The following is a 57671-nucleotide window of genomic DNA, read 5'->3' on the forward strand; positions in this document are numbered from 1 at the left end:
ACCACGGGATGCCGGTGGCGTCGACGAATTGCTTGCCGACTTTGAAGTAGTTGTCCCAGTCGCCGTCGAGGAGCTCGGCGACCTCCTCGCGGTCGGTGGGCAGGCCGGCCTGCTCGAACAGGTCGGCGCGGTAGCACACGGCCTCTGGGCCGGCGTCGGTGCCGTAGCCGATGAGCTTGCCGTCGGCGGTGGTTGCCGGGGCGCTCTTGAATTCCGGCCAGCGGTCCGTGACCGAGTCGGAGGACAGGTCGACGAACTGGTCGGCGTACTGCATCAGCTCGGGGAGCCAGTCCATTTCGATGGCTTCGACGTCCGCCAGGCCGGAGCCCGCGGCGAGGCGCGTGTTCATGTTGTCACGCGCCTCATTGGAGGTGGCGGCCTTCTTCTCGACGACCTTGATGCCCGGGTTCAGGCTCATGTACTCGTCGAGGAGGTCGTCGTAGCCGAACTCGTTGAAGGTGGCGATGGTGAGGGTGATGTTGCCGTCCGCGTCCGTGCCGGAGGACTCGGAACCGCCTGAACCGCAGCCGGCGAGGGCGAGTGCGCCGACGGCGAGGAGGCTGAGGCCGGCCATTGCCTGCTTGTTGAACACGATGACTCCTTATGTGGTGGGATGCACGGCGCACCTGTGCGCCGGGGTGTTCGTGAGAGCGCTCTCGGTACGGCCAGCATTGGATGAGAGCGCTCTCAAAAGGTGTGTTAATCATGACACATACAAGACGCCACGTCCACTTGCGGGGGCGGGTGGTCGTGGCCGCGCGGTGCCAGGTGGTGCGGGCAGGACCGGTTGGTCCCGGAAGCGTCGGGAGGCGCCACCACCTGCACTCGCAAACGAGTGCAGGTGGTGGCGGGTTGAGCCCCCTGGGCTCCCTGCGAGGAAGGTTCTGGGAATTGGGCGCGGTGGCTTCGCGACGGGCGCCTCAGGGGTGAGTCTGGACTGATCGCCGGGAGCGCCAGGACCGCAGGCCGGCCTCACCGGCGGCAATCGCGCCGAACAGGACGCCTGCGATCGGCCACACCATCCAGCTGACCTCCCAGTCGGACCGGATGAAGGACCAGGCGAGGTAGATGGCCAGGCAGCCGATCCAGTACGGCCCGGCGATTGCCTCGGTGAAGGGGTTCTCCTCCGGGTTGCGCCATGCGGGGGTGGCCTCCGCGGGGCGTCCTTCCTGGGTGAGGGTCGTATGCGTCATGGAGGCCCAGGTGGTCGGCAGGAAGATGCGCAGGCCGGCGGCCACCATGGCCAAGGTGAGCGTCATGCCCAGCAGGGGCCCGGCGTTGTCGTCCGAGTCCTGGAAGAGAATCCCGGACCCCGAGACCGGGATGGGAGCCATGATCCACAGGGCGACGGCGATGCTGAGTGCCCGCGTCCTCACGCCCTCGTGCTCCAGGCGCAGTCGCGCGGTCCAGGCTGAAACCACCGGGTTGCGCGTGAACTTGCCGTCCGTCAGATGGGTCAGGCCCGCGAAGGCCTGATGGCGGCGAATGAACAGGGACACGGCCAGCGCCACCATGACCAGCGTGAGGGGGACCCCGACCGCCGCGGCCTGGTCCTCGTCCCAGGGGACCAGGCCGATGCCGGCTTGTGACAGGCCTATGCAGGTGAACAGCGGTACCGCCGCCAATACGCACAGGGCCACGCCATTGCCGAGCAGGGTGCCGGTGGAGCGCCGTGCCTCGGCCAGCGCCTGGGCCTCGGGCAGGGTGACTTCGGGGTAGTCCGACGGCGTCGAATCCGCCATGGGCGGGGCGGCGGGGGCGGTGCCGTCCTGCGGTGCGGCGTCGCGAAGATCCGGGAGGATGCCGAGGGCGGGCGCTAGTTCCTCCAGGTTGCCGAAGTCGGTGATTACTTGGCCGACCGCCTCGTTGTGCGACTTCCCGGAGGCGACGGCGTCGGCGTAGGCGTCCTCCATCATGGCGTGCAGCTCGCGCCTGGCCTCTAGCAGCCGTGGGGTGGCGGGGTAGGGGGCGAACATGGCGTCTAGGAAGGTGTCGATGGCGTCCATCAGGGGTCCTTGTCTGCTCGGATGAGTGGTTCTGCGGCTCGGAACTCGGCTTGTCGGATCAGTGCTTGGCGGGGGCGGGGCGGGTGGGCGCGTACAGCGCGAAGCGGTCGATGAGGGCCTTCGTGTCCTCCCATTCGGCGAGCTTGTCGTTCAGGTGGGCGGCGCCGGCCTCGGTGAGGCGGTAATACGTGCGCTGCTTACCCGACTCGCTGGTGTCCGCGAATGAGGAGACCAGTCCTGCCGCCTCCAGGCGCTTAAGGGCGGAGTACAGCGTGGTCTGCTTGATGGTGTACTGCCCCTGCGCCACTTCGGTGATGGTCTTGGCGAGCTCGTAGGCGTAGGACGGACGGTCACGCAACAGCGTGAGCGCGATCAGGTCGATGTAGCCGCGGATGGCGTCGGCGCTAATCATGACGACGATCTCCGGGGTGGTGTGGCCGCGGGGGCCGTGGGAGGGCTGAGGCGGTGTCCATATGTCCAACGTACTACGACAGGCGTAGTACGTCTAGCATCTTAAGGTGTTCGTGTGGCGGACGGTCCGGGGTGAGCCGGGTCGCTGTGATGTGAATGAGGGCGACGCCGGAGCCGCGCACAGCAGAAGCACAGCACCGGGTTCTAGGCTTCGGTGCATGGCCTTCGCATCCGCGGCAGTCGCCGCACCGCTTCGCGCCCTCGTGACACCAGCAGCACTGGGCGCCGACACGCCGTCGGACTCGGCGACATCCACGGCGACCGAGGCCGCCGAGACGGCCGAGGCCGTAGTGGAGGCCACGGCGGATCTGCTGTCGCTGGCCTGGCGGGTCGGCCTGGGTGTTCTCATCGGCATCGCCCTGGTGTTCGTCCTCGTGGTCGTGCTGCGCGCCATGGGGCGCCGCAGGGTGGTGTACGCAGAGGTCATCCGCTTCACCCGCACCCCCATGTACGCGACCGCCGCACTGGTCGGTGCGTTCCTCGGCGGGCAGATCGCCTTCTTCGACCTATCGCAGCCGGACTGGGTGCAGTTCGTGCTGCACGCACTGCTGATCGGCATCATCCTGTCCTCCACCTGGGTGGTGGTGGGAATCGCCAAGGCGGTGGAGTCCTCGATCGTGATCGGGGTGCGCGCCCGCGGCGACGTGGGGCGCACCAAGCGCATCACCACCCAGGCGCAGGTGCTGCGGCGCGTCGCCGAGGTCATCATCGTCATCTGCGGTCTGGTGGGTGTGGCCATGACCTTCCCCTCGGCGCGCGTGGCCATGGCCTCCCTGCTGGCCTCCGCCGGACTGGTCTCAGTGGTCGCCGGCCTCGCCGCCCAGTCGACCCTGGGCAACCTGTTCGCCGGCATCCAGCTGGCCACCACCGACGCCATTCGCGTCGACGACGTCGTCGTGGTGAACGACGAGCAGGGCTTCATCGAGGAGATCACCCTGACCTACGTGGTTGTGCGCGTGTGGGACGGGCGCCGCCTGATCTTCCCTTCCACCTACTTCACCCAGAACCCCTTCGCCAACTGGTCGCGCCGCGGCAGCCAGCTCACCGGCACCTTCACCATCGATCTGGACTGGCGCGTACCCGTGGCGGCACTGCGCGCCGAGGTGGACCGGATCCTGTCCGGATCGGCCGTGTGGGACGGTCGCGTCGCCTCCGTGGATGTCACCGATACCTCCGACGCCACGGTCACGGTGCGGGTGGCCGTCTCCGGTGCCAATAACGCCGACGTCTTCACCCTGCAGTGCCAGTTGCGCGAGGAGCTCGTCGCCTGGCTGCAGCGGGAGGCCCCCTACGCGCTGCCGCGCACCCGTGTGGAGGTCGACCACGTCGACGTCGCCCACGATCCCACTCCGGAGAAGGTCGCCCGCCTGGCCGAGGAGCTCGTCACCCTGCAAAAGCCGAACGCCGACGGCGTCGAGGCGGTGGGGGAGGCCACGGCCGTGCAGCGCCCCATAGCGGACGACCCGATCGAGGCCGCCCGCCTGCGCGCCGTCGCCAAGGGGCGGGCGAAGCTCCGCCGCTCGCGGAGGGACAAGGTGCGCCGCCGCCGCATCCTGGCCCGGGATGCGGCGCGGGACGGCGCCGTCGCCGACGGTTCCGACACGCCCGCCCGCCCGGCGGCGGACACTGCGGAGGCGACCGGCGTCATCTCCACCCAGGAGCAGCAGGCCTACCTGGACGCGTACCCGCCCGCCACCGACAAGTCCGGCGCACCCGACAGGGGCGGCAAACTCGGCCGGCTCGGCATCGGCAAGTCCAGCACGGACGCCGACGAGGCCGACGACTGACCGTTGAAGACGCCATAATGTCCATCGGTGCCCATTTTGGCAGAGGGACGCTATATGGCCGCTGGCGGAAACCGCTTGATATGGAGGAAAACGCCGAGTGGCGCGGCGGTCGTAGGGAGTGGTGCGCGTCAAAGTGGGCACCGATGGACCTTTTCCACCGCAGTGTTGTGCGGAGTCGATGTCAACGGCGACTCATATAGGCGTTCACCACCCGCTGGGCCAGATCGGTCCCCTCCAGTTCGCGCAGCAGCTCCAGGTGCGGGAATGGGATCGTCTCGCCGTCGCCCCGGTAGCGGGTGATCCGCGCCTGCGCATCGAAGGCGGGCCGATGCGGCATGACGCCGTCCCTCACGAAGCCGAGCCAGTCCCGCTGCGTGACGGCCATCGCCCGGCGGTTGTCGTCGGTGATGGGGATGCGCATGCGATCCAGGTTGCCGAAGAAGATCGCTACTTCCGCGCCGTGGTAGGCGCCGCGCAGCCCCCGGTAGAGGTTCGGGACGTACTCGAAGCGGTAGCCGTAGACCGTGGTGTGGGCCGATAGTCGTTCCAGCAGGTTCAGTGCCGCGCTGTGAAAAACCAGCAGCTCCATCATCTTGATCTGCAGATCCGGCAGGTCCGTGGACTCCGGGCGCAGGGCGTCGGCGATGGGGGCGGCCCAGCGGCCGTATAGGCGCGTGGTGGTGCGGTCGAACTCCTCCGGGGTCTTGGCGATCCCCATGCGCCGATACCACATGGGGATCTCAATCATGGAGAACTCGTCGCTGGTGGAGCCCACCAGCACCGGCACGTGCGGGAAAGCGCCCTCGCGCAGTACGTCGCGCGGATCGACCTTGAAGAAGGGCTGATCCATGGTGGTGGACAGGGTCATGGTGGGCTGTGCCAGCCGCAGCAAGCGGCTCAGCGGCGCGGCGGCCAACTCCCGGTAATCGCGCAGGTGGTTGTCCGCCAGCAGGCGGGCGAATGCGTCCCGCTCGGCGTCGGGGTCCAGCGGCTGCGGGGTGGCGCGCTGTCCGCTGCACAGGATGAGACGGTGGAACAGGTAGCGGTTATCCGGGTTGAGTGCCTGGTAGAGGGCGTACTGGGCGCCGCCGCAGTGGCCCATCAGGGTGATCCGCTCGGGGTCACCGCCGAGGGCGGAGATGTTGTCCTTGATCCAGCGCAACGCAGCCTGCTGGTCCAGCAGGGCGCGGTCGCAGCTGATCCGGTCGCCGTCGACCACGTGCAGGTGTCCCAGCACTCCGATCCGGTAGGTGACGGTGACCACCACAATGCCCTGCGCGGCCAGGTGGATGCCGTCGTAGATGGGGAGCGTGCCCGAGCCGCAGTCACCGCCGTGGATGAATACGAGCACCGGCTTGGGGGTGTCCGAACCGGAGGTCCAGACGTTAACGCGCAGCGCGTCCTCGCTCTGAATGTCGTGGCGCGGCTGCCATTCGGGGCGCAGCTGAAAATGACGCAGGAACAGGTTCATGAAGCCCGGCATGAGTCGCTGGGGGAAGCATTGTCCGCGCCCGGAGTTGACGACGCCGTCGCCCGGGTCGGTTGTCACTGGCTCCGGCGCCCGGAAGCGCTCTGCGTGGGCGTAGGGGATGCCGAGGATGCGGTAAACCGGGGTGTTGGTCGGGCCGACCCTTTCGGCTCGGAGTGTTCCGATCGCGGTGTGGACCAGCATGACTGTGTTCCTCCTCTTGCGCGGCGGCCAGGGTCCGCCGCCGGGTCTGTGCCGGCCGGCGCGTGTGCGTGGCCCTGCCGATCACCTCGGACCTCTCCTCAATGAGCTTCCACAGCTGAATAACGACGCTATCCAACATAGCGAGGTATGTCAACCCTAATTAATACGTGTGTGGGCCGTGCGGCTAAGGGCAAAAAGAGGAGGGCGTGGGTGGCCGTCGGGTGTGGGGGATCCGAGCTAGACGAGCGTCGGTGGTATTCCCGCTGACACGCCTTGTTCAAGTGAGACTATGCACGCCGGTGCGGGGTTGTCGGCCCACTGCGGCCGGGCCAGTATGGCGCCATGAGCGCCAACGAAAACACGAGTTCTGGTCCGCGCCTCGACCCCGCCGCCATCGCGCGCACCGACGCCCAGTGGCGGGCCGCCCTGAGCCCGCTGGAGTACCACGTGCTGCGCGAGGCCGGCACCGAGCGCCCCTACACGGGGGAACTGCTCGACGAGAACCGGGAGGGCATTTACCGGTGCCGGGGCTGCGGCGCCGAGCTGTTCCGCTCCGCCACCAAGTTCGACTCTCACTGCGGCTGGCCGTCCTTTTACGACCCGTCCCGCAGCGACGCCGTCGTGCTGTCCACGGACACGTCCCACGGCATGGTGCGCACCGAGGTGCGCTGCGCCGCCTGCAACAGCCACCTCGGCCACGTCTTCGACGACGCCCCCAGCACTCCTACCGGCCAGCGCTACTGCATGAACTCCGTTAGCCTGAGCTTCGAGCCCGACCTGGACTCCGCCGAGGCCTAGACCCGGCCCGGGGAGTGCCTGCGCCGCGGCTCGATACCGATAGCGCCAACAGGAGGCCCAACGTGCTGCGTGTGCTGACTCTGAACCTGCAACACGGTCAGCCCGGCGCCGGCGCTGGCGACGGGACCGCCGTCAGCGGGTCGCTGGCCGGCGCCGATATCCACGACCCCGCCACCGCCCGCGCCGTGCTGGCGGCCTTGGCGGAGGAGATCGCCGAGCTCGCCCCCGACGTCGTCGCCCTGCAGGAGGTGGACCTCGGCCAGGCCCGCTCCGGACGGGTGGACCAGGCGGGGATGCTGGCCCAGCTGCTCGGATGGCGACACCACCGTTTTGCCGCCGCCTGGGCCGGCCCCGTTGCGGGACTGCGGCGGCGCCCACGCCGAGCGGCACTGGCCGGAACCGGCGACGACGTCCTCGGCCCCGCGCGTGCCCTGCTCGGCCTGGGGCCGGCGGGCTTCGGGAACGCCCTGCTGTCGCGGTACCCGATCAACAGCCATCGGCTCATGCGTCTGGGGCGCGGGCCCGCAAGCGTTGTGCGCCGCGGCGGCAGCGCCGTCGACCCGCGCTCATACCGGGTCTTCACCGCCACCGCCCGTAACCTGCTGGTAGCCCGCATAGGGCTGCCGGAAACGGTTCTGCCCGGAGCCGCCGGAATCAGCCTGGGCGCCACCCACCTGGCCACCCGCGCCGACACCGCCGCAAGGCAGCTCGCCGCGGCCTGGGATGCGCTGGCGGCACTGCCCGGCCCCCGTCTGCTCGCCGGCGACTTCAACCTGCCCACCGAGCAGGTGTCCGCAGTCGGCGTCGGCAGGCTGCTCGGGGAGGGCCCCACGTTCCCCGCCGCGAGCCCGGTCCGTCGCATCGACCACTTTCTGACCGATTCCGGGCCCGCCGACGCCGACGGCGCCCTGCCGCCGCCCGCCGGGGGTGAGGGCGTGACCACGGGGGACGCGGATGCGCGCAGGGCGCCACTGCTGCGGGCAGTCGGCGGCGGGACCCGTTCCTTCGTGGTCTCCGACCACGCCGGAACCTGGGTCGACCTCGAGCCGACCGACTGAGTACGGCTCCACAAGCAGGCAGGAGGAACCCAGCCGTGGCTGATGTCGTCGGTGGCCTGGCGGTCTTCGCCGTCGTCATCGCCGTGGGCTGGCTCCTGGTGCGCGCCGGTGCCGTGCCGGTCGGGTCCGACACCGTTTTGACCCGCGTGTGCTTCTACGCCGCCACGCCCGCACTGCTGGTCACCACGCTCGCGGGCGCGGACCTGGCCGCGGTCGCCTCGCGCGGCACCGCGGTGGCCGTCGTGGCCGAGCTACTGGGAATCGGTACCGCCTGGTGCATGCAAAGACTCGTCCTGCATCGGGAGGCCGCCGAGTCGATGATCGGGGCGCTCGCCTCCGGCTACGTCAATGCCGCCAACCTCGGCATTCCCGTGCTGGTGCTCGTGCTTGGCGACGCCACCGCGGTTGCCCCGATCCTGCTGCTGCAGCTGCTGGTGCTCACTCCGATCACCTTCACCGTCCTCGACGCGATCACCCGCCGCGGAAGTCCCTCGCGATTCGCCACGTACACCATTCCCCTGCGTAATCCGCTGGTGCTGGCCGTGCTGGTGGGCGTACTGGGCAACGTCAGCGGCTTCGACCTGGACGCCGCCCTGCGTGGGCACCTTGCCGAGTTACTCCACACGCTGGGGCGGATCGCCGTGCCGCTGATGATGATGTCACTGGGCATGAGCCTGGCGGCCACCCGTATGCGACCGCCGTCAGCCTTGGCCGCGCAGCGCCGGGCGCGTGGCGGCGGTGCGGTCGTGAGCGGCGTCGCGGTTCCCGCAGAGCCGGTCCATGACGCCTCCAGCCGTCGGGCCCTGCGCTGGGCAGTGGCTTGGAAGCTGTTGGTCGTACCCGGCTTGGCCGTAGGACTGGGGCTGGTGGCCGGGCTGCACGGCACCGCCCTGCTGATGCCGGTGACGACGGCGTCATTGCCGACGGCGCAGAACGTGTTCATGTACGCCTCCCGCTACGGGGTGGCCAAGCCGCTGGCCCGCGACGCCGTACTGCTGACGACGGCGGGGTTCGTGCCCGTGGTGCTGGTTGCGGCCGCGGTGCTGTAGTCGGCCGATTCCGTGGGTGCGGGCGCTCAAGTGGCGTAGCAGGCGCGCCCGCGTGGGGTCCTGACGCGCACCGGCACTCCAGGCATGCACTTCGACCGCGGGTGCAGGCCCCGAACGCGGGGCGCCGCGTTGAGCTCCGAGTAGAGGCGGGCAGTTACGCCGGGCGTGGGCCGGCCGACCGGACCGCATGGATCCATACAACCCGGGCTACACATGAACCGCCATTGTCGCGCCTCAAATCGGAAGGCCGCTTGCGCTGTTCGCATTCAGGGTTCATTGAGCTGCGCCCGGGAATGCGGGAGGGTGCTGGGTGCGGGGCTGGAGGCGGCTGAGAGTATGGCCGGAGTTGTATGGGGTTGCTGTTGCTTTATGGTGTCCTGCTGAGAGTGGTCTCACAGACGAAATCCGGTGGTGTATCTTGCTGTCAGACGTTTAGGGCTCCGGTGCTCCACGCGTTGCCTTAGGCGTTGAGTGCAATGTTCTGCGCTACATGAAGGGAAACATGTCATGGGTGAGCTCATTGGAATGATCGTCTTCGGCGGCATCATCGGTGCTCTGGCGAGGCTGATCATGAGGGGTGACCAGAACCTGTCGATTCTCTGGACGATCGTCCTGGGGGCGTTGGGCGCATTCGTCGGGGGCTGGTTGGCGGGCATGCTCGGGGTGGCGGACACTCCCGGCATCGACTGGATCCGTTGGATTCTCTCGGTGATTGCCGCCATGATCGCGATCTACGCCTACCTAGCCATCGCTCGTAGACGGTGAGTATCGGGCGTGGTGGGGCGCTCGATTGGTGCCCCGCCACGCCCCTCGCCCTCGCTGCGGAGACCGTCGCGCAGAGTGATGAAATGCCTCTTGCTGACTGTTTAGGGGTGCTATCCGAATCGAGCTTGCAGGTCCGCCGGTTGGTATTGTGGGCCGAGTTCCACCGGGAGACGTGTTTGTGAGGCCGGGTTGCATGCGTGCCTACGCCGAATGGCGGCAGGCGAGTGGGGATCGGTGTGCGCGGCGTGGGGTTAGCGGATTATGGCGGCCGTTGGTTAAGAGTGGAGGAGCGGTGATGATGAGGCGCATCATTGTTGTTCTCGCCAATATGGGTGGGGTGCTGCTGGGCGAGTTCTCGTTGATTCTTCTGGAGGGCGTTGCCGAGATACACATTACGGACGGCGTCGGCTCGGTGCCGCTGTTCCTATTCCCGCTCGGGTTGCTGGCGGCGGCGATGTCGGTGGTGCTGCTGCTCGGCCCGGGCAGGCCGGGCGCGGGCTAGGACGGCGGAATCGTGAGAGTGGTCGCATCGGCTGGGCCCGGGCAGGCCGGGCGCGGGCCGGCCGAATGCAGAGGCGAGCTGAGCTGCCCGCGGCCTGTCTTCCGCGCCCTCATGGACTGGGGCCTAATCGGGCTCTTCCGGTTTGTGGGTGTGGTGGTTGGGGTCGGGGCTGCGGTGGGGGTGGTCGTTGCCGGGTTGGTGAGGTTGTTGTCGGTGGGTGGTGCTGGCTTGCGCTGATTCGTCGGGGCCGTTGGGGTCATCTGGGTGCTGGACCGGGGCTGCCGCCATTGACGACGCACGGCGGCGGTCTTGGTGCCCTACTCGCCAGGCCCCGGGCGCAGGCGTGAGCGCTCGGGGTGCGGGCCTGGCGTGTTCGCCCGCGCGCACCGGATGACGGTTCGGCACTTCGCGTGACGGTTCGGCACTTGGCACCAACGATTCGGCACTTCCGGCGACGCTACGTACCCCTACCGTACGAACCGTCGCAAGAAAGTACGAATCGCCGACCAGAACATACGAACCCTCACGCAAAGGTACGAACCGCCGCGTCAACACACAAACCCCCAGCCCAACACACCCACAAACCGGAAGAGCCCCTAATCCGGCGCTTCCGCTTTGGGGGTGTGGGGTGGTTTTGGTGGGCCGATCCTGGGCGTAGGCCGCAGTGGATGTTCCAGGTTCGGCGGGAGTGGTGCTGGCCGTGCTGGTGCCGGTGGCTCGTTCGCAACCGTGGGTGCACCGCCTGTGCGGCCTCGGGCTGTTCCCGCTGCCGTGTTCCCAAGTGCCGGGAGCCGGACCTGTGCGCGGGTGGGCCCGGCGACGAGCGCGCCGCACGCTCAGTTGTGGCGCTGTTTTAGGGATTTGGCGGAATCATGCGGAAAACACCTCAAGCGGTGAACGGTGCGGTCGGCTCCTACGTGCGCCGACCCCTGCGGCGCACGTGGGAGCCGACCGGCCTCCTTCGACCCAAAACCAAGAACGTTGAAATACCGGGCAAAACTCGCTGTCCGGTCAGGGCGGTGAGATGGCTGAGCGTGCGCCGCCCCCGGGAGTACCCACCCGGCCGGACCCTAACCACCCGCCAACCATCCACCGCCCGACGCCAACGCCACCCGCGCCTGCCCACCCGCACTCCCCGAGCCCCACCCTCAAACCGGAAGAGCCCCTAGGGCGTGTTGCGTTAGTCGGGTGGGGTGGTCGGCGTGGTGTGCGGGATGGGGGGAGGCCTTTGGGGTATCACGGGTGGTGTGAGAACAAACCGTGACACTGCCAAAGGCCTCGACCGTTGAGTATAGACGCTGCCGCTCGTCATGACCTGACCGATGCTCAGTGGGGGCTGCTCGAGCCCCTGCTGCCCGCCCCGCCTGTTCGTGGCAGGCCGCGCGTGTATCCGCTGCGGGACATGATCAACGCCGTACGGTGGAGAACCCGGGTCGGTGCGCCCTGGCGTGACGTACCGGCCCGCTACGGGCCGTGGTGGAGGGCCCTGCGCCCTGTACCGGGCCTGGCAGACCGATGGGGTGTGGGAGCGCATCGAGTCCGCCCTTGTCGCCCAGGCCGACGCCGCCGGCAAGATCGGCTGGCGGGTGTCGGTGGATTCGACCACCTGTCGGGCGCATGTGCATGCCGCTGGGGCGCGCAAGGACAGTCCCCAGCTGGTGGAGGGGGAGCCCGAGGATCACGCCCTGGGGACCTCTCGGGGTGGCTGGTCGACCAAGGTTCACGCCGCCGTGGACGCCGCCTGCGGCATGCTGGCCGGGGTGCTGACCGCCGGACAGGTCGCGGACTGCCCGATGATGATCCCCGTCCTAGACAAGATATGTGTCCAGCGTCCTGCCGGTGGACGGCCCCGCACCAGGCCGCAGATGGTGCTGGCCGACAAGGCCTACTCCTCAAAGGGGAACCGGGACTGGCTGCGCAACCACCACATCAAGGCCACCATCCCTATCAAGGCAGACCAGGCCGACAACCGCCGCCGACGCGGCAGCGCCGGGGGCAGACCGCCCGCCTTCGACCCCGTGGCCTACAAGGACCGCAACGCCGTGGAGCGGTGCTTCGGCCAGCTCAAGCAGAACCGCGCCATGGCCACCAGGTACGACAAGCTCGCCGTCCGCTACCAAGCCACCACCCACATCGCCAGCATCGACCACTGGCTCAAACGACTTACATAACACGCCCTAATCCTCCCGCCCTCCTCGCCTGGAGCATTGTCTTCCCGCCCTCCTGGACCGCGTTTTCTCTCCGGACCTGCACCCAGGCGCGAGGGCGGTGATCCACCTGGTCGCGTGTCAGGGGTTACGCGTGCACGAGTCCACCGAGGTTCGCGGCGAGGCCGTTGATACCGTTGCGAACGCCCTGACCGTCACCGATAAGGGCGGCCGGGTTGATGCGCGGTCCTGCCCCGCGCCACAGGATCGTTGCCGCCGCACAACTCCGGCGATACTCGGTGGCCGCGCTCCTGCACGGTACGGTCTCACGCGCGCGCAGCTCGGGCAGATGCTCGGCGTGCCCGGTCAGAGCGTCTCCAACCGGCTGCGCGGCAAGGTCCGCTGGACCGCCGGCGATCTCGCCGTCACGGCGGCGGCCTGCGGCGTAGACGTCGCCGACCTCTACCCGACCCGCACGGCGGACGGGTGGCAGCCGGCCCCCTTCGTGCCGGCCCGGCGTGAGGTGCCCCCCGTGGGGCTCGAACCCACGACCTTCGGATTAAAAGTCCGCAGCTCTGACCAACTGAGCTAGAGGGGCGCACCGCGGGCCGGGAGTAGATCTCGGACGCCGTCGGCGTCGCCAGCATAGTCGATCGCCGTATGCAGGCATCCACGTGGATCGGAGGTCCGGGCGCGTCCCATCTGCGTCGGCCCCGTCCGCGCGCGTCCCATCTGCGCTGGCCCTGTCCGCGTCGGCCCCGCATCCGTGCACGCGCCCCGCATCCGTGCACGCGCCCCGTCCGTGCGCGACAATGGACGCCGGACACCGCCAGCGCGCGGGACTCACTCGGAATCGCTAGGAGTTCCTATGGCCCGTCAGTTTCACCGCCCGGCACGACTCGACCCCGAGGCCGCCGAGAACATCGAGGGAGGCGTCGACACTGCCGTCGCCTCCGAGCTCGCCCACCGCGCCGCGCAGGCACTTGTCGGCGGCTTTCCGGACGAAGACGTTGACGCCGATGCCTCGGTTGAGCGGATCACCCGTGACGGCGTCGTCGCGGCCGTGGCCACTCACGGGGTGGACGCCGTCGCCGAGCTGTGGGCTGACTCGCCTGCCACTACGCTTCCGGGCGCGCTTTGGCGGCTGTTCCTGGTGCGCGAGTGGATTCGACGTGACCTGGAGCTGGTGGAGCGACGGTACGCGACCGTCGTGGACTTGGCGGCTGCCGCGAGCGAGCCGGAGGGGGCTGCCGCCCTCGCCCGCCTTGATGCGGCCCTGAAGGATGCTCGTCGCGTCCCGTCGCCGCAGCAGGTCCGTGCCGCGATCGACGACGTCCTTGCCGGCCGCAGGGACGGCTCAGTGCCGGCGCTCGCGCCCGTGCTGACGGTTACGGCCGGGTTCCTGCGTGCCCTGGCGGCCGGCTCCAGTCCCACTTGGATCGACGACGACGCCGACGAGCTCGCTCATCGGGTCACCCGCCGAGACTCGGCCCTGCTGGCTACCGCCGAGGAGCTCGCCGATGCGGCGAAGCGGGCCGGTGCGGGATTGCTGGAGTGAACGTTCGCGCACGCGTGGGTGAGCCCCGCTGCCGCTGTCGGGTTCCTGTCGTTCGTCGGAATGGTCGCGCGCGCGGGTGAGCCGCGGTGCCGGGAGCCACGTTCGCCGTCGGGGTTGCTGAGGCCCCTGAGGGCCCTTGAGGGCAGCCGGGGTCGCGCTCCCAGGGTCAGTTGGCGCGGTTCACTGTTCGCTCGCGGCCGGGACGTGGGACGATTCACCCATGACGACGCCCGACTCCGAAGCGACCCCCTCAACGACCTCGGCGCCACTGGCCTCCTTCCTCGGCGGCTGGGCCCGTGCGCAGGCCCGCCATGCCGCCGCCCCGGGCCCCGCGTCGATCCTTTCAGAGGAGGCGGGGGAGACATCCGCGCCCTCCGCCGACTTAGCAGCCGCTGCAGCCTCGACCACTGAACCGACCGATCAGGAGGTCATTGAGGACCACGTCATCGAGGCTGCCGACCCGCGTGACTTCGTTGAAGACGACGCCGGTCCCCAGTACGAGGATGAGGACTTCGACGAGGAGGCCTCCGACGCGGCCGCCGCCAATGGCGCATCCGGGGTAGCCCCTGCCGCGCCTGCCGACGCCAACGGGCACACCGAGGTCCTGGACGCCGGGGCGTCCGCGCCCCAGCCTGATGCCGACCCGGGCGAGGTCGTGCCCTCGCAGGCGGATGGGGATGCGGCTGTGAACTCCGCGGCGGGTGCCGACGCGGGCCCGGGCGCGGAGGCCGCCGCCGAGCTGGAGGCCGCCGTCGAGCTGGAGGCCGACGCCGAGCTGGAGGCCGACGCCGACCCGCAGACCGATATTGACCCGGAGGCGGACCTGCCGCCCCTGGACTCGTTCACGGAACGTTTTGCGGATCGGGAGCTGACCTGGCTTGACTTCAACCAGCGTGTCCTGGAGCAGGCGGAGGACCAGGATCTCCAGCTGCTGGAGCGCGCCTGGTTCGCCGCGATCTTCTCCTCCAACCTTGACGAGTTCTACATGGTGCGCGTGGCCGGGCTGATGCGCCGCATCAAGGCCGGTATCACCCCGGTGCGCGCCTCCGGGCTGGATGCGCACCAGGTGGTGGCCGCCATCACCGAGCGTGCCAAGGAGCTCACGGCCCGTCAGGCCGCCCTGTTCCAGGAGGACATCCGCCCCAAGCTCGCCGAGCACAACATCGAGATCCTCACGTGGGATCAGCTGACCTCCGAGCAGGCGGAGAAGATCACCCGCTACTTCCGCCACCAGATCTTCCCGGTGCTCACGCCGCTGGCCGTGGATCCCTCGCACCCCTTCCCGTACATCTCCGGCCTGTCGTTGAACCTGGCGGTGCTGCTGCGCAACCCGCGGTCCGGGAAGGAGCACTTCGCCCGGGTAAAGGTGCCGCAGTCGCTGCCACGCCTGATCACGGTGCCCGGGCGGGAGCTGGACCCCAAGAACAAGCGGGCGGGCACCGCCTTCATCCCGATCGAGATCGTCATCGCCCAGCACCTGGACCACCTCTTCCCGGGCATGGACATCCTCGAGCACCACCTCTTCCGGGTGACCCGCAACGAGAACCTGGAGGTGGAGGAGGACGACGCCGAGAACCTGCTCAAGGCCATGGAGAAGGAGCTTGAGCGCCGTCGCTTCGGGGCGAGCGTGCGCCTGGAGGTGGAGGACACCATCAGCCCGTTCGTGCGCCGCTACCTGGTGCGCGCCCTGAACCTGCACGACGACGACGTGTTCGAGCTGCCTGCGCCGCTGGACCTGACCAGCCTCAATCAGCTGCACGATCTGGACATTCCGGAGCTGAAGTACCCGCGATTCGTGCCGGTCACCGCAGCCGGGCTCGCCCCCCAGGAGTCCAGCACGCCCGGGGACATCTTCGCCGCCATGCGCGAGCATGACGTGCTGCTGCACCACCCGTACGACTCCTTCTCCACCTCCGTGCAGGAGTTCGTCTCCCAGGCTGCCGCCGACCCCAAGGTGCTGGCCATCAAGCAGACCCTGTACCGCACCAGTGGGGACTCCCCGATCGTGGACGCCCTCATCGAGGCTGCGGAGGCCGGCAAGCAGGTGGTGGCGATCGTGGAGATCAAGGCCCGCTTCGATGAGGAGAACAACATCTCCTGGGCTCGCAAGCTCGAGCGCGCCGGCGTGCACGTCGTCTACGGCATGGTTGGGCTCAAGACCCACTGCAAGCTGCTGCTGGTGGTGCGCCAGGAGTCCGACGGGCTGCGCCGCTACTGCCACGTCGGCACCGGCAACTACCACCCCAAGACCGCCCGCGGATACGAGGACCTGGGCCTGCTCACCTGCGACCGGGACGTCGCCCAGGACCTGACGGCCCTGTTCAACCAGCTCTCCGGCTACGCGCCACGCGCCCGCTTCCGCCGCCTGCTGGTGGCTCCGCGCACGGTGCGAGATGGGCTCATTGAGCGCATTGAGCGGGAGATTGCGAACAAGCGGGCCGGCAAGCCCGCCTGGATCCGCATCAAGGTCAACTCGATCATTGATGAGGCCTGCATCGACGCCTTGTACCGGGCCAGCCGGGCCGGCGTCGACGTCGACATCGTGGTGCGCGGCATCTGCGGGCTGCGGGCCGGCGTCCCCGGGCTGAGCGAGCACATTCGGGTCCGTTCCATCCTGGGGCGCTACCTGGAGCACTCCCGCATTTACGCCTTCTGCAACGACGGCGAAACCGACCTGTTCATCGGCTCGGCCGACCTGATGCACCGTAACCTCGACCGGCGGGTGGAGGCGCTTGTGCGCATCACCGATCCCGTTATGGTCGGCCAGTTGGAGTGGCTCGTCACGCACGCGGCCAGCGACGCGGTCTCCTCCTGGTGGCTCAACCCCGATGGAACCTGGACCCGGCACACTCGCGATGCCGAGGGCAACCGGCTCGAGGACATCCAGACGACGCTGATGACCTGGGCGCGCTCGCGCCTGCGGGGTGGGCACTGACAGGCGGAAAGCAACGGAGATGGCAGACAAGTCCAACGCTAAGCCCACCGTTCGGGCTGCCGGCGCCCTGGTGTGGCGGGAGGCGAACGGCCACCTGGAGGTCCTCCTGGTGCATCGTCCCCGCTACGACGACTGGTCCTTCCCCAAGGGCAAGGTGGAGCCGGGGGAGTCGGTGCGTACCTGCGCGGTGCGAGAGATCGCTGAGGAGACTGGTATTCAGGTTGCCTTGGGGCAGCCTCTGGACACGGTCCGCTACCGCCTGCCCGACGGCGCACGCAAGGAGGTCCGGTACTGGGCGGCCCGCGAGCTGCCGGACGACTCACCGGCCCTGCGTGCCCGCATTCCGGTGGCCCCGGCCGACGCGGCGGAGATCGACGACGTCGAGTGGGTGCGTTCGAAGAAGGCCCGCACGCTGCTCACTCACCCGGCTGACCGTGACCTGCTGGGATCCCTGGTGGACCTGTGGGAGGACGGCAAGCTCGACACCTGGACCTTCGTACTGGTGCGCCACGCCCGTGCCGTCAAGCGCTCGGTGTGGAACCGCCCCAAGGAGAGGGATGCGGAGACGGATGAGGCCACACGCCCGCTGACCAAGGACCAGGGGGAGGTACGCGCTCGCGCACTGGTGCCGGTGCTGGCCGCCTACGGCGTCGCCCAGGTGATCACCAGCCCGTGGCGGCGCTGCTACGACACGGTCGCCCCGTACACGCGGGCGGCGGGCCTGGAGCTGGTGACCGAGCCGGCGCTGACGGAGTCCGCCCATGCGGCCAAGCCGAAGGCGGCCCGCAAGGTGGTCTCCAAGGTGCTGCGGCGCCGCGACGTACCGGTCGCCGTGTGTACTCACCGCCCGGTGCTTCCCAGCGTCATGGAGGCCATCTCTGATTACGCGCCCGGCAAGCTCCTGCGCTCGGTGCCGGACCAGGATCCGTGGCTGAAGACGGGGGAGATCATGGTGGTCCACATGGCGCGTCGGCCGCGCGGCAAGATCCGCGCCGTTGCCATTGAGAAGCAGCGTCCAATGCTGTCTGAGGGACGCTGACTCACCTGTCGCCCTGGCTGCGGGGAGCCGACTGCGGCGACGTGGAGAACAGGGTGTTGGGACGCCGGGCCGGAGAGCGCCAGTCGGCGCGATGGCCGCTCGCGGCGGCTTATGTTGGAGCCCGGGGCCCGTCGCGGCCCGACGTCGCTACCAGAGTAGTACACGTGCGCAGGCACTCGGCGCGGGTACGCCCGCCGCGGACGCCAAGACCGCGCCACAAACGGGGCGGCTCGTTTCGAAGTGCGTGGCCGTTGAGCCTGCCGGTTGGACCGCCGTTCCCCCGTTGGACCCCTGTGCCCCCGTTGGACCCCTGTTCTCCCGTTGGACCCCTGTTCTCCCGTTGGACCGCCGTAGCCGCTGGTTACAGCGGTCCATCGGGGCGTAAGCGGTCCATCGGGGCGTAAGCGGTCCAACGGGGCGTAAGCGGTCCAACGGGTGCCGGAGACTGTGTGCCGACGTGCACGGGCTTCGGCGCCAGCGGCGGGCTGTTGCAGGCGGACAGGTCGGCGCCCCTCGCCTCGTACACCAAGAAGGTCCATGAGCGAACTCATGGACCTTCATATTGTCGGGGTATTCGGCCTGGCGGCCTTGTTGCCCCTTCCTCCTCAGACGCCTCACGAGCAAGCTCGCGGGCGTCCTCGTCGTCGGGGTATTCGGCCTGGCGGCCTGTTGCCCCTTCCTCCTCAGACGCCTCACGAGCAAGCTCGCGGGCGTCCTCGTCGTCGGGGTGGCGGGATTTGAACCCACGACCTCTTCGTCCCGAACGAAGCGCGCTACCAAACTGCGCCACACCCCGTGTGCGAGATGACTATAACCGTCGTTCCCGCGGTGTGGGAAATCGTGTCCCTGAGGGGTAGGTCACCTGTTGCGCGGCGGAGTGGCAAGAGCGGCGGTACAACGGTCCAGCAGCTTCCGCCAAGGCCGTCAGGCGGCCCAGGGTTCTCCACGTGCGGCGCGCTGAGGCCGGCGGGCGCCCGGTTCGGCCGATCGGGCAAGTCGGCTGCCGTGTCGGCGGAGCCGGTCTCAGTCTGCGGGCCGCAGCGTCAGGAGCGTCGCCTCCGGACGGCACGCCACACGGACAGGCGTGTACGGGCTGGTGCCCAGGCCGGCGGACACGTGCAGGAACATGCGGTCGGCGTCCCGCTCCCCGGGGCGGGTGTCCGGCCAGCGGGACAGGCCCGAGGCGCGGCCCCGGTTGAGGTCGCAGTTGGTCACCAGGGCGCCATACCCGGGCAGACACAACTGCCCGCCATGGGTGTGCCCGGCAAATGCGAGCCCGACACCGTCGCCCGCCATGGCGTCCAGCACGCGCCGGTAGGGGGCGTGCATCAGCCCGAGCCGCAGGGCGCGGCCGGCACGGTCGCGCACCGCGTCGTCGTCGACCGCCGGGGCCGGCGCGGGGAAGACATCCCGGTCCACGTGCGGGTCGTCCACACCGACCATGCCGATACGGCGGTCGCCGACCGTGAGCGTGCCCCGCCTGTTGGTGAGATCGGTCCAGCCGCCGCCGGCCTGCAGGTCGCGCACCTCCCGCCAGGGGAGCTCCTCGACGGCGGCCTCCTGCTCGGGGTCGTCCCCGGAGCGCGGATCCCGGCGCAGGTAGCGGGTGGGTAGCTTGAACACGGTGCTGCGGTAGTCGTGATCGCCCATGACGAACGCCCCGGGCAGATGCAGGAACGGCTCCAGGGCCCGTGCGAGTGGCTCCAGTCCGCTGGCGAAGGAGAGGTTATCGCCCGTATTGACGACGACGTCGGGGTGGGTGTCTGCGAGCCTCCGCACCCATTCCACGCGGGCTTCGGTGCGGTCGGTCAGGTGCAGGTCGGCCAGGTGCAGGATCGTCAGCGGGCGCTCGCCGGAGGCCAGCACGGGCACGTCAATGCGACGCAGCACCGGCATGCGCGCCTCAATCACCGCATACCCGAGCAGGCCGACGCCGACGGTCAGGGCACCGAGCAGGGCGGTGCGTGCCGGGGGCATTTCAGTCCTCGTCATCGGCGTCGTCATTGGTGTTGTGGTCCGCGTCGTCGCGCGAGTCGTCTGCGCTGCCGTCCTGCTGGTTCTGCCGACTGTCCGCCGACGTCTGATGCGTCTGCGCGGAGTCACCGGAGTTGTTGTTGGAGGAGCTCGGCGCACCGGAGCCGAGGCTCACCTGGTTGAAGCCCTCGACGGGCTCGCCGGCCAGGGCGGCGTCCATGTAGGACTTGAACATGGGTGCGGGCATGTCGGCGCCGTACATGGTGGCGTAGTAGCGCCCGCCGATGTACTGCTGGTTCATCGCGTAGTAGCCGTCGGAGTGCCCGGCCCAGATGGCGGTGGCCAGCTGCGGGGTGTAGCCGACGAACCAGGCGTTGTCCATCCTGTCGGTGGTGCCAGTCTTCCCGGCCGCCGGGCGGCCACTCAGGGCGGCCGCCGTGCCGGTGCCCTTGCTGGTCATCACCGACTGAAGCGTGATGGTCACCTGGTCGGCCGCAGTCGAGCTCATGACCTGCTTGCAGCCGGCCGACGGCGTGCTCATCTCATTGCCGTCGGCATCGGTGATCGAGTCGATGGCGACGGGCGTGCAGTACACGCCGTGGGCGGCGAAGGTCGCGTAGGCGTTGGCCATGGCCAACGGCGTGGTCTCGGTGCCGCCCAGCACTACCGACGGGTACGGGTCCACCGGGTCGCCATCGGCCTTGGTCACGCCCATATCGGCCGCCAGCTGGGTCACGGAGCACACGTCCATCTGCGCCAGCATCTCCGCGTAGCCCACGTTGATCGACAGGGCGGTGTTGTCCACCACCGAATGGCGGCCGTTCTCACCGGGATTGGCGTTCTCCGGCGCCCAGGGCTCGGGGTGGAGGTCGGGCTCGCAGGAGATGTTCCACTCATAGGAGCCGAAGGTGCGCGGCGTGGTGTTGGTGACCGTGTAGCCGGAGCGCCCCTCCTGGTACCACTGGGCCAGGGCGAAGGTCTTGAAGGCCGATCCCGGCTGGAAGCCGTTGGCCTCCATGCCTCCGTGCAGGTAGTCCGCCGAGTAGGAGATCTGGGTGGCGGTGGGATCGGAACCGGTGGCATCGCCGTAGTTGGTGTTCTGGGCCATGGCCACGATCCGGCCGGTGCCCGGCTCGACCGACACCAGCGCGGACTTGACGTTGGAGGGGTCGCCGGTGGGCACGTAGGCCTGGATCGTGGCGTCTGCGGCAGCCTGCTTGGTGGTGTCCAGCGTGGTGGTGATCTCCAGGCCGCCGCGCAGCAGGAGCTTGCGCCGCTCGGTCGGGGAGGTGCCGTAGATGTCGGAGTTCTCGATCTCACCGACCACGTATTCGCAGAAGTAGGCGGCCGAGCCGGCGGCCCCGCAGCCCCCCACCGAGTCGGTTACCTTCAGCAGGTCCGCGATCTGGGTGTCCTTGGCGGCCTGGTACTCCTCGGCGGTGATGAACTCCTCCTCGTACATCTTCTGCAGTACCCAGTCCATCCGCTGCTTCGCGCTGTCCGGGTACTGGACGGGGTCGTACATGCCGGGGGCGTTGGTCAGGCCGGCCAGCAGTGCGGCCTCGGGTACCGACAGGTCCTTGGCGGAGTGGGAGAAGTAGTGCTGTGCGGAAGCCTCCACGCCGTAGGTGGAGGGGCCGAAGGAGGCGATGTTGAGGTAGCCCTCGAGGATCTGCTGCTTGGAGTACTTCTGCTCGACGGTGAGCGCGTACTTGATCTCACGCAACTTGCGGGTGGCAGTACGTGCCTGCGCGGCCGCCACCGCGGCGTCGTCGTCGTTCTGCAGGCCCGCCTCAATGAGGATGTTGCGGACGTACTGCTGCGTGAGGGTGGAGGCGCCCTGGGAGCCACCGCTGGCGTTGGAGACGACCGCCCGGACGATGCCCGTGGGGTCTACGCCCTTGTGCTGGTAGAAGCGCTGGTCCTCCACGGCCACGATGGCGTTCTGCATGTTCTGGGAGATGTCATCCAGGGAGACGACGATGCGGTTCTCGGCATAGAACTGGGCGATCTGGGTGCCGTCGGAGGCCTTGATGACCGACACCTGGCTGGGCTCGAGGATGTTGAAGTCTTCGGGGAGCTCGTCGAACATCTGGGCCGAGGCCTTGGTGACGGCGGAGGCGACCCCGACCGCGGGCATAGCGAATCCGGCCGCGAGCACCCCGCCCGCGCCGGACAGGAGCAGGAACACCAGCAGCATCGCCACGACCTGGGCGGGGGAGGATAGCGACCTGCCGCGGGAGGAAGACTTCGACATGTGCCCACACTACGGCCAAATGCCCTCCCGGCGCAGTGGGCCACGACGCTATCCGGCTGGAAAACACCTAGGAGGCGCCGGCGTCCGGTGCGGCGTCAGGTGCGATGGCTGGTCCAGGCGCGCCGCCGTGCGGCCTGGCCGGGCGCGTCTACGGGCCAGGTGTACCGCCGCGGTGCGTGCGGCCTGGCCGAGCGCGTGTCAGGTGGTGCGGGGAGGGGCATTCGCCGTCGGCTGAGACCGGTGAGAGAGACCGATTTGGCAAATGACCATCGGTTGGCATACCGTCTAGGTGTGATGCGGCTGACATTGTAGTTGGCTGTTGAGGCAGGGGAGTGAGAAATGACGAGCGACCAGACCTGGGCGGCCCGTGCGGCGTGTGCAAGCGTCCCGCCGGACCGGCTCTTCGGAAAAGGTGCCGAGCAGCGCGACGCCCGTTCGCTGTGCTTCACCTGCCCGGTGCGGATGGAGTGCCTGGCGGAGGCGCTGGACTCCGAGCTCAGCTTCGGCGTGTGGGGAGGGCTCACGGAGCGTGAGCGGCGGGCCCTGCTGCGGCGGTTCCCCGAGGTGACCGACTGGAGCGAGTGGCTGCGCCGCGAGGATGACGAGCTCGTCGCCGAGATCCACGCCCGCCGGGCGCCTCGCATTCTCGCCCGCGTGCGCTGAGCCTGCTGCCGACGGCGGCCGGGGTGTGCCGAGTCCTCGGCGTCCTCCAGGTGTGACTCGCGCGTGGAGGGCGGCTCTTCGCCGATGCGGGTGATCTTGCCGCCAAGGTCCCCGGTGGGCTTACTCCGCGGGGCGCGGGCCCATAGGCTCTGGGCATGAGTGAATCAAGCAGTAACGCCCCGGGCATGACCCGGTGGGAGTACGCGACCATCCCCCTGCTCGTCCACGCCACCAAGCAGATCCTCGATCAGTGGGGCGCTGACGGCTGGGAGCTCGTGCAGGTGGTTCCCGGTCCGTCCGGCTCGGACAACCTGGTCGCCTACCTCAAGCGTCCGCTGGCCTGAGGGCTCCGCACAGGGCGGGCTCGACACAGGCTGGGAGGCACGAACGCCGAAGCCGACACCTACGTGGTGTCGGCTTCGGCGTTCGCGCCTGTGGGAAGGCGGGATGCGGCTGCTCAGCCGCGGCCGTCAGCGGGCGCGTCGACGCAGGCGGTCGACGTCGAGCAGGGTGACGGCGCGGCCCTCCAGGCGGATCCAGCCGCGGGATACGAACTCGGCCAGCGACTTGTTGACCGTCTCGCGGGAGGCGCCGACCAGCTGGGCGAGCTCCTCCTGCGTGAGGTCGTGCGGGACGTGCACGCCGTCCTCCGTGGATGAGCCGAAGCGGTCCGCGAGGTCCAGCAGGGCCTTGGCGACGCGGCCGGGCACGTCGGAGAAGACCAGGTCCGCCAGCGCCGTGTTGGTGCGGCGCAGTCGCTGCGCCAGTGCGCGCAGCATGTCCTTGGCCAGGGTCGGGTGCGTCTCGATGAAGCTCATGAGCTGGGTGTGCTCGAGCGCCAGCAGGTCGGTGGGGGCGACCGCGGTGGCCGTGGTGGACCGCGGGCCCGGGTCGAAGAGCGTCAGCTCACCGACTACCTCGCCGGGGCCTAGCACTGCCAGGAGGTTCTCCCGCCCGTCGGCCGAGGCGTGGCCGAGCTTGATCTTGCCGGAGAGCAGAATGTAGAGGCGGTCGCCGGGGTCTCCCTCATTGAAGAGGATCTCGCCGCGGCGCAGGGTGGTCTGCGTCATCATGTTGCGCAGTTCCTCCCGCTCCTCCGGAGTCATGCCCTCGAAGAGCGGAATTCTGGAGATGATGCTGTCTTCCACGAAGGTCCTCCTGTGGTGTCGTCTGGCGGGCCCGGGAATGGAGCGGGGCCTCTTACGTCATATCCTAGCCATGGCTTGTGACCTGTGGCACGCCGACGTGCATTGTAGTCTGACTGTGTGCCAGGTCAAACTGCTCACGAGCCGGGTATGCCGGACTGCGGGGCCATCATCGAGGACCCCGCCGCGGCCGCGCAGCGGGCCGCGGCCGTCGACGACGAACTCGCGCGCCTGTATCCGGATGCCGGCTGCACCCTGGATCATGACACCCCGTTCCAGCTGCTGGTGGCCACGGTCCTGTCGGCGCAGACCACCGACGCGCGCGTCAACACCATCACCCCGGGCCTGTTCGCCCGCTACCCGGATGCTGCCGCGCTGGCGGCCGCCGAACGGGCGGACCTGGAGGAGAGACTGCGGCCGCTGGGCATGCAGCGCACCCGCGCCGCCAGGCTGATCGCCCTGGGCTCAGACCTGGTGGCAGAGCACGGCGGTGCGGTGCCGGCACGGCGGGATGCACTGGTCGCCCTTCCCGGGGTGGGGCGCAAGACCGCCAATGTTGTGCTCGGCAATGCCTTCGGCGTGCCGGCGATCACCGTGGACACGCACGTTGGTCGTCTGTCGCGGCGCCTGGGCTGGACGACGGCGCAGGATCCGGTGGCCGTCGAGCGGGACCTGTCCTGCCTGTGGGAACCGATGCGCTGGACCGACGGCTGTCACCGTCTCATCATGCACGGGAGAAGGGTCTGCCGGGCCCGCGTCCCCCGCTGCGAGGCGTGCGCCCTGAACGCCGCCGGGCTGTGCCCCCGGGTCGGCGTGTGAATGACGCCCGGCGAGGCCTGCGGGCGCTCTGCCGGGATCGTGCCGGAGGCGCGGCCTCCGCCTGGTCCTGCCTGGGTGGTGTGGTGAGCTGGGCGAGGAAGGGCAGCAGCACGTCCGCGAGCGCCTCGGGCGCCTCCTCCTGCGGGAAGTGCCCGACGCCGTGGATGGTCACCTGCTGCAGCGCGCCCGCCACGTGGTGGGTGTCGCGGGCGTGCGCCCGGGCCGGCTGAACCGGGTCGAACTCGCCCTGCACGGACATGACGGGCACCGTCGTGGGCAGGTTGAGCGTTGTCGTCTCGGCGCGGGTGAGTGTGGAGCGGCGCGGGTTCTCCAGGGCGGAGCGGGCCGCGCCGGGGCGCGCCATCAAGGCGGCGTAGTACTCGGCGCCCTCGGTGACCAGCGGGCGCGTGGCGGGGGCCGCCCAGGATGCCAGCAGGCGCTCGACGCCCGCCGTCGTCCGCAGGCTGCGTTCCGGGAGGAGCGGGGCCTTGAAGAACAGGTGCTGCACCTTGGAGCCCATGATGGAGCGCATGGGCAGTGATCGCACCGCCAGCGGGTGCGGTGCGCCGACGGGCACCAGCCCGGCCGTGAGCTCCGGCTCCAGATTGGCCAGTGTCCAGCCGACCTGCCCGCCGAGTCCTGCGCCGACGACGACGGCGTGATCGTGGCCCAGCGCCCGTACCACGGCGGCGACGTCCCGGGCCAGGGTGACCAGGTCGTACCCCGACGGGGGACGGTCCGAGCCGCCGAAGCCGCGCAGGTCGAGTGCGGCGACCCGGTAGCCGGCGTCCGCCAGGGTCGGGATGATGTGCCGCCAGGTCCACCAGCACTCGGGGAAGCCGTGCAGCAGGAGGACCAGCGGTCCGGCCGGCGTGGCGTCGTCGCCGGCGGGACCGGCTGCGGCTGGGGCGGCATCGGGGAGAGCGTTCAGCGGCGCCTCCGGACCCGCCAGCACGACGTGGAAGCGGGTACCGCCGGCGGTGACGTGGCGGTGGGTCCAGGGTCCGGGGCGAGTCACGGGTGCTTGCACACAGGCAGCCTACTGGCAAGACCGCGATGAGCACGCGGACTGTCGCCCCCCCGGGCGAGGTGCAAGTCCCGTCGGCCGGGAGGCGGGGGCGTCAGGTCATCAGGAGTGAGGCGGCCACGTAGACGGCGGTGCCGCCGATTAGTGACAGGGCCATGGTCCGGCGCCACAGGTGCAGTCCCGCGGTGGTGCCGATGCCGGCCAGCGCGGGCAGCCAGGTGGCGGGGGCGGTGGAGACGCCGTCGAGCGTGTAGGCCACCAGCACGATCATCACCCCCAGGGGCATGGCGTCGCCGAGGAACTCCACCAGCGGCATCCGGTCGCGTCCGCGCAGCAGCGCGAAGGGGGCGATGCGGCAGGCGAAGGTGATGGCGGCGACCACCACGACGGCCAGTGCCAGCTGCGAGTCGGTGAGCATCAGCGCGCGCCCCCATCCGCGATGCCGGCGTGCCGCCGCCACGCATACAGTGCGACGAGGGCCGCTGCGAGGGCTCCCAGCGCGCTGAGCAGGGCCGCTGAACCGCCCACCGCCAGCCCGACGGCGCCCGCCACGAATCCGCTGAGCAGCACGGCCAGGTCCGGGTGGGCCTTCCAGTTCTCGATGGCGAGGATCACGAACAGCGCCGTCAGGACGAAGCCGAGCAGTTCTACGCGCTCGCCGATGAGCGCTGCCAGGCCGGTGCCTGCGAGTGCGCCCGCCGTCGTCCCGGTGATCCAGGCCGAATGGCTCAGGGCCTCCACGGTGACGATGTAGCGCCCGCTCATGGCCTTGCGGTCCCGTGAGGCCAGCAGGGCGTAGACCTCGTCGGTGATGGCGTGAATCGCGTACAGGCGCGTGGCCGGGCGGCCCCGGACCCGGTCCAGTGGGAAGCCGAGCCCGTAGAAGACGTGGCGGCCGGACACGAACAGGGTGGAGGCGGCGATCGCGGCCAGGGGCTGGCCGGCGGCGGCCAGCGGCACCAGCAGCATCTGCATGGTCCCCGAGTAGATGACCACGCTCCACAGGGGCGCCCACCACCAGGCCAGGCCGTGCGCCACCAGCAGCAGCCCGGCCGCCAGGCCGAGCGTGATGTACCCGATCATGATCGGCACGGCGTCCCGGGCGGCGTCGCGCGCGGTGGTCATGGATGGCTGCGCCCGCGCGGACGACGGCGGGACGGGGGAGGGGGTGACGGGGTCGGGCACCGGCCCAGGTTAGAGGCAGGGACGGGGCGGGCGCCGGACCGGCTCCCCAATGAGATTGGGGGCGAGGGGGTGCCGCGGGCCGTGGAACCTTCACCCCTGAGGATCAGGCGCGGCGCACTCGGTCGATGATCTCCTGCTCGCGGCGGCCTGCGCGGCGTGCCTGGTGCGAGACCACTCCGACCATGATCATGAACAGTCCGAAGGCGACGAACTTGCCGCTTACGGCGTCGGCCCACCAGTAGGAGGACAGTGCGGCGCCCAGGTCCGAGTGCGCGGTCAGCCGGTCCAGGAGTGGCCCGACGGCGTTATTCATTGCTGCGGGCGCCACCAGGAACGGCAGCCCGGCCACAACTGACACGGCGCCGACCACGAAGGACCCCAGGCTGGAGCGTCCGGCGGTCCACAGCGCGATCGCGAGCGCTGCGGCTCCGGCTCCCAGCTCCAGGAGTGCGCGCACGGTTACGGCGAAGCGCAGCGGGGCGGCGCCGTCCACCGCGGTGGCGGCGGCGTCGTGGAGGAGGTACCAGGCCAGGGGCAGTGCGATGAGCCAGACCAGCACGCCGGCCCAGTGGGCGGCGGCACGGGACTTCGGGTGGCCGACGACGCTGGAGCCCTCCAGCAGGACGTCGTCCTCCGAGCGAGGGGCAGGGGGGTGCGGCTCGGGCGTGTCGGAGTCGGAGTGCGCTGTGGCGGCCTCGTCGGCATCCGGCACCGGGACGGGGTCCGGTGCGGGGGGTGCAGGAGGTGCGGGGGAGACTGTGGGGGCCTCCGGTGCGGGGGTCGGGGCTGTGGCCGATGCGCTGGGGGAGTCGCCCGGGGAGGCGTCTGAGGCCTCGGCCTGGGCCGGTGCGGATGCGAGTTCCCAGGCGGTGGACTCGGCCCCGTCGGTCGCTGCGGGGTGGTCCTCGGGCTCGCGGGCGGCGGTGTTGTCGGTGCTCATCTGAACCTCCTTCTGCGCTCACGGTAACGGCCTCGCCTGTGGGCGTGGGGAGGCGTGCCGGGTCTTGGCAATAAGTAGATCCAGGACGAATGGGGCCGGCGGGCGGTGGGGCCGGCGGCCGAGTTTTCGGCGGCGGGCGGCTACCGGATCAGGCTCGGGGCAGGCCGTGCGGGGGCGTCGGCGTCTCCCGGGAGCGCAACTCCGTGAGCTCCCGTATGCGCCCCTCCCGCCGGGCCAGGTGCGCGCCCCAGCCGACGGTCACCAGCACGGTGCCCGCCAGCAGGAGGCTCACCCCGGTCGGGTCGTCGGGGAGCAGGCGCAGCAGCAGGGCGTGCCCGGGCAGGTGTGGCCAAATGTGCGTCAGCAGTCCGGGCAGTGAAAGCAGGACGAGCATCGTGCCGGTGGTGCGGGCCCCCAGCGTGGAGCGGCCGGTGAAGGCCGTCCCCAGCAGCAGGAGGATGAGTGCCGCCGCGGATCCGAGCAGTCCGCCGCTAAGGGGTGTACCCGGGGACACCAGGCGGGCGTACCCGGCCGCGATCAGGGCGAGGGCACTTCCCGCGGCGACGATGGTGATCGGGAGGGACAGGACGTGGTCCCGGCGTCGTGATGGCGGGGCCGCCGGGGTCACGCCCGGCGTCTTGTCCTGCTCGCCGAGCCTGATGGACAGGCGTGCGTCCGCGCGCCCGGCGCTCCGGGCCCGTCGCATTCCCCAGGATCCGCCCAGTAGCAGCGCCGCGACTATCAGCACCGCTCCGGTGGGTATCAGGGAGCGTGCCCAGGTGAAGGGGGCGGCGTCGGCGCGTCCCGGGCTCAGCAGTATCACCGTCTGCGCTGCGAGCGCGACGAGTCCCCCGACCAGGCCGCCCAGTGAGGAGCGTGCGGCGAATACCCACTGGGCCAGCGCAGATACTGCGAGGGTGAGCAGGGCGAACCCGGCGATGCGGGGCAGGTTGCCCGCAGCGGCCGCCTGCGCGGTCATTCCCGTCAGTGCGAGCGTGCTCGGTGCCAAAACCGCGCCGATCGCGGCTGTCAGCAGGTAGTCGCCGCGGCGGGAGCGCGGCTCCGGGCGGGTCTCGTCGAGGCCGGGGGCGGGTGCTGACGGCGTGGGGACGGCTCGCCCCAGCGATGGCGTCGCGGGGGAGGGGTTGTCTTGCGTCACAGTTCGATATTAGACGATCGGCGTCGGGCGGTGGCCGGGGTGGATGGTGGGGAGGATGCCCCCTCCTCCCGCGGGACGATGGGGCGTGGAGGTGGCGTCGGCTGGCGGGGGGATTCGCATGAGGTGTGGGGCGACTAGATTCCAGGTTATGAGACTGAAAATGATTCACGACAAGGGTGTCGCTCCGGTCGCAGTAGCGGCAGTTGCATGCCTCGCCTTGTCTGCATGTACTGCAGTCAGCGACTACCGCAGCGGGCCGACGGCGTCGAGTGGTACTACAACCGCCATCCCGGTGGATGCGTCGAGCATGCCACCGGTGCCCGCAGGCCTGGCGGGTTTCTACCAGCAGAAGGTCGGCTGGAAGGACTGTGCGGATGATGCCTCCTTCCAGTGCGCCACGGTCAAGGTGCCGCTGGACTATGCAAACCCCTCCGGCAAGACTATCGACCTGGCGCTGAAGAAGCTCCCCTCCACCTCGGGTGAGCCGATCGGCACGTTGCTGACCAATCCCGGCGGGCCTGGCGGATCCGGCCTGGAGTACGTCTCGCAGGAGGGCGTCTTCTCCGACGCACTGCGAGCGGGCTACGACATCCTCGGCTTCGACCCGCGCGGTGTGGGGCAGTCCACGCCCCTGACCTGCCTCAGCCCGCAGGAGATGAGCGAGGTGGCCGAGGCCACATTGCAGCAGAAGAGTTCCGGAGCCACCAACCAGCAGCAGGACAATGATGCCGCCGATCCGCAGCAGGACTCCACACCGGTTGACTTTGAGGAGGAGACTGCCGAGAGCACCGAGCAGACTGCGGCCGAACTGGCCGCCAGGTGCAAGCAGTACTCGCCTGAGCCCGATCTGATCGACCATATGGACACCGCCTCGGTGGCGCGTGACATGGATGTGCTGCGGGCGCTATCGGGTGATGCGCGCCTGCACTACCTGGGTACTTCTTATGGCACCTACCTGGGGGCCCGCTACGCGGAGATGTTCCCTGCGAACGTGGGTCGCATGGTGCTGGACAGCGCACAGAATCCCGCACAGGAGAACGCTGAGAACATCGTCCAGCAGGCCGAGTCGATTGAGAAGAGCCTGCGAGCCTATGTCGAGCACTGCCAGGCGGGGGAGGACTGCCCGCTGACCGGTGATGTCGACTCCGGCGTCGAGCAGATCAGGCAACTCATTGAGAAGGCCAACACCACGCCGCTGCCGTCCACTCTGGGCGACTCCGTAGACGGGGCGACGCTCACGAAGACCCTGATCGACATGATGTATGACAACAGTGCATGGGACCTTCTGACCGCGGCGCTCAGCCAGGCGATCAAGAACAATGACGGTACAGCCCTCGCCGTGCTGACCAATCCGTCACTGGTGGATGAGGAGACGGACCCGCAGGAGCTGGCTGAGAAGGAGGCCCGCGATGCGGCCAATGAGAACGCCATCAGCGCCATCGACTGCCTCGACTACCCGGTTCGTGGCGACAAGTCCAAGTGGGATGAGCAGGCGGCCAGAATCCAGGAGGTGGCGCCCACGCTCGGCACCGGGCTGGGCTACCCCGACGCGTTCTGCAAGGGCTGGGGCCACCACACCGACCACCAGCCGGGCGAGATCCGTGCCACGGGTGCGGCACCGATCCTCGTCGTCGGCATTACCGGTGACCCGGCCACCCCGTACCAGTGGGCCAAGGACCTGGCCTCCCAGCTGGACTCTGCCCGCCTGCTGACCGTGGAGGGCAACGGGCACGGCGCCTACCAGCGCAAGGGCGACTGCGTGGACAACGTGATCGACGCCTACCTGCTGCGCGGTGAACTGCCGGAGAAGGACTTGACCTGCAAGGAGGAGATTGAGCAGTACTACTGAGCCTGGGTAGGGCGGGGCCCGTTGTCAGGACCCTGCCCGCCAGTACTCAACGCAGAGCAAGCCATAGAAGTTGAACCGACCGTTGAAAGTGAAGCATCTGATGACTGAGTCCGCTCCAACCTCCTTCTCGCTCACGCGCCGCTCCGCCGTAGCGGCTATCGGGGCCGCGCTCCTGCTGCCATTGGCGGCCTGCGCGGGCGGCAATGACTCGCAGGGCAAGAGCCCGGCGTCCACATCGCCAACCCCCGAGCCCCCCGCGGGAGCGCAGGACCCGCTCGGCAGTCTGGCCGGTGCGCCGTCGCTGTCCGATGAGCAGTACGAGACCGTGGTAGAGGGGGTGTCCGCCTGGGTGACCCGTGTCTGGCCGCTTATGGGGCAGGTGTGGCCGGGGGTCGATTACACCAGGCATCGGATCGTGGCCATGCAGGTCGACGAACAGTTCAAGGCAATACGCGCGTGGGCAATCTCGGTTGACGGTCAACGGGAACTCAAGGCCGACGAGTACGCGAGCATTGAGGTGCCCACCTCCTACGGCAAGATCACCTTCGAGGACCAGCCGTCCATCACCCTCAACCTCGGTCAGGCAGCCACGGTGGGGGTTAGCAACAGAGAGGGCGGTGGGGCCGCCGCGGGTATGAACTCCACGCCGTCCGTGACCGCAACCGGCGCCTCGGAGCCCGTCGCGGATCTGAAGGATCCGGCCACCTACGCCTTCGCGCTCATGACCCACGAACTGGTCCACTTCTACTATCAGGGCGAGATCAATGTGACCGCCTCCAGCAGCAGGGACACCCCCTACCCGTACCAGGCGCGACCCCGCACCCTGCGGCGCATGATGCTGCACCGCTTGCGCCAGGCGGCAATGGATGCGGACAAGCGGTCCGAGCACCTGGGGCACGCCCGCTACTGGATGGACACGTGGAAGTCGGAGTTCGCGGGCGAGGCCGAGGACATCCACCACTACGACATCGCCGAGGGCATCGCCCGGTACGTGGAGTACATGGCGCTGTCCATCCAGGAGAATCAGTCCCCTGAGCAGCTTCAGACCCGGCAGGCGGCGCTGCTGAAGGAGGAGCCGCTGGATGTATCGGTTGACGTGGAGTCCTATGTATTCGGATTCATCACCGGGGTGCTGTTGGACGCGATCAAGCCCGACTGGAAGAACGGGTTCTACGCCAGTGGCAAGACACTCACGGAGATGCTCTTGGAGGACGTCGCCCCCGTTCCAGAGGAGGTGGACCCCGAGGTCGGTGGTCAGGTTGACGAGGCGATCAAGGAGGCCGACCAGTACGTTGCGCCGGACATCAAGAAGATCGACGACGCGGAGGCGGACACCTCGGTGGCCTACCTGCACCTGCCCAAGTTGGATGAGATCGGTTACGCCAGTTCTTTCGTCTACAAGGACAAGGTGGTACTGACCACCACCATCATGGTGCTCAATGGCGACGGTCAGAATCTTCAGGTGCTGGGAGTGCCGACCTTCACCGGTGCTGACAGGGAATCGCTGTACATCCCCTTGATCAACGCGCCGCACAGCTACGCCGACGGTGTGCTCACGGTCACGGGCGATGAGATCACCGGAACCATCAAGGCTGAGAAGACCACCGAGAACGGAAGGGAGGTGTTTGTCGCGAAGTAGCGGAAGCGACCACAACTATCGCCTAGCGGTCCTACCGTCACGAGAAGGGCGAGTGCATAGGGGCCGGCTGACTGTTTACCGTCGGCCGGCCCCTCTCGTGGCTCTTGGTGCCTGGAGCGTGGCCCGTTTGCCCCGCGAGGACACGGGTTATCGGGCTCTTCCGGTTTGAGGGTGTGTTGGGCTGGGGGTTTGTGTGTTGACGCGACGGTTCGTACCTTCGCGTGAGGGTTCGTATGTTCTGGTCGACGATTCGTACCGTCGTGCGACGGTTCGTACGGTAGGGGTACGTAGCGTCGTCAGAAGTGCCGAATCGTTGGTGCCAAGTGCCGAACCGTCACGCGAAGTGCCGAACCGTCAGGCGAAGTGCCGAACCGTCATCCGGTGCGCGCGGGCAGACACGCCAGGCCCGCACCCCGAGCGCTCATGTCTGCGCCCGGGGCCTGTCGAGTAGGGCACCAAGACCGCTGCCGCGCGCCGTCAATGGCGGCAGCCCCAGTCCAGCGCCCAGATGATCCCAGCGGCCCCGACGAATCAGCGCAAGCCAGCACCACCCACCGACAACGACCTCGCCAACCCGACAACAACCACCCCCACCGCAGCCCCGACCCCAACCACCACACCCACAAACCGGAAGAGCCGGAAAACATCCTGCTTGCCCGTGCGCGTTTCGTCGTCGGTCCTGCGCCCGGCGGTTCATTTGGGGTTCATTCGGCCCGTGCCCGTAGCCGTTCGGCCTTGCGCGCCCGCTCCCAGCGGGGAATGGGTCTGGCCGTCATCGCCAGCAGCGCCAGCACTCCCAGTGCCGCCGCGGCGATCAGACCCCAACCCGCCTGGCGAATCCCGACGCCGGAGATCTCGGTCATGACAGAGCCGATGCTCAGGCCCAACACCACCATCAGGGCGATGCGGGCACGGGGATGCCCGAGCCAGACCGCCGCCGCCAGCCCCAGGATCAGTGCTGTCATAACCGCGGTGGTTGCCGTCGCCGTCGCCACGACCAGTCGATGGGTGTCGGCGACGCCGCCCCCTTCCACTTCGCTAGCGAGCACGTCAATGGAGTCTCCGCCGAACAGCCTCAGCGTATTGGCGCAAAGAAGCGACACCACCAGCACCATGGCCACGATCAGCTCCGAGGGTCGCCGACGGCGCACCTCGGCCTCCGTGCGGTGAGCCTGTTCCAGCGCCGCATCCTCACGCTTAGAAGTTGGTGCAGAGCCGACATGCAGCACGTGCAGGTCGCCGTCGGTGACGATCCGGTCGCCACCGCCATTGCGATGGTGGTAGGCGGTGAAGAAATCCGGCCATATCTCCAACGAGGCCGAGTCGTTGGCCCAACGGACGTCGTCGACCACGTAGTCGCGTTCAACGTCGATATCGGCGTCGATCTTGTGCGTCACCTGGAAGGTGAGGGTGGACAGCCCCACGGAGCGGTCGTAGGTCGCGCCGGCCAACCAGTCCACTCGGCGTCCACCCGGCATGACCCAGCCCTCGGGTACGCGCCAGAAACGGATGTGGTGGCGTTGGGCCGGGTTCCCCTCGACCTCCTTCTGGTAGGCGAAATCCTGCTTGCGCCCGAACAGCAGCAGGTCGGAGACCGGCGCGGCCGGGTAGGAGCGGCGCAGCAGCGAGGAGACTACGATCCCCCAGGAAGAGCGCAGCGTGATGGGGTCGGCGCGCACCCAGCCGGCCTTCGTCATTGCGGTATGGATGTCCTCCTCGTCGCCGAGCACGGCGAGGTTGACCGGGTCGCCCAGCAGACCGTCGGCGGTACGGGTGCGGCCGATGAAGTAGTCGGGCACGTACAGCCAGGTGAGTATCTGATGCAGGCGGGGCAGCGCCAGATAGGACAGCACCGCCCAGAACAGCACGATGTTGACTATCGCCCCCGGGCTCAGGTGGGTGCCCGAACCGAGCAGCAGCCATGCCAGCCAGAGCGTGGCCAGCGCGGCGACGGCGAAGAAGACGGCGTCCAGGACGTCGTCGACGCCCCATTCACGGGTGCCGGCGGCCAGCACCTTGTCGGATCCCGCCGAGTAAACGGGCGGGGAATCGGGGCGGGGGCGAGTGCGCGCCATCGGCGCGGCGGCGCCGCTGCGGTCGGCCTGGGTCGGTATCGCGTGAGCAGCTCGTTCACTGGCCATGTCTCGCACAGTACCGGACTTATGGCAGCAGAAGACGCCGGTCGCTTCCCTGAAAGCTGCGCGGTCTTGCGGGCACTCGCGGGCCCCATCCTGGACGGAAGCTTCGGGCACCTGCCCGCTTGATCGCCTGCCACGCCTGTTCTAGGTCGACGCTGGACCCGCTACACCTGCGCACAGGACTTGACACTCCTTGTGGCGCATCACACAAACAATGGTTGTTAGTGACGGAGCCGCAAGTGCCTCGGCTTGTGGTGGGCTCCTCCCACACGCATACAGTGACCCCCGTGATCAGCATGGGAGTGTCGATCGGCCCGCCCCCCAAAGGACGGCCCGAACGGGGGCACGACGCGGATGACGCCGCCCGTCCGTGCAGCGCCACCTCCCCGTCAGCCGACGCCCGCCCCGGCCCTGTTGCGCGCCCGGCCCGCCCCGGCCCTGTTGCGCGCCCGGCCCGCCCCAGCCCTGTTGCGCGCCCGGCCCGCCCCGGCCGTGTTGTGCGCCCGGCCCGCCCCAGCCCTGCCGTTCAGGCACTGGAGGCTCTCTGCGCCGACCCCCGGGTCAAGCGCGCCGAGGACGCGCTGCGCGAAGCCTCCGCTGAGCTGCGCTGGCACGAGGCCCTGCGCCGTCGCTGGCGGGAGGCCCGCGCCGAGGCCGCCATCCGGGGCGCCGTCGCCTCCGCCGCCGTCGAGGGCGCGGTCGTGCCCGCCGCCGTCCTGCGCGACGCCGTAGCGAACCGCATCCTGAACCGTGCCGCCACCGGCGACCCCTCCCTCGACGCCGCCGCAGGCCTTTGGCGTGCCGGCGTGCGACTGACCGAGTGGATGCCCGACCTGCGCGGCCAGGCCCGTCCCGCCCAGCCGAGCCCCCGCACCCTGCTGGCAACCCTCCACCGCGACGTCGCAGGGCCACTGGCCGCCGCCGGCCGGATTCCCCTGGACGCCGTCGCCACCCCCCGCCGCCCGGGTGCGGAGCCGATCGAGGGCGGCCCCGGAGCGCCCCCCGACGCCGGGGCGCTTAAGGCCCGCATCGACGCCCTCCTTGAACTCATCGACGCCCCCGGCGCCCCCGCACTCGCACGCGCCGCCATAATCCACGCGGAAATGCTCACGGCTCGCCCCTTCACCGCCGGCAACGCCGCCGTCGGCCGACTACTGGTGCGCCACCTGAGCACCCGCGACGGCCTGGAGCCCACCGGCGTCGCGGTCACAGACCAGTACGCCGCTCGCGCGCCCGGCGCCTACGCCGAGGCGGCGGCGGCCTACGCCTCCGGCCAGCCCGACGGCGTGATCGCCTGGATCGTGTGGCAGGCCGAGGCGATCCTCGTCGGCATCCAGGAGGCGCAAAGCATCTGCCGGTCAGTCCAGGCCGGAACGACCGGGCCGCGCTGAGGCCGGCCACAAACCGCGCCGCCGTCCCTCCGTTTTCCACAGGCACAGTTGGAAGCAGCCAACGGCACAGCCATCCACAGGCGCTGAGCGGGCAGCGCGTCCAAAGAGGCACCCTGGTCGGGACCGCCCGGGCACCGCGCCACAGGCCGGGGACTTCGAGGAGAGACACATGGACACCACCACCGCACCACTCGCCCCCAATGTGCGGGTGCTCCTAGCCGCCTCCGACGCGGACCCCGGCGGTGCCCGGGCGGTCACCACCGGGCCGGCCGCCATACCGGAGGACTTTCCGGCGGATGTCGTGCAGGCCTGCACCGGCCTGGCGCCGCTCACCGTCGGCCCCCGCGAACACCCCGCCCAGGCGGCACGCGCGCTGCTCGGCGAACCGGAGGTGGCGGGCGTCGTACTGGTGACGCCGGAGGGGCGGCCCACCCCGCCCACGGAGCCGGGGATCGTCCTCGGCGACCTGCACCGCTGCTGCGAGCCGGACGGCGCCGATCACCTCATCGCCCTCCTCCTGGCCGTACAGCATCCGCCGCAGGCACGCATCGTCGCCGTCACCGGCGCCCGCGGCGGGCTCGGCGCCAGCACCTTCCTCCTCCACGTGGCCCGCGCCTGCCACGCCCTGGGCAACCGTGTGGCCATCGTCGACGCCGACCCCGCCGGCGGCCTGGGACTGCTCATGGGCGAAGGCGTACTGCCCGGCCTGCGCTGGGCCGACCTGCCCGCCGACGAGCCCGCCTTCCGCCCGGAGAAACTCGTCACCGCCCTGCCGGCCTGGCTCGGCATGCCCGTGCTCACCGGAGACGGCCGCGGCGGCGCCCGCGGCCCCCAGCAAATACGAGCCGCAGTGGACGCCCTGCGCGCAGAGCACGACTTCGTCATGCTCGACCTTCCCCGCGGCGCCACCCCGCCCGCCGATGCCACGGTCCTGCTCACCTCCGGACTCGACCTGCGGTCGGCGGTGGCCGCAGAGGCGCTCAGCGCCCGTCTGAAAACGCCCCGGCGCCTGGGACCACCGCCCGCCGGCCCCGCAGGAATCGTCGCCGCGGACACCGATGCCGCCGACGGCGTCGGCCCGAGCGCGGCCGCGCCATTGAAGGTGTACACGGTGGTGCGGAAAACCGGTGAGGACGTGACCCCCGACGAGCTCGCCCTCATGACCCGCACGGAGATCATCGCGATCCTGCCGCACGAACGCGCCGTGGTGCAGCGCATCGCCCGCGGTGACGATCCGACCCGCGGGCGCGGCGCCCTGCGCAGCCAGGCGCGCGCCGTCGTCGACCGCCTACTGGCCGACGGCGCCGACCTCCTTAAGGAGGCGTCATGACAGCCGTCCCGGCCCGCGCCGACCGGGCAGCGACTGGCCCGACCGGGGCGGAGGAGTTGTTCCGGGTCCGCGGTGCCCTCGCCCGTGGGGCCAGCCTCGACGTCGCCCTCGGCTCCGGCGCCGCCCCGACCACCGGCGCGGGCGGCCTGGCCCGGCTCACCCGGCACGTGCGTGCCGACGTCGCCGGCGCCGGTCCCGTCCTGCAGCCACTGCTCCAGCTCGACGGCGTCACCGACGTACTCGTCGGGGCCGGCCGCACCTGGATTGACCGCGGACGCGGCCTCGAACCGGTCCCCGATGCCGGGCTGGAGGAGGCGGAGGCGCGGGCGCTGGCCGTCCGCATGGCCGCCGCCTGCGGCCGCCGCCTGGACGACGCCAGCCCCATCGTGGACGTCACCCTGCCCGACGGCACCCGTCTGAACGCCGTCCTCCCGCCGCTGAGCGCCGACGGCACCCTGATCTGCCTGCGCACCAAACGGCGTCGGGCCTTCACCATCGCCGAGCTGGTCGCCGCAGGCACCATCTCACCCGGGCTGGACGCCGTCCTGACTGCGCTCGTGGAATGCCGCGCCAACTGCCTGGTCACCGGCGCCACCGGCACCGGCAAGACCACTTTGCTCGCAGCCCTGCTGGGCCTGGTCCCCGCCGATGAGCGGATCGTGTGCATCGAGGAAGCCAGTGAGCTGCGTCCCGACCACCCCCACGTCATCCACCTCCAAGAACGCGGGGACAACGTCCAGGGCGTCGGCGCCGTCCCCATGACCACCCTGGTGCGCACCGCCCTGCGCATGCGCCCGGACCGGATCGTGCTCGGCGAGTGCCGCGGCCCCGAGGTCCGCGACGTGCTGACCGCCCTCAACACCGGCCACGAGGGCGGCTGGGCCACACTGCACGCCAACTCGCCCGCCGACGTCCCCGCCCGCCTGACCGCGCTGGGAGCCCTCGCCGGCCTGAACGAGGGGGCGGTAGCCGCCCAGGCCGTAAGCGCCCTCGACGCCGTCGTCCACCTGCGCCGCCTGCCCCGCCCGGGCACGACCACGCTGCGCCGGGTCACCGCGATCGGCGTCCTCGAGCGGGACGGCGCGCGGATGCGCTGCCGGGACGCGCTGGTCGTCGACGCCGACGGCGCAGTGCACCCCGGCCCCGGGGCGGACCGCCTGGCCGAACGGGTAGGGGACGGCCCCATGGCCGCAGCCCTGGGCCTCGACCCGGGGGAGACCAGGCCCGAGGCGGCCAGGGAAGGCGGCGACCTGCGCCGCACCGGAGCGCCGCGCAGGCACAACGGCGCACACAGGAGCAGGACATGACCGGCGCACAGATACTGGCCGGCCTGCTGGTGGCGCTCGCCGCAGCCGTGATCCTCCTGCCGGCCCGCCGCGAGCCTCCCGCCGCCCTCGGCGCCCACCACGCCGGCCACCTGGCCCGCCCCTCCCACACCCGGACGGATGACGTCGACCTGGGCCTGGTGCTCACGGAGGTCGCCGCCCTCCTGCGCGCCGGCGCCACCCCGCAGCGCGCCTGGGCGCGCACGCTGGAACGCGCAGGCATACACGAGGGAACCCAGCCCGACGACGACGGCGTGCCGCCCGCTCTCCTCGCGCTGGCCCGGGAACCTCCCCACGGCTGGCTGCCCCACCGATGGGATGGCCAGTGGCACTGGCGGCCGCCGCTGCCGGGGCGCCGCGCCCGCCGTAACGCCCGCCGTCGGCTGACCGCCGCAGCCGTGCCCGGCGCCGTCGCCGCCTGCCGCCTGACCACGGCGCTGGGCGCCCCGCTCGCCGGCGTGCTGGAGGCGGTCGCCGGGGGAGTGGCGGAGTCCGGGCACGCCGATGACTCCCGCCGCACCGCCCTGTCCGGGCCCCGCTCAACCGCGCGACTGCTCGCCCTCCTGCCACCGGTGGGGCTGCTGCTGGGCTCCGCCGTCGGGGCGCACCCCGGGCAGATGCTGCTCGACGGCGGATTGGGCAGCGCCCTGGGGCTCGTCGGCCTGGTACTCATGGCGGTGGGCCACTGGCTGACCACGCGCCTTGTGGCGGCGGCCGCCGCCGACAACGACGAAGTCGACGAGGCGCTGGTACTCGACCTGGCCGGGGCGGCGCTCGCGGCCGGGGCGTCAGTACCCGGGACACTTCGGGCGCTGGGGACGGCGCTGGATGACGAGGAGCTGAACGTCGTCGGGCGGGCACTACTGCTCGGAGCCGGCTGGGAGGAGGCCTGGCGCACCGGGCGCGGCGAGGACGATGCCCATGGCGGTGCCCGCAGTGGTACTGGACGGAAGGGCGCCGGACGGGTCGACGTGCTCCCGAGGCGGTGGCGGAGCCGGGAAACGAACCGGAGGCACTCCCGCCTGGAGTCCTGCCTGCGCCCGGGATGGGAGGACGGCGCGTCACCCGCACCCCTGCTCGCCGGCACCGCCGCCTCACTGCGGGCAGGACGCCAGGCGGCCGATGCGGAGGCCGCCGAACGCCTGGCCGTCCGGCTGGTCCTGCCACTGGGAACCTGCTTCCTGCCCGCATTCATCATCCTGGGCATCGTCCCGGTGGTGATGAGCGTCGGCATGGACATGCTCGGCGGGTGACCCGCGGACAGCCGGAGGCGGACGCCGGGACGAGGCACGGCGGTACGGTCGCCTCCATGACCGACGCCGCAACAGACCTGCCCGCCGCAGGCACTCCCGTGCCGCAGGAGCCCTCCCCCATCCCGCCCCCCGTGGCCACGGCGGCGCAGGCGGCCGCCCTGCGTGCCGACCTGGTCGACTCCGGCTGGGGCGTCGACGCCGTCGCCCGCCTGCTCGGCCCCGCCGCCGACGCCGCCCTGCGCCGAGAACAGCGCTATCCCGCCCTGCGACGCGTGCAAAAGGTACTCGGAACGCACCGCGCCGACACCCGGGAGGGAAACGGTGCGGACCCCGTCGCCGTGCTCACCGCCCTGTTCATGCTCGGGGAAACCGTGTACGCGGCGGAGCTGGACGCCGCCCTGCCCCGCACCCGGACCGCCGGGGCCAAGGCCATGGGACTCGTCGTCGTCGCTCGGGATGGTGCGTGGTCCGCAGGGGCGTCGGCTGCGGGCGCCGGAGAGGCCGCACCGGGGGAGCGAGTGCAGGCCGCCGTCGACCTGCGCCCCCACGAGGCGCGCGACGACGTCGGCGAAGTGCGCTGGTGGGTGGCCTCCGACCTGGGGGAGCTGGTGTCTCAGGGGCAGCTCGCCCCCGACCACGTCCTGGGCATCGGAGGAGCCGGCCTCACCCTGGCCTCCCTCACCCCGCGCACACCCGTGAGCGCCGCCCTGGACCTCGGCTGCGGCTGCGGCATCCAGACCCTGTACCTGCTGCGGCACGCCGAGCACGTCGTTGCCACCGACATCTCCGCGCGGGCACTGGCCTTCACCGCCTTCAATGCCGCCCTGGCGGGCATTGATCCCGGGCGGCTGGAGCTGCGGCGCGGCTCCTTCCTCGAACCGGTGGCAGGGCGGGGCTTCGACCTGATCGCCACTAACCCGCCCTTCGTCATCACCCCGCCCGCAGTGCGTGAGGCGGGGCTGCCACTGATGGAGTACCGCGACGCCGGCGGCCCCGTACTGCCCGTGCTTCTGCCGGCCCTCGGAACGCACCTGAATCCAGGTGGCGTCGTCGTGATGCTCGGTAACTGGGAGCACCAGGGCGGGCAGGACTGGCGCGAGCGCGTGCGCGGCTGGCTGCAGGACGGCGTCGACGCCTGGGTTGTTCAGCGGGAAGTACAGGACCCGGTCGAGTACGCCACCATGTGGCTGCGCGACGGCGGCACCACCCCCGAGCGCGACCGCGTCGGCTTCGAGGCCGCCCTGGGGGCATGGATCGACGACTTCGCCGCCCGGAGGGTGGAGGCCGTCGGCTTCGGCTACGTGGTGCTGCACCGGCCGGATGAGGCAGACGCCGGGGGCCGTGCGCCCTGGCGGGTGCTGGAGGAGGTCGGCACCCAGCCGACGGGACCGCTCGGACCACATGTGGCGGCGTCGGTGGCATCGCGCAGCCGCTTGGCCGGCATGAGCGACGCCGAGGTGGCGGCGCTGCGCCCCGTCGTCGCGCCCGACGTCACCGAGGAGCGCCACCTGCGCCCCGGGGACAGCGAGCCCAGCCTCATCCTGCTGCGGCAGGGCGGCGGATTCGCCCGCACGGTGCAGGCGGACACGGCGCTGGCCGCGCTGGTGGAGGTGGCCGACGGCGAGCTCAGCGTGGGGCAGATCGCCACCGCCGTGGCGGCGCTGACCGACGCCGACGCCGCGGAGACGACTGCCCGCATGGTCACCGGTGCCCGCAGCCTGCTGGCCGACGGGCTGCTGCTGTGGGGGTAGGGCGATCCCAGCTGAGGCGTCGAGCCTCTTTCGCGGGCACCTGTGATGAGTCTCGCCGACGCGGTTCCACCATTAACATCGCCCGCGGGTCGCGAACTGTCGCACGGCTGGTTCCGGCTGCTGACGGTGAACGCGAGCTCGGGTTCGGCGGTTACCGGCTCCCCGACAGTTTCTTCGACGAGCTACCCGAGGCCGAACTCAGGGCCTGGGAGGGACAGTAAGCGGCTACCTGCTCATACTCGTGCTCTCATGTGCGCGATCAACGAGCCGGTTCGTCTGGTTCCGGACGTTGCCCAGGTGCTGAGAGTGCGGGAGGGTCGCCTTCTGGTGTCGGCGGCGAGCGCCTGGGAACTGTTCACTAAGCACCGCATAGGCAAGCTGCCCAGCGCGGGCCCCTGGCTCAACGCGCTTGACGGGCACACGTGCGGCTTGGCGCGGAGGTACTGCCGATCAGCTGGCAGCACGCCCGTCTGAGTGGACAGTTGGACTGGGCGCACCGCTACCCCTTCGACCGGATGCTCGCCGCGTAGGCCATCACCGAGGCGCTGACCGTGATCGGCATTCTCCGGGCTTCCCGGTCTCAAAGCCCTCTGGTGAGGGGGCTGGCTAGCGTGTCCAACGCTGCTGAGCAGGTTGTCAAGTCCCAGGTTTCGTAGAGGCTGTTGTATCTGGTTCCGGCGGTTGCCGGCTGGGGTTGGCTGGTGGTGGTCTGCTAGCCGACGCCCATGGCCCCGGACTCGGCGGTGGCGAACATGGGCGTCTTTGATGCCCTCCCAGGGCCATGCTCGTCGAGGTAGTGGCGGCCAACGGTTCAGCTCGGCCTTGTACAGGGAGTTGAGCGTCTCGGCCGGCGCAAAGCCAAAAGTCGGTTGCCCTTCGAGCCCAGGGCTTCTGTAGGCTGGATAGAGTGCTGGTATCTCCGGCTGTGACCGCACCCACATACCAGAGACGGAAGTAGCCTCTTGGGGGCTGTCGCCCCTCGAGGGGGAGGGGGTGCGACGCTTGCCGTAGCGTGATCCGATCGCAGCGCAAATGAGTGGACATGTTGACCGTCTAGACATAATTCCTAGACCATTCGCTTTATGGCAATGCGATTGTTATTGACTCGCTAGAGCCCTGTCAATCGATGTGCAGTAACGTTCTTAGGAGTCATCAGTAGGTGGGGGTCGGCGCGCGCGGCTCGGCCAGGCCCCATCTTCTTCGTCGAACGGAGCCCCTCCCATGCCTCTGTCACACGTGTTCCACAGGACGCGGGCTGTCGCACACCGCCTCGTGGCGGCAGCGGTGGTCGGTGTTTTTGCGCTCGCGACTCTGCTCACTGCTCCCCCTCTGCTGGTGGCGCCCGAGGCGGAGGCTGCCGGGGTCACGCTCACCGTTGGTCTGGGCGAGACTACCGCGCAGATCTCCAATGTGAAGGTGTATGACACCGACGCGACAGTCAACCACCAGGGGCAGACCCTGACGCAGGAGGAGTACGCGCGGCGCATCGCCTGCCTGCACTACGGGCCCCAGGACAACAACTACAACACCGGTGTGGTTGCCGGTTCCTCCGGGCAATGGGCGGGCTTCTCCTACGGGTTCGACGAGGGCTACTGTCCGAATGCTTTCAACAACACCAGGCAGTCGGCCATGAGCTTCAAGCCCACGTCGGTCACGGCGGCGGACGTCGGTGACGTGTTTCTTGTGGGAACGCTGCGCCACGACAATGTCAACATCGACCCTGTGGACACAACCACCAAGTCCTATTACGGCAGTCTGCAGATCACCACTGCGGGTGAGGAGATTCAGACCAACTTCCCCTTCCGCGAGTGGGATACGCCGAACTACTGTGCGACCATGTTGGGCCCGGATGGCAATGCCATTGTCGGTGCAGACGGGCCGTCCGAGTATGCTTGGAACAGCAGTGGTACCGCCGTCGGGCGCATAGGAACCTCCGCCGGCGACGGCAGCACGTACAACTACGCCTGGTACTACGGCAGGTTGCAGCGGTTCGACTCGACCCTGAGGGTGGCCTCGGGGCCGAATGGAATTACCTGTGCGCATGACGTCCTGGAGATCGCCTCCGACCGCTCCGACACCTCCTGGACCGACCCGAGCACCGGCATCTCCTACAAGCTGCGCCTGTGGGGCTTTGTCAACAATGGGGAAAACGGGACCTGCACGGTCACTCCCGAGATGGCCACCGCCGATCTGGAGAGCACCTTCATCACTCCTGAGGGCAGGACCAGCTACGGCTGCCTCTACGGCTCGCTGGAGCAGGTCCGTCCGGTGACCTTCACCAAGGTGGTCGAGACCGATGATTCCCTCCAGGCCACCACACCGATCCCCACCTTCAGCTACTCCAACGTCTCCGCCGAGGGCAGCTACGGGGCCGAGAAGTGGGGCACCCCCGCTTCGCTGACCCCCACCGGCTGGGGCAGTGCCGGCGCCGTCTCCGACCCCACCACCTATGAACTGCTGGCCCCCAATGACGCTGCGGTCGTACAGGAGAATGCGCTGACTCCGGCGCTGACGGACACCACCTCCGGATGGACCCTCGGCGGTGTCACCTGCACCTACAAGAGCGGCGGCCAGGAGCATCCGCTGATGCGCCGCGACGGCCAACGGATGGACACCTCCGACTCGGTCGACCTGGACAACCGCACCATCCGCCTGGACCAGGCCGAGCTGGCCACCTCCTACGAGGAGGCCGCAATCAACTGCACCTGGCACAACCAGTACGTGGCCCACTCCAGGCTGACCCTGGTCAACACCGTCGGCGAGGGCGACGCCCAGGCCACCGACTGGACCCTGACCGCCACGCCGGTCTCCGGACTGTCGGGCCAGAACACCCTCAGCGGCGTCACGGGCGACCCGGCCGTTACCGCGGTCACGACCGGGTCGGGCGCCTATGAGCTGTCCACCTCCGAGGTGGACGGATACGCCGTCGACTCCTGGTCCTGTGTGCACACCGGTACGTCCACCGCGGTGACCATGAACAGCGACACCCAGGTGGTGCTGCCCGCCGACGCCGACGTCACCTGCACCGCCACGCAGAAACTCGCCAATAAGACGATCTCCTTCGCTAAGGCGCTGGCCGGCGCCACCGACGGCACCGACCTCGACTCCTACCAGCTGAGCTACACCTGCACGAAGGAGGGCAAGCCCGACGTCACCGGCACGGCCACCGTCAACAGCGACGGGACTGTTGTTGCCGGGCCGTCCGTCCCTGTGGGCGCCTCCTGCACCGTCACGGAGCAGGCCCCGCAGGCCGCGGACCTGAGCTCGTCCGACTCCGGCTCCTTCAGCTGGGGAAGCCCCGCGGACTATGCGGTCACCGTGGGCGAGACCCCGGTGAGCACGACGCCCAGCGGCGACGGGATCTCCTTCACCGTGCCCGCGGGCCAGGGTGACCTGGTGGTCACCGTCACCAACCAGATTCTCCCCCACGCCGGTGTCACCAAGACCTTCGACTCCGTGACCGCGGCCGACGCCCTGGACGGTCACGCCACCTTCGACCAGACCTACACCGTCACGGTCACCAACCCCTCCCGCATCCTCCCGCTGCGTTACTCACTGGAAGATGTGGTCACCGTGCCCGCGAGCACCACCGTCAACTCCATCACGGTCAGTGGTGGCCCGCTTGCGAGCCCACAGCTACTCCCCGAGGGGCAGACCACCTACACGGCCGACGACGTGACCCTGGATGCGGGGGCACGACACGTATACACGGTGACCGTCAACGTCACCGCGCCTGATGCCGGTCTCGGCGGCCCCGACGGCGCCTGCACGGCGCAGGATGCTACCGATGGCAAAGCGGTGCACAATGCCGTGCAAGTCACTTCTCGCGGCGTCGCCAAGGTCGCTGAGGCTTGCGGCACGGTGCCCGCGAACCCGCGCTTCTCGGTGAGTAAGCAGGCCGGTGAGGTGGTTCGCAACAGTGCCGACGGCACCTTCACCGCCGGTTATACCGTGACGGTCACCAACACCTCCCATGCCGCCTCTACGATCATCAGCGACGTCACCGACGTCCCGGATCTGCCCGCGGGCGCGCGCATCAGCGGCGTCGAAGTGCTGGAGAACGGTGCCGAGGCCTCCGGCGTGACCATCCCGGCGATCGTCGACGGCGCCCTGAACGGCCCGGTGGTCCTGGCAGCCGCCGGAACCGGCCCCGAACTTGCCGCTGCGCCCGAGGGATCCGACGTTGGCGGTACGCGCAGTTTCACAGTCCGCATCACCTTCACGGTGGACCCCACGGTCTCCGGGTACGACGCCGCCGAATACCAGTGCGGCGGTACCCGGGCCGACGGCCACCCGTCAGGACTGGTCAACACAGTGGCCATGGACGGCGACACCTCCGGCGAGGACGACAACACGGCCTGCATTTCCACTCAGTCCGTACTGAAGTTCTCCAAGACGGTTGCCGCGCAGCCCGGAAGCGGCTCCTCCTTCGACGTCGCCTACGACATCAGCGTCGTCAACGAGGGCGCGCTGCCCGGTTCGACCGGCACCGTCACGGACCAGCCCGCATTCGCCCCCGGCCTGAACATCACCGGTGCGACGGTTTCCCGCGACGGCGGCGCCGCGCAGGCGATCACAGCGGACGGATCGGGTGCTTACGTCCTCGCCGACGGTGAGACCATCGGTTCCGGGCAGACGATGACCTGGAGGCTCACCCTGTCAGTTGCGATCGATCCCGCGGCAGCCGGATATGACGAAGCGCTGCTTGCGTGCTCCACGGGTGCCGATGGCCTGCTGGACAGTGGACACGGCTTGTACAACGCAGCCATCCCACCGAGCGATGTGGATCAGGCAACCGAACCCGACCACAATGTCGCGTGTGCCAGCGTCTCGCCCGATGCCGGCAAGCGCACGCTATCGGTGGTCAAGACCGGCAGTCAGGGCAACCTGGACGGCGCCGCCTTCAGCATCTACCCGGTCGACCCCTCAACCTCCGGGGCGACCGCAATTGCTGACGGCGTGGTCCCCTCGGGTGAGACCGGCGTGTTCACCACCGCACTGCTCCCGATCAACCACGAGTACTGGCTGCTGGAGACCCGGGCCCCGGCCGGACACCAACTGCTGGCCAACCCGGTCCACATCCGGATCACCGATACCGGTATTACCGTGCTGAACGATTCCGAACTGGGCGTATCCACTGCGGTCGTTTCACAGTCGGCGGGTACCGGGGCGGATGACGTGCTCACCATTCGGGATCTCGAGGCTGCGAGGCTGCCCAATGCTGGTGGCAACGGGTTGATGCCGAATGTGGTTGCCGCAATCGCACTGCTCGCGGCCGCAGCGGGAATCGCATGGCGAAAGCATTACGGCATGCGACTCGCATAGAAATCGTGTCGACCGTGCGCCGCATAGGGCGGTCACGAGTGGCGGGGCGGGCATGCGAAGCGGTGCACGCCCCGCCGTCGCGATACCGGGGCAACGCACTCGGGTCTTGATGTTGCCGGCGCTGAAATGGCTGCAAAGCGTGACGGAACTGATGTGTTTATAGTGTGGTGGCATGAATAGTGCTGAAATGTTGCATGTTAGACGGTCAATCGTGCGTCATGATCGGTATCCTTGAGGTGTCGCGGGTGCACGCCTTGAGGGTGTGAGGCGCGCAGTCGATATCGCCGCAGAGTCAGTTCGATCGGGAGAGGACGCCGATGCGCAAAACAGTTTCGCGCCTCCGGGCGCTCGCACCTTCGCGTGCAAGAGCGCTGGCTGTGATAACGGTTCTTGCGTTGTTTGCCGGCACATTCCTGGGGGGTGTCGTGCTCCCCGTTGTCCCGGCCGCCGTGGCGGCCGAGGTCGTGGTTCCTTTGGGGACGTCGACAGCGCGTCAACACGACATTGTCACCAGTGCCTTTCCCACCGTTTCGGAGGCGATCTATAGGGGCTGTGTGCGGTACAGTCCAGAGGATCCGGGAAGTCAGACGACTACCGCAGAAGTAGTTGCGGGTGATGGCACTTATGCGGCCTTCGGGTATGGCTCAAACATGGGGGCAAATCCCAGAGATTGTCCGCGGCAATACGATCCTGCTAGTCAAAGCACCGTCGGTTTGAGGCCCGAGGTGTCTGGCAGTGTTGGTGTGGGTCAGCCCTTCTTGGTCGCCACCATGCAGCACGGTAACCGTCCGATCTACGCGACAGTGGATGAAATTACTGTGGGTGGCACCATGGAGCTTACGCTCGGAAATGCAATTCGTTCAGAGTTCCCTTGGAAGCTCAAGGAGACGACGAACATTTGTCGTTCCACCTTCAATCAAGATGGTAGCTACAATACGAGTGGCACCGGTCGGTATGCCTTCGATCGGAACGGAAGGACGGGCCTGCGGGCTACATTCGGATGGGATTCCTGGTACGGCAGCTACGGTTGGAGTAGCGATTATCACTACGCTTACAACCGTGATGGTCGACTCGTCTCCTTCGATACGAATGACGGCGCGAGTGGAGGTGCGGATGGCGGCCCTATTTACGGTTCTGACGGTCGTTCCTGTGAGGACGACACTCTTGAAGTGGAGGCCGCGATCTCGTCCACTGCCTGGACGGATCCAGCTACCGGCATCGACTACAAGCTGAAGCTATGGGGATTCGTCAACAACGGTGAGAACGGAGTCTGCTCCACCGACTTGGCGGATGAGGGGAAACTGGAGAACACCTTCATCACCAAGGAGAACACCGAGACCTACGGCTGCCTGTACGGCTCCTTGGAGCAGGTGCGCCACGTCACTTTCGCCAAGTACGCGACTACTGATCCTTCTTTGGAGAGCTCTGTCACGCCGCCGACGTTCACTTACACCAATGTGTCCGAGCCGGGATCGAACGCGCTCGCGGACTGGAGTCCGTTGAACAACCTTCGGCCCAATGGCTGGGGAACTGCCGGTACCGTTTCCGACCCGCAGGCGTATGAGCTGCTGGCACCCGACGATAAGGCCGCTGTCAGGGAGAATATTGCCAATCCAGTGACTCAGACCTCCTCCGGTTGGCGGCTGGCGGGTGTCGAGTGCCGTACCCCCGATGGTGTGCTCCAGCACCGCAACGGCGGCGACTTCACCGACACCGCTCTCGACCTGAGCACGAACACCCTGGACCTGGATTCCACCCAGCTGTCCCAGGATCAGAGGAATACGGACTTCACCTGCACCTGGCACAACGAATACGTCGGTCGCTCACAGATCACCCTCGTCAAGCAACTAAGCGGCATGACCTTTCCGGCCGTAAGCACCGCAAACTGGACGCTCACGGCTACGCCCACCAGGACTTCCGAGGCCGACGATCCCTACCCGTACCGGATGATCTCCGGAATCTCGGGACAGCCCTCGGTCACCGGCCAGTGGACCCGCTCGGGCACCTACACCCTGTCGGAGGCCACCACCGGCAACGTGCAGGGCTTCGAACAGCAGGGCGACTGGGTCTGCAGGGATCAGAACAACCGCCAGGTGACAGTTACCGACTCGAAGGTCACTCTCGCCCCGGATCAGCGCGTCACCTGCACTGTCACCAACACCTTCAATACTGGCTCCATCGAGATCAGGAAGACCGTGAGCGACCCCGATCATGGTCTGAGTAACTCGAATAAGGTGTTCACCGGCACCTACGACTGCGGCAACACCAACGGCCGTGACTTCTCCGGCACCTGGTCCGCCGCCAGCGGTCGCTCGGCGGTGATCACGGGCCTGCCAGTGGGTGCTAGTTGCGCGATCACCGAGGACGCCCCCAGCGGCGACCTCAAGGACGACTCCTACGAGTGGACCACCCCCAGCATCGACAAGCCCACAGTAGAGGTCATGCGTGCGCCCTCCGTCAACCGGGTCACCGTCTCCAACACCATCGTCCGCAACACCGGCACTATCAACGTCAGCAAGGTCGTCGAGCCGGCCGACGAGACCGCCGCAGGCGGCTGGACCGGTACGCCGGACCGCGTCTTCAAGGTGGCATACAGCTGCAACGGCGACGGCGGCTCCGGCACGCTGGACGTCTCCACCGGAACCCCCGCAAAGCTCACCGTCCCCGCAGGCACCACCTGCTCCTTCACCGAGGCCGCCCCCGAGACCGCCGACGGCGACTTCAAGGACTCCTCCTACGAGTGGACCGGCGCGGGCAGCTTCGACAACTCCCGGGTCACCGTCGGCAAGGACAGCTCCGAGACCATCGCCGTCACCAACACCTACAAGCGCGTACTGGTCGACCTGAACCTCGCCAAGCAGGTTGACGGCGAGGGCTACGACGGCGGCGACGCCACCTTCGCCATCGACTACGACTGCGGCACCGACTACGCCGGCACAGTTGACGTCGCGGACGGCGCCGCCACCACCGTACAGGTACCCCGCGGCGCCCTGTGCACCGTCTCCGAGCCCGCCTCCTCGCTGAACGAGGACCTGCTCGCCGACGCCTACGACTGGGGCACCCCCAGCTACGAGGGCCTCGACGCCGCCGAGGGCACCATGGTGAACGCGGCCAACGGCGGCAAGACCGTCACCGTCGTCAACCCCACCGAGGCCGCCTGGGGCAAGGTGGCCGTCACCAAGAGTGTCAGCCCCGACTCCGGCCCCGTGACCGCCGGCACCACCTTCCCGGTCACCGTCACCTGTGACGCGCCCGCCCAGGGCGAGACCGAGAACTACGCCGGCACCTTCAACCTGTCGGCCACCGGCTCGGCGGCCACCGCCACCACCCCGTACATCGCCGCCGGCGCCAACTGCACCGTCAGCGAGACCGCGCCCACCGGCTCCACGGGCCTGACCGACGCCTCCTACAAGTGGAGCGCAGGGCCCGCCGACCAGGCCGTCACCGTCCAGGGCGACCGCACCGAGCCGGTCACCGTCACCAACACCTGGGAGCGTGACTACGGCGAATTCACCATCACCAAGCAGCTGACCGACCTGGACGGCCAGGGCGCCGACAACACCTACACCGGCACCTGGACCTGCACCCACCCCGGCGACGACGACGCCACCGGCACCTGGACGGTGACCGGCTCCGGCGCCGCCACCCTGAGCGTCACCTCCGGACCCGCCACCGCGGCCGGAACCAGCGCCGCCGTGCTGCTCGGCTCCACCTGCACGGTCACCGAGGACGACCCCGGCGCCCCCAACGCCGCCGACTCCTCCTACGTGTTCTCCACCGCCGGAGCCACCTCCGGCCCGGCAACCATCGACCCCGGTACCCGCAGCGGCAACGTGGACGTCACCAACGTCGTCGCCCGCACCACCGGTGGGCTGACCATCACCAAGAGTGTGGAGGGCGCCGAGGCCGGCACCGGCTTCGCCGACACCGACTTCACCTTCACCTACACCTGCACCCCGCTCACCGGCGAGGTCATCACCGGCACCGCCACCGTGCGCGCCGGCCAGGTCACCGAGCCCATCACCGGCATCCCGGAGGGCTCAGCCTGCACGGTCACCGAGAGCACGGACGCCCTGCCCGCCGTCATCGACCCCTACCGCTGGGACGAGGACCGAACCTCCATGACGGCCACGCCGTCGAGCGGTGCGGCCGTGTCCGCGGACGGCGCGAGCATCTCCTTCACCATGCCCGGCGGAGACGAGCCGGGTGTGGCCGTGGCCGCCACCAACACCATGAGTGAGCGCTACGGCTCCATCCAGGTCACCAAGACCGTGGCCGACAGCAACAAGGCGAACGGCTTCAGCGGCGCCGGGGAGAAGCTCTTCCCCGTCACCGTCACCTGCGACGGCGCCCAGGCCTACTCCGGGTCCCTCGCCGACGGCGAGACCGTCACGGTCGGCGACATCCCGCTCGGCCAGACCTGCGCGGTCACCGAGGGCACCATCAGCGGCGGCCTGGCCGACGGCTCCTACGCCTGGGGCACCCCCACCATTTCCGACCCGGTCAAGGTCACCAGTGAGGACGCCTCCTCCGGCACCGTCACCGTCACCAACACCATTGAGCGCGTGCGCGCCGACGTGAACCTGAACAAGGTGCTCTCCGGTGAACTGGCCACCCAGTTCGGCGCCGACAACACCTACTCCGGCACCTTCACCTGCACCCACGACGGCGACGCCGACGTGACCGGCACCTGGAGCGTGGACGGCGCCGGCAACGCCGCCATCACCTACGACGGCGGCCAGGCCCCCTACGTCGACTCCACCTGCACGCCCACCGAGAACCTGGACGCCTCCGGCGCCCCGGACACCGACCCCTCCTTCTCCTGGGGCGAGCCCAGCTACGACGCCGTCACCGTGACGGCGGACGGCACCGCCGCCATGACCGTCACCAACACCGTGAACCGGGACATGGGCTCCCTGACCGCCGCGAAGACGGTCATCGGGGAGACGAACGGCCTGAAGGACGGCCAGACCTTCACCCTGAACGCCACCTGCACCGCCCCCGGCGTCGACGGCGAGCTCACCGCCACCGCCACCGTCGCGAACGGTGAGACCGGCGTCGCCTTCGACCGGGAGATCCCGGCCGGCTGGACCTGCGCCATCAGCGAGACCAGCCCCACCCAGGACCAGCTCAAGGACTCCTCCTACACCTGGGACATGACCAACGTCTTCCCCGACGAGGTCACCATCACCAAGGACCAGACCGTGGAGGTGGCCGCCACCAACACGATCCGCCGCGTCACCTCCGACCTGAGCCTGACCAAGGCCTACGGGGACGGGCTGCCCGAGGGCGTCGTCGTCGACGAGTCCTTCTCCGGCGACATCGCCTGCCACTACGACGACGGCCAGGGCACCAGCCAGGACTGGAACCTGAGCTGGACGGCCGACGGCGCCGGCGCGGCCACCATTGACGGCCTGCCCGAGGGCGGCCTGCCGCTGGGCACCGTCTGCTCCGCCACCGAGGACGCGCCCACCCAGGGCCAGCTGAAGGACATCTCCTACCGCTGGGCCGAGCCGGTCGCCTCCGACCCGGTCACCATCGGCGCGGACGCCGCCGCCAACACGCTCACCGTCACCAACGACGCCGAGCGCGCCGCCCAGCCGCTCACCATCACCAAGGCCTACACCGGCATCGACGGCGCCCTGACCGACGGCGCCACCGTGCGCGGCGGCTGGTCCTGCACCCAGGCGGACGGCAGCCAGGTCGGCGGCCGCTGGGAACTGCCCGCGTCCGGCGGCTCCACCACCGTCAGCGAGGGCGCCGCGGGCACCACGGTCTACGCCGGCGGCGACTGCACCCTCACCGAGGACACGCCCATCGACACCTCCGGGCTGACGGACGTCTCCTACGCGTGGAACAACCCGGCCTACGACGTCGCCGCCGACGGGCAGACCTTCACCGACGGCGACACGCTCACGGGCATCGCCCAGGACTCCGACCCGGTGCTGCGGGTGACCAACTCCGCCCAGCGCATCTACGGCGCCCTGGCAATCAACAAGCTCGTGAACGGGCTCGACGGCGTAACCGCGGCCGAATCCAACACCTACGCGGGCACCTGGTCCTGCACCGCGCAGGACGGCACCGTCAATGAGGGCACCTGGCGGGTCACCGGCTCCGGCGCCGCCACCCTGACCGGCGACTACACGCAGGTCCTGGTCGGCTCCACCTGCACGGTCACCGAGACCGGGCGCCCGACGGCCCCAGTCAGTGGCGACCCGTCCTACCAGTGGACGGACCCGGAGCTCGACGGCGACTACGGCACCGTCGCCCAGGCGCAGACCATCGCCCGGGAGGCCACCTCCACCGCCGAGGTCACCAACGCCGCCGACGAGCGCACCCTGGCCACCGGCTTCACCGTCAACAAGGCCATCTCCGGGGCCACCGACGGCGCCACCGGTGAGGGCTACACGGTGGACTACACCTGCACCGCCGGACAGGACACCTTCACCGGCACCCTCACCCTGCCCGCCGACGGCACCGCCGTCGCCGTGGAGGGCGTGCCCGTGGGCGCCACCTGCACCCTGACAGAGACGGCGCCGGGCAGTGACTCGCTGGCCGCCCCCGCGGACGGCTCCTTCACCTGGACCGACCCCATGACCTATACGGTCGAGGGCGCCGACGCCGACACCTCCACCCCCGGAGCGGTCACCTTCACCCTGCCCGCGCAGGCCGACGCCGCCGTGACCGCCACGGTCACCAACGACGTCACCCCGCATGCAGGCGTGAACAAGACCTTCACGGGCACCAGCAAGCACCTGGACGCCGACGGCAACTGGACCGGTGAGACCTGGGACGTCACCTACGAGGTGACCGTCACCAACCCCTCGCAGGTGCAGGACCTCACCTACGAGCTGGTCGACACCCCGACCATGCCCGAGGGCACCACGCTGAACTCCATCACCGTCACCGGCGGCGCCCTGGCAGACGCGCTCACGCAGGCCTCCGGGCCCGTAACGGTGGCCAGCGACGCCGACCTGCCGGCCGGCACCACCCACACATACACCGTGGTGCTGAACGTGACCGCCCCCGACACGGGCGTCCCCGGCGTCGAAGCGGACCAGTGCAGTGCACAGGCCGCCACCGACGGCAGCGCCATCCACAACTCCGCCGCCGTCACCTCCGGCGAGGTCACGGACAACGCCGAGGACTGCGGCAACGTGCCGATCAACCCGAAGTTCTCCGTCCGCAAGGACACGGTCGACGTGGTCCGCAACGGGGACACCTACACCGCCACCTACACCGTGACGGTGGAGAACACCTCCCGTGCCGCCAGTCAGATCATCGCCGACGTGACCGACACCCCGGCCCTGCCGGAGACGGCCAGGATCACCGGCGTCGCCGTGCTGGAGAACGGTGAGGCGGCTACGGATGCCGAGATTCCCGGCATCACCGACGGCGTGCTGGACGGGCCCATCACCCTGGCCCGGGCCGACTCCGGTCCCGTGCTGGCCGGCGGCACCGCCGGGGAGGACGGCACCGTCACCGGCGGCGGCACGCGCGTGATCACCGTCCAGGTGAGCTTCACCGTCGACTCCGCCGCCGCGGACTTCGAGGACACCGACTACCAGTGCGGGCACGAGCGCGCCGACGGCGCCCCCTCCGGCCTGGTCAACACCACCGCCATGGTGGGCGACACCGACGGCGACGCCAACGACACCGCCTGCCTGGACCTCACGCCCCGGCTGACCGTGTCCAAGTCCGTGGCCACCACCGGCGTCGGCACCAGCTCCAGCTTCGATGTCTCCTACACCATCACGGTGACCAACGAGGGCGAGCTGGCCCAGTCCACCGGGCTGCTGCGCGACAGGCCGGACTTCGCCCCCGGCCTGGGCGTCGACCGGGCGACCGTCACCGCCCCCGGCGGGGAACCGGTTGCCGCCGCGGCCGACGCCGAGGGCTACTACACCCTCACCTCCGGCGACGTGATCGCCCCCGGGCAGACGCTCCAGTACATGATCACCTTCACGGTGACCGTGGACCCGAGCAACGCCGACTACTCCGAGGAGCTGCTGGAGTGCTCCGTGGAGGCGGACGGCACTCGCACGCCGGGCCACGGCCTGTTCAACGAGGTCTACCCGACCGATGGGCGTGACGCCACTGGACGCAGTGACAACACCGCCTGCGAGCCGGTCACCCCGGACGCCGGCAAGCGCATCATCACACTGCGCAAGACCGGCACCCAGGTGCAGGCCGACGGCACCACCAACCTGCCCGGCGCCGAGTTCGCGATCTACGGCGTCGACCCGGCCACGGACGGCGCCACCCCGATTGAGAACGGCGTGAGCGTGGATCCGGTGGACGGCTCCCTGTTCACCACGGCGGGATTGCCCATCAACCACGACTACTGGGTGGTTGAGACCAAGGCGCCCGCCGGGCACAGCCTGCTGCCGCGGCCCATCCAGTTCCACCTGGGCGTGGACGCCGGCGGCAACACCACCATCACGCTCGCCGAAACCAACCTGACCGGGGATGCCGTAAAGGTGATCCCCGCCGTCACCGACGCCGAAGGCAATGTCATTACCGCCATCGGCATCAACATCCACGACGTCGAGATCGGCAAGCTGCCCCTGACGGGCGGCCGCGGCATCGGCGTGTACCTGGCCTGGGCCGGGCTGCTGCTCACCGCGGCGCTGGTCCTGACCACCACCCAGACTTCCCGTCGCAAGGGCCGCAGGGCCTGAGCGCCGGGAGCAACCAGGGGCCAACCGGACAGCCGGGCAACCCGAAACCACATCAACGAGGAGAACCCATGAAATCCCTCACCAGGCGCCGTGGCGCCGCCCTCGCTGCGGCGGTGGCCCTCGCAATTGGCGGGATGGTCGCGGCGCCCGTAGCCACGGCTGCGCCCGCGCCCGCAATTCTCGCCGCCGCCGAGGCGACCGACCCGGATCCTGCGCTCATCAACCCCGCCCAGGGGTCGAACCTGACCATTCACAAGCTGGCGCAGACCGAGACCAACGGCACCACGGCCGGAAACGGTCTGGAGGACCCCAGCGCCACCGGCGATCCGGTCGAGGGCGTGGAGTTCACGATCACGAAGCTCGACTTCGACCTGACCACTCAGGCGGGTTGGGAAGCGCTCGCAGCGCTGAACGGCAGTGCCGCGGCGGCCAGGAACTACACCACCGACGAGACCGACACCAAGACCACCGGTGAGGATGGTGTGGCAAAGTTCGAGAACCTGGCGGTGGGCGCATACCTGGTCTCCGAGACCAAGGCTCCCCAGAACGTCACCACCGCCGAGGACTTCGTGGTCACCCTGCCGATGACCGACCCGGAGAACAACTGGTGGAACTACAACGTCCACGTCTACCCCAAGAACTCGGTCGTGGACTCCACCAAGGAGGTCTCCGACACCGGCTCTCCGACGATCGGCGACACCGTCACCTACACGATCAAGGCCGACATCCCCAAGATTGACGTCGACGGCGGCGCCACCATCAAGAACTACCAGATCGTCGACCCGCTCGACCCGCGCCTGCAGTACCAGAACACGACGGTGACCATGCTCGGCACCGGGGCTCAGGAACTTGAGGGGACCGACTATGAGATCGTCACCGCCGTCGGCAGCGACGGCAAGACGTACGTGACCGTCACCTTCACCGCGGATGGCCGCGCCAAGATCGCCTCCGCTCGCGCCGCCGGGGACACCAGCACCCAGGTGCAGGTGGTCATTAACGCCACCATCAAGGCGATCGGCAACGGCAATGGCACCATCTCCAACACCTCGTTCCTGATCCCGAACGACTCGCAGACCAACTGGGACCCGAACAACCCCAACCCGGACGACGTCCCCGGTGAGCCCAGTGACGAGGTCAAGTCCTACTACGGCAAGGTGACCATCACCAAGACCGGTACCGACCAAGCCGAAGCTTCGAAGTACGCAGGCGCCGAGTTCCAGGTCTACGAGTGCAACCCGACCGGTGCCACGCAGGGGCAGACCATCGACCGCGCCGCCGCGAACATTACCGGTGCGGCTCTGACGGCCAACCAGGTGACCACCGGCGGAACGGTTGAGAATACCGCCAAGTTCACCACCGGTGCGGACGGCAAGGTCACCATCGACGCGCTGCGGACGAACGACTTCATCAACAACGCTGCCGTCACCAACCCCGGCTGGTACTGCCTGGTGGAGACCAAGGCCCCCACGGGCTACGAGATCCAGAGCAACCCGATCGCCTTCCAGGTGCTCAGGTCCCAGGTCGAGGCATCCCCGTTCTCCATCGGCTTCACGGTCACCGACGTTCCCTCCAACGCCGGCTTCCGTCTGCCGCTGACCGGTGCCAACGGCATCATCTTCGTCACCATCGCCGGCATTCTGCTGGTCGCCGGTGCGGTCCTGCTCGCGGTGCACAACAAGCGCCGCAGCGCCCAGGGCTGAGGCTACGAATGTGCCGGTGACTGAGCGCCGGTACACCAGCACACGCGGCGGCGTGTACGAATCGGATAACTCCGGGCGTACACGCCGCCGCCGTCCCAGGGCCGGTCCGACGGCGCACTATCTTGACGTCCGAGTGCCGGCGACCCCCTCTCAACGCCGACTCATCACAGCTTCACCTCCGTTTTTCCGACACAGCTGCGCAGAAGGAACCAAATGGGCCAGACTTCGCCAATCGCCGACGTCCTAGATGAGCCCGGCCGCGACTTGGACGACGCTTCCCGCGCCACGTCCGTGGAGCAGGCCGCCGCGCATGACGGCGCCGAGCCGCCAAGT

The 57671-nt window shown here is 69.3% G+C and carries 37 protein-coding genes and 2 tRNA genes (2 of these 39 cut by a window edge); 24 read left to right on the top strand and 15 right to left on the bottom strand.

What is annotated here, in order from left to right:
• The 3 genes from E4J16_RS01565 to E4J16_RS01575 all read right to left on the bottom strand — a co-directional run.
• Positions 1–592 carry the beginning of an ABC transporter substrate-binding protein gene (locus E4J16_RS01565; protein ID WP_240038217.1) on the bottom strand. 695 nt of this gene lie to the left of the window's left edge, so 592 of the gene's 1287 nt are visible here — the first part of the coding sequence; the start codon lies at positions 590–592; its stop codon lies beyond the left edge, outside the window.
• Positions 593–920: 328 nt separating this feature from the next.
• Positions 921–2006, bottom strand: coding sequence for a permease prefix domain 1-containing protein (locus E4J16_RS01570; RefSeq protein ID WP_204519915.1), 1086 nt, complete (start codon positions 2004–2006; stop codon positions 921–923).
• A gap of 58 nt (positions 2007–2064) precedes the next feature.
• The gene (locus E4J16_RS01575) at positions 2065–2418 is read right to left on the bottom strand and encodes a PadR family transcriptional regulator (protein ID WP_136193120.1); all 354 of its coding nucleotides are present in this window, start codon (positions 2416–2418) and stop codon (positions 2065–2067) included.
• Positions 2419–2635: 217 nt separating this feature from the next.
• Between E4J16_RS01575 and E4J16_RS01580 the strand changes: the two genes are divergently transcribed.
• The gene (locus tag E4J16_RS01580; RefSeq protein ID WP_136313065.1) at positions 2636–4264 is read left to right on the top strand and encodes a mechanosensitive ion channel family protein; all 1629 of its coding nucleotides are present in this window, start codon (positions 2636–2638) and stop codon (positions 4262–4264) included.
• Positions 4265–4445: 181 nt separating this feature from the next.
• On the opposite strand, the gene E4J16_RS01585 is transcribed toward E4J16_RS01580, so the two are convergent.
• Complete coding sequence (locus E4J16_RS01585) at positions 4446–5936, bottom strand: alpha/beta fold hydrolase (RefSeq protein WP_136313066.1); 1491 nt, start codon at positions 5934–5936, stop codon at positions 4446–4448.
• A 342-nt stretch (positions 5937–6278) separates the two neighbouring features.
• On the opposite strand from E4J16_RS01585, the gene msrB reads away from it, so the two are divergent.
• The 6 genes from msrB to E4J16_RS01615 all read left to right on the top strand — a co-directional run bounded on the left by msrB (position 6279) and on the right by E4J16_RS01615 (position 12279).
• Positions 6279–6734, top strand: coding sequence for a peptide-methionine (R)-S-oxide reductase MsrB (msrB, locus tag E4J16_RS01590; RefSeq protein ID WP_136313067.1), 456 nt, complete (start codon positions 6279–6281; stop codon positions 6732–6734).
• 62 nt (positions 6735–6796) lie between these two features.
• The gene (locus E4J16_RS01595; protein ID WP_136313068.1) at positions 6797–7792 is read left to right on the top strand and encodes an endonuclease/exonuclease/phosphatase family protein; all 996 of its coding nucleotides are present in this window, start codon (positions 6797–6799) and stop codon (positions 7790–7792) included.
• A gap of 35 nt (positions 7793–7827) precedes the next feature.
• Positions 7828–8841 (top strand): AEC family transporter, encoded by a 1014-nt coding sequence (locus E4J16_RS01600; RefSeq protein ID WP_136313069.1) that lies wholly within the window; start codon positions 7828–7830, stop codon positions 8839–8841.
• Between the two features lie 507 nt (positions 8842–9348).
• Positions 9349–9606 carry a GlsB/YeaQ/YmgE family stress response membrane protein gene (locus E4J16_RS01605; RefSeq protein WP_136192981.1) on the top strand — a complete coding sequence of 86 codons (258 nt, stop codon included), beginning with the start codon at positions 9349–9351 and terminating at the stop codon, positions 9604–9606.
• 295 nt (positions 9607–9901) lie between these two features.
• Entirely contained in the window at positions 9902–10108 is a 207-nt protein-coding gene (locus E4J16_RS01610) for a hypothetical protein (RefSeq protein WP_136313070.1), read from the top strand.
• A 1285-nt stretch (positions 10109–11393) separates the two neighbouring features.
• Positions 11394–12279 (top strand): IS5 family transposase gene (locus E4J16_RS01615; protein ID WP_204519867.1). Its coding sequence is split into 2 segments (ribosomal slippage): positions 11394–11600 and positions 11602–12279, totalling 885 coding nucleotides; the frame shifts between segments, so codons are not numbered across the junction.
• 500 nt (positions 12280–12779) lie between these two features.
• On the opposite strand, the gene E4J16_RS01620 is transcribed toward E4J16_RS01615, so the two are convergent.
• Positions 12780–12853, bottom strand: a tRNA-Lys gene (locus E4J16_RS01620).
• Positions 12854–13123: 270 nt separating this feature from the next.
• On the opposite strand from E4J16_RS01620, the gene E4J16_RS01625 reads away from it, so the two are divergent.
• The 3 genes from E4J16_RS01625 to E4J16_RS01635 all read left to right on the top strand — a co-directional run bounded on the left by E4J16_RS01625 (position 13124) and on the right by E4J16_RS01635 (position 17787).
• Positions 13124–13813 carry a hypothetical protein gene (locus E4J16_RS01625; protein WP_136192948.1) on the top strand — a complete coding sequence of 230 codons (690 nt, stop codon included), beginning with the start codon at positions 13124–13126 and terminating at the stop codon, positions 13811–13813.
• A gap of 220 nt (positions 13814–14033) precedes the next feature.
• On the top strand, positions 14034–16748 hold the full coding sequence (locus E4J16_RS01630; RefSeq protein ID WP_136313071.1) for an RNA degradosome polyphosphate kinase: 2715 nt from the start codon (positions 14034–14036) through the stop codon (positions 16746–16748).
• A 19-nt stretch (positions 16749–16767) separates the two neighbouring features.
• Positions 16768–17787, top strand: coding sequence for an NUDIX hydrolase (locus tag E4J16_RS01635; RefSeq protein WP_136313072.1), 1020 nt, complete (start codon positions 16768–16770; stop codon positions 17785–17787).
• A gap of 722 nt (positions 17788–18509) precedes the next feature.
• Here E4J16_RS01635 and E4J16_RS01640 read toward each other — a convergent pair.
• From E4J16_RS01640 to E4J16_RS01650, 3 genes are all read right to left on the bottom strand, one after another.
• Positions 18510–18583 (bottom strand) — tRNA-Pro (locus E4J16_RS01640).
• 227 nt (positions 18584–18810) lie between these two features.
• Positions 18811–19779, bottom strand: coding sequence for a metallophosphoesterase (locus E4J16_RS01645; RefSeq protein WP_396027340.1), 969 nt, complete (start codon positions 19777–19779; stop codon positions 18811–18813).
• Positions 19766–22018 carry a transglycosylase domain-containing protein gene (locus E4J16_RS01650; RefSeq protein ID WP_136313073.1) on the bottom strand — a complete coding sequence of 751 codons (2253 nt, stop codon included), beginning with the start codon at positions 22016–22018 and terminating at the stop codon, positions 19766–19768. Before E4J16_RS01650 ends, E4J16_RS01645 begins: the two co-directional genes overlap by 14 nt.
• A gap of 339 nt (positions 22019–22357) precedes the next feature.
• Between E4J16_RS01650 and E4J16_RS01655 the strand changes: the two genes are divergently transcribed.
• Together E4J16_RS01655 and E4J16_RS01660 are read left to right on the top strand one after the other, a co-directional pair.
• The gene (locus tag E4J16_RS01655) at positions 22358–22681 is read left to right on the top strand and encodes a WhiB family transcriptional regulator (protein ID WP_092534064.1); all 324 of its coding nucleotides are present in this window, start codon (positions 22358–22360) and stop codon (positions 22679–22681) included.
• Positions 22682–22866: 185 nt separating this feature from the next.
• On the top strand, positions 22867–23025 hold the full coding sequence (locus E4J16_RS01660; protein ID WP_136193117.1) for a Sp36 family protein: 159 nt from the start codon (positions 22867–22869) through the stop codon (positions 23023–23025).
• Positions 23026–23151: 126 nt separating this feature from the next.
• Here E4J16_RS01660 and E4J16_RS01665 read toward each other — a convergent pair whose 3' ends face one another.
• Positions 23152–23829 (bottom strand): Crp/Fnr family transcriptional regulator, encoded by a 678-nt coding sequence (locus tag E4J16_RS01665; RefSeq protein WP_136192944.1) that lies wholly within the window; start codon positions 23827–23829, stop codon positions 23152–23154.
• A gap of 147 nt (positions 23830–23976) precedes the next feature.
• Here E4J16_RS01665 and nth point away from each other — a divergent pair, with 147 nt between their 5' ends.
• Positions 23977–24645, top strand: coding sequence for an endonuclease III (nth, locus tag E4J16_RS01670; protein ID WP_136314536.1), 669 nt, complete (start codon positions 23977–23979; stop codon positions 24643–24645).
• Here nth and E4J16_RS01675 read toward each other — a convergent pair.
• The 5 genes from E4J16_RS01675 to E4J16_RS01700 form a co-directional block, all read right to left on the bottom strand.
• Positions 24551–25675 carry an alpha/beta fold hydrolase gene (locus E4J16_RS01675; RefSeq protein ID WP_136192943.1) on the bottom strand — a complete coding sequence of 375 codons (1125 nt, stop codon included), beginning with the start codon at positions 25673–25675 and terminating at the stop codon, positions 24551–24553. The genes nth and E4J16_RS01675 overlap by 95 nt on opposite strands.
• A gap of 91 nt (positions 25676–25766) precedes the next feature.
• Positions 25767–26090, bottom strand: coding sequence for a branched-chain amino acid transporter permease (locus E4J16_RS01680; RefSeq protein ID WP_136313074.1), 324 nt, complete (start codon positions 26088–26090; stop codon positions 25767–25769).
• The gene (locus E4J16_RS01685; RefSeq protein WP_136314537.1) at positions 26090–26797 is read right to left on the bottom strand and encodes an AzlC family ABC transporter permease; all 708 of its coding nucleotides are present in this window, start codon (positions 26795–26797) and stop codon (positions 26090–26092) included. The genes E4J16_RS01680 and E4J16_RS01685 overlap by 1 nt, the downstream gene beginning before the upstream one ends.
• Before the next feature lie 163 nt (positions 26798–26960).
• Complete coding sequence (locus E4J16_RS15520; RefSeq protein WP_240038218.1) at positions 26961–27797, bottom strand: hypothetical protein; 837 nt, start codon at positions 27795–27797, stop codon at positions 26961–26963.
• 148 nt (positions 27798–27945) lie between these two features.
• Positions 27946–28956, bottom strand: coding sequence for a hypothetical protein (locus E4J16_RS01700; protein WP_240038219.1), 1011 nt, complete (start codon positions 28954–28956; stop codon positions 27946–27948).
• Positions 28957–29263: 307 nt separating this feature from the next.
• Here E4J16_RS01700 and E4J16_RS01705 point away from each other — a divergent pair, with 307 nt between their 5' ends.
• Together E4J16_RS01705 and E4J16_RS01710 are read left to right on the top strand one after the other, a co-directional pair.
• Complete coding sequence (locus E4J16_RS01705) at positions 29264–30805, top strand: alpha/beta hydrolase (RefSeq protein ID WP_240038220.1); 1542 nt, start codon at positions 29264–29266, stop codon at positions 30803–30805.
• A 100-nt stretch (positions 30806–30905) separates the two neighbouring features.
• On the top strand, positions 30906–32444 hold the full coding sequence (locus E4J16_RS01710; protein WP_136313075.1) for a hypothetical protein: 1539 nt from the start codon (positions 30906–30908) through the stop codon (positions 32442–32444).
• 704 nt (positions 32445–33148) lie between these two features.
• Here E4J16_RS01710 and E4J16_RS01715 read toward each other — a convergent pair.
• A complete protein-coding gene (locus E4J16_RS01715; protein ID WP_136314539.1) occupies positions 33149–34519 on the bottom strand; it encodes an LssY C-terminal domain-containing protein in 1371 nt (456 codons plus the stop codon).
• 359 nt (positions 34520–34878) lie between these two features.
• Between E4J16_RS01715 and E4J16_RS01720 the strand changes: the two genes are divergently transcribed.
• From E4J16_RS01720 to E4J16_RS01770, 9 genes are all read left to right on the top strand, one after another.
• Complete coding sequence (locus E4J16_RS01720) at positions 34879–35973, top strand: Fic family protein (RefSeq protein WP_136314540.1); 1095 nt, start codon at positions 34879–34881, stop codon at positions 35971–35973.
• 169 nt (positions 35974–36142) lie between these two features.
• Positions 36143–37303: a cellulose synthase operon protein YhjQ/BcsQ gene (locus tag E4J16_RS01725; protein WP_136313076.1), complete on the top strand. Its 1161-nt coding sequence runs from the start codon at positions 36143–36145 to the stop codon at positions 37301–37303.
• Positions 37300–38610 (top strand): TadA family conjugal transfer-associated ATPase, encoded by a 1311-nt coding sequence (locus E4J16_RS01730; RefSeq protein ID WP_136313077.1) that lies wholly within the window; start codon positions 37300–37302, stop codon positions 38608–38610. Before E4J16_RS01725 ends, E4J16_RS01730 begins: the two co-directional genes overlap by 4 nt.
• On the top strand, positions 38607–39881 hold the full coding sequence (locus tag E4J16_RS01735) for a hypothetical protein (RefSeq protein ID WP_136313078.1): 1275 nt from the start codon (positions 38607–38609) through the stop codon (positions 39879–39881). The genes E4J16_RS01730 and E4J16_RS01735 overlap by 4 nt, the downstream gene beginning before the upstream one ends.
• A 56-nt stretch (positions 39882–39937) precedes the next feature.
• The gene (locus E4J16_RS01740; RefSeq protein WP_136314541.1) at positions 39938–41632 is read left to right on the top strand and encodes a N5-glutamine methyltransferase family protein; all 1695 of its coding nucleotides are present in this window, start codon (positions 39938–39940) and stop codon (positions 41630–41632) included.
• Positions 41633–42853: 1221 nt separating this feature from the next.
• Positions 42854–46957 carry a DUF5979 domain-containing protein gene (locus E4J16_RS01755; RefSeq protein WP_136313079.1) on the top strand — a complete coding sequence of 1368 codons (4104 nt, stop codon included), beginning with the start codon at positions 42854–42856 and terminating at the stop codon, positions 46955–46957.
• Positions 46958–48126: 1169 nt separating this feature from the next.
• Positions 48127–55638, top strand: coding sequence for a DUF5979 domain-containing protein (locus E4J16_RS15905; RefSeq protein ID WP_136313080.1), 7512 nt, complete (start codon positions 48127–48129; stop codon positions 55636–55638).
• A 68-nt stretch (positions 55639–55706) separates the two neighbouring features.
• The gene (locus E4J16_RS01765) at positions 55707–57338 is read left to right on the top strand and encodes a SpaH/EbpB family LPXTG-anchored major pilin (RefSeq protein WP_136313081.1); all 1632 of its coding nucleotides are present in this window, start codon (positions 55707–55709) and stop codon (positions 57336–57338) included.
• 213 nt (positions 57339–57551) lie between these two features.
• Positions 57552–57671, top strand: partial view of a class C sortase gene (locus E4J16_RS01770; RefSeq protein ID WP_136313082.1) — the 5' portion only. 900 nt of this gene lie beyond the right edge of the window; 120 of the gene's 1020 nt are visible here — the first part of the coding sequence; it begins with the start codon at positions 57552–57554; its stop codon lies beyond the right edge, outside the window.

Origin of the sequence: Actinomyces procaprae (genome assembly GCF_004798665.1) — a bacterium.
Taxonomy (GTDB): Bacteria; Actinomycetota; Actinomycetes; order Actinomycetales; family Actinomycetaceae; genus Actinomyces; species Actinomyces procaprae.

Excerpts from the sequence above, each read along its gene's own strand:
- E4J16_RS01715 (WP_136314539.1), bottom strand. The coding sequence starts at position 34,519 with ATGGCGCGCACTCGCCCCCGCCCCGATTCCCCGCCCGTTTACTCGGCG.
- E4J16_RS15520 (WP_240038218.1), bottom strand. The coding sequence starts at position 27,797 with ATGAGCACCGACAACACCGCCGCCCGCGAGCCCGAGGACCACCCCGCA.
- E4J16_RS01645 (WP_396027340.1), bottom strand. The coding sequence starts at position 19,779 with ATGACGAGGACTGAAATGCCCCCGGCACGCACCGCCCTGCTCGGTGCC.
- E4J16_RS01740 (WP_136314541.1), top strand. The coding sequence starts at position 39,938 with ATGACCGACGCCGCAACAGACCTGCCCGCCGCAGGCACTCCCGTGCCG.
- E4J16_RS01725 (WP_136313076.1), top strand. The coding sequence starts at position 36,143 with ATGGACACCACCACCGCACCACTCGCCCCCAATGTGCGGGTGCTCCTA.
- E4J16_RS01755 (WP_136313079.1), top strand. The coding sequence starts at position 42,854 with ATGCCTCTGTCACACGTGTTCCACAGGACGCGGGCTGTCGCACACCGC.
- E4J16_RS01610 (WP_136313070.1), top strand. The coding sequence starts at position 9,902 with ATGATGAGGCGCATCATTGTTGTTCTCGCCAATATGGGTGGGGTGCTG.
- E4J16_RS01655 (WP_092534064.1), top strand. The coding sequence starts at position 22,358 with ATGACGAGCGACCAGACCTGGGCGGCCCGTGCGGCGTGTGCAAGCGTC.
- E4J16_RS01710 (WP_136313075.1), top strand. The coding sequence starts at position 30,906 with ATGACTGAGTCCGCTCCAACCTCCTTCTCGCTCACGCGCCGCTCCGCC.
- E4J16_RS01705 (WP_240038220.1), top strand. The coding sequence starts at position 29,264 with ATGCCACCGGTGCCCGCAGGCCTGGCGGGTTTCTACCAGCAGAAGGTC.
- E4J16_RS01570 (WP_204519915.1), bottom strand. The coding sequence starts at position 2,006 with ATGGACGCCATCGACACCTTCCTAGACGCCATGTTCGCCCCCTACCCC.
- E4J16_RS01720 (WP_136314540.1), top strand. The coding sequence starts at position 34,879 with ATGGGAGTGTCGATCGGCCCGCCCCCCAAAGGACGGCCCGAACGGGGG.
- E4J16_RS01735 (WP_136313078.1), top strand. The coding sequence starts at position 38,607 with ATGACCGGCGCACAGATACTGGCCGGCCTGCTGGTGGCGCTCGCCGCA.
- msrB (WP_136313067.1), top strand. The coding sequence starts at position 6,279 with ATGAGCGCCAACGAAAACACGAGTTCTGGTCCGCGCCTCGACCCCGCC.
- E4J16_RS01605 (WP_136192981.1), top strand. The coding sequence starts at position 9,349 with ATGGGTGAGCTCATTGGAATGATCGTCTTCGGCGGCATCATCGGTGCT.
- E4J16_RS01635 (WP_136313072.1), top strand. The coding sequence starts at position 16,768 with ATGGCAGACAAGTCCAACGCTAAGCCCACCGTTCGGGCTGCCGGCGCC.
- E4J16_RS01650 (WP_136313073.1), bottom strand. The coding sequence starts at position 22,018 with ATGTCGAAGTCTTCCTCCCGCGGCAGGTCGCTATCCTCCCCCGCCCAG.
- E4J16_RS01630 (WP_136313071.1), top strand. The coding sequence starts at position 14,034 with ATGACGACGCCCGACTCCGAAGCGACCCCCTCAACGACCTCGGCGCCA.
- E4J16_RS01765 (WP_136313081.1), top strand. The coding sequence starts at position 55,707 with ATGAAATCCCTCACCAGGCGCCGTGGCGCCGCCCTCGCTGCGGCGGTG.
- E4J16_RS01585 (WP_136313066.1), bottom strand. The coding sequence starts at position 5,936 with ATGCTGGTCCACACCGCGATCGGAACACTCCGAGCCGAAAGGGTCGGC.
- E4J16_RS01685 (WP_136314537.1), bottom strand. The coding sequence starts at position 26,797 with ATGACCACCGCGCGCGACGCCGCCCGGGACGCCGTGCCGATCATGATC.
- E4J16_RS01575 (WP_136193120.1), bottom strand. The coding sequence starts at position 2,418 with ATGATTAGCGCCGACGCCATCCGCGGCTACATCGACCTGATCGCGCTC.
- nth (WP_136314536.1), top strand. The coding sequence starts at position 23,977 with ATGCCGGACTGCGGGGCCATCATCGAGGACCCCGCCGCGGCCGCGCAG.
- E4J16_RS01680 (WP_136313074.1), bottom strand. The coding sequence starts at position 26,090 with ATGCTCACCGACTCGCAGCTGGCACTGGCCGTCGTGGTGGTCGCCGCC.
- E4J16_RS01660 (WP_136193117.1), top strand. The coding sequence starts at position 22,867 with ATGACCCGGTGGGAGTACGCGACCATCCCCCTGCTCGTCCACGCCACC.
- E4J16_RS01730 (WP_136313077.1), top strand. The coding sequence starts at position 37,300 with ATGACAGCCGTCCCGGCCCGCGCCGACCGGGCAGCGACTGGCCCGACC.
- E4J16_RS01625 (WP_136192948.1), top strand. The coding sequence starts at position 13,124 with ATGGCCCGTCAGTTTCACCGCCCGGCACGACTCGACCCCGAGGCCGCC.
- E4J16_RS01580 (WP_136313065.1), top strand. The coding sequence starts at position 2,636 with ATGGCCTTCGCATCCGCGGCAGTCGCCGCACCGCTTCGCGCCCTCGTG.